The organism is Saccharopolyspora sp. NPDC002376 (assembly GCF_053593195.1).
Genome location: NZ_JBSFBZ010000044.1, coordinates 1 through 56049, shown reverse-complemented (window position 1 = coordinate 56049; position 56049 = coordinate 1). Strand labels below are relative to the sequence as shown.

Sequence of the window (56049 nt, the reverse complement as noted above, 5' to 3'; positions counted from 1 at the left end):
GGAAGGTCGCGGCGACCACCTGTACCAGCGCGTCGAGCGGATCGCCGTCCTCGGCGAGGGTGCCGGGGAAGTAGCCGTAGTCGGCCGGGAACTGGGTCGCGGTGAACAGGGTGCGATCCAGTCGGATCCGCCCGAGCTGGTGGTCCATCTCGTACTTGTTGCGAGATCCGCGCGGGATCTCGACAACCATCTCCAGTTCCACGGTGCTCTCCCCTCACCGCCGGATCTGGTGCCACACCCAGTGTCGCGCAGCCCGAGCCAGGACACCCGCCGACCGATCCGCTCGGTTCACCGACCGAATCGGTCGGGTACCGTCAGGGCATGGCACGAGCGTTGCGGCAGCACGTGGACGAGGAGATCCTCGATCGCGCGGCTGCGTTGTTCGCCCAGCACGGCTTCGAGCAGACGTCGCTGAAGGCGCTGGCGGACGCCGTCGGGCTGTCCAAGGCGGGGTTGCTGCACCACTACCCGAGCAAGGAAGCGCTCCACGCGGCGGCGCAGGAGTTCGCCGCGGTGCGGTGCAGGCAGGTGTTCGACCAGGTCGCATCGCTGCCGCTGGGGTCGGCGCGGGACCGGCGCGTGCTGGAGCTGCTGACCGACACCGCGCTGGACCGGCCGGGCCTGGTGGCGCTGCTGTTCCGCCCGGTCACCACGCCGGAGGCGCACAACCAGGACGAACTGCTGTCCGAGCTGTTCGCGATCGCCCCGTCCGATGCGGAACGGCTGATCCGCGTGACGGGCGCGCTGAGCGCTCTGGCGGTGCTGAGCCTGGCCGCCAACTACCGGGGCGACAAGACCTCGTGGCGACCGCGCATCGTCGAGACCTGCTTCAACGCCCTCGGGCACATCGGTTGACGTCCTATGTGGACGAAAGAAGTACCGCCTCGTCTAGGAGAGGGACATGGCACCGGAATCCAAGCCGCTGACCGCGAACAGCCCGGTCGGTGACTGGCTCGCGCACCCGGAGGGCGCGGCGCTGCTGCGAGACCTGCTGGCGCAGGCCGGTTTGGACGAGCAGGCACTCGCACCGGTGCGCCAGCTGCCGCTGCAGCAGCTGGCCGACATGAGCCAGGGCTCGTTGTCGCAGGACGTGGTCGATGACCTGGTACTGCGTGCTAATGGCGGCACGATGCCCGACCCGTCCACCGACGACACCGCCTGGCGGGAGCGCATCACGCCGGGCCGGTTCGACGGCAAGACCGTGGTCGTCACCGGCGCCGCCTCCGGCATCGGCCGGGCCACCGCCTCCCGGATCGCGCGGGAAGGCGGTCGGGTCGTCGCGGTGGACATCTCCGCCGAACGGCTGGAGGCCCTGACCTCGGAGTTGCCGGACTCCGAAATCATCACCGTCGTCGCGGATCTGACCGACGCCGACCACATCCAGCGGATCCTCGACGCCGCCGGGCCGCGCATCGACGGCCTGGCCAACGTGGCAGGCATCAGCGACGACTTCTCGCCGATCCACGAGGTCACCGACGACGTCTGGCAGCGGGTCTTCGCGCTCAACGTCGACGGCTTGTTCCGGCTGACCCGCGCGGTCGTCCCGGTGATGCTGGCGGCCAACCGGGGCTCGATCGTCAACGTGGCCTCCGAGGCCGCGCTGCGCGGATCCGCCGCAGGAGTCGCCTACACCGCATCCAAGCACGCCGTCGTCGGCATCACGCGCAGCACGGCGTTCATGTACGGCCCGCAGGGAATCCGGGTCAACGCGGTCGCACCCGGCGGCGTGGCCACGGGAATCGCCAGCGCCGGCACCACGTCGGAGTTCGGCGGCGGACGCCTCCGCGACGTTCTGGCCCTGATCCCGCCGATCGCCGCCGCCGAACACCTCGCGGCCTCCATCACCTTCCTGCTCAGCGAAGACGGCGTGAACGTCTCCGGAGCGATCCTCCCCTCCGACAACGCCTGGTCGGTCCAGTAGCGCTCACCGCAGCGTGCGGCGGTTGGCGCGGCGTTGTTTGAGGGCCAGGTGCAGTTCGAGGCGGACGAGGCCGTTGGACAACTCCGCGCCGAGCAGCTTGCTGATCCGGTCGAGTCGGTAGTAGAGGCTGCTGCGGTGCAGGTTGAGCCGGGCGGCGGTGGCCTGGACATCGCCGCCCAGATCGAGGAAGGTCTCCAGCGTTTCGAGCAGCATCGGTGCTGAGGTGCCTGCGCTGTCGATGGAGGAGAGCGCGAGATCGGGTTCGGCGTCGATGAGGGCGCGGTAAGCGCCCAGCGAGGACCAGGTGGCGTGCCTGTTCAGCGCCGGGTCGAGACTGGCGAGCTCGGCTGCGGCGACGGCCTGGTCTCGTGCCGTTTCGGCTGAACTCCGCCCGAACGGAAGAGGTTCGCTGATCCCGAGGGCGAGTTCGCTTCCGGTGGCCAGGCAACGGGAAACGACCTGGTCGATCTCGTCGAGGAGGTCCGGTTGGCGGACCAGCACGAGTGCGTGCGACATCGAGACGTACGAGCCGACGTAACCGGGGGAGGCCCGCAGCACCGGGGTCATCGCGCCGGTCAACGCCCGGAGCTCGGAGGGCCTGAACGGTCGCGCACCACCGTCGCGGGGATGGGCCGCGATGGCGACTATGACCTGGATGGTGCCGTCGACGATGTCGGGCACGGCCGTCGCGAGCTCGGACGCGTCGCCGCCGTCGAACAGCCGCCGCACCAGCGCGTCGGCGTCCTGGCGAGCGGATCCGGGTCGGGTGCGGGCGGCGATGTCGAGCAAGTCGGCCAGCGCGGTCGCGCCGTGCTGCAAAGCGGCCAGATCTGAGTCCGCGAGATCCTCGGCCAGCATCCAGAGGTGTCCAAGGAGATCGTCGTTGCGGCGCAAGGGAATGCAGACCCGGGACGACATGCCGAGCGCTGCGTTGGCCGGGATCTCGATCGGTCCGGCCACCTCGTCGGTGAGGTGCCGGTCCTGCCAGTCGCGGACCTCCGGCGACACGTGGCGCGCCAGGATGGCCGAGATCCGCGCTTCGTCGGCGTCGCCGCGCGGGGCGCTGTAGGCGATGAGTTCGCCGCCGGTGCCGTCGATGGTCAGGCTCCGGCCGAGTCGAACGGCCAGCGCGTCGAGCTCCTGCTGTACCCGGTCGACGACCACGTGCCCTCCCAGCGCGGATTTCCGACGATTGTAGGAGACAGCGAGGCGAATTCCGTGCGTTCTGCCGGTGCGACGAGCGCGCCCCGCTGCCTAGATTGCTCCGCAACCGATGACCGGAGAGGAGCGCCCGTCATGGCCGCATCGCTCGTGCACCGCCCCTGGGTTCCTGAGGAATCCGAGAAGCGCGTCCAGACCATCGCTGCCGACGCGGCGAACGCGACTCCGAACGCCCTGCTCGCCGAGTTGGACGGTCTCGTGGCGGAGAACCGCCGGATCCACGACGTCGAGTGCGTCAACCTGAACCCGGCGACCAACATCATGAGCCCGCGCGCCGAGGCGATGCTCTCGGCGAACCTCGGTTCGCGGCCCTCCCTGGGGTATCCGGGCGACAAGTACGAGATGGGCCTGGAAGCGATCGAGCAGATCGAGGTCATCGCGGCCGAACTCGTCGCCGAGGTCTTCGGCGCGCGCTACGCCGAGGTGCGGGTGGCCTCCGGGGCGATCGCCAACCTCTACGCCTTCCTGGCCACCTGCGAACCGGGCGACACCATCATCGCCCCGCCGCCGGTCATCGGTGGGCACGTCACCCACCACGCGGGCGGTTCGGCGGGGCAGTACCGGCTGAACACGGTGCCGGCGCCGGTCTCGGCCGATGGGTACACCGTCGACGTCGGCGGATTGCGGGCCCTGGCGCGCGAAGTCCGCCCCAAGCTCATCACGATCGGCAGCAGTCTGAACATCCACGATCACCCGGTCGGCGCGATCCGCGAGATCGCCGACGAGGTCGGGGCGAAGGTGCTCTTCGACGCCGCCCACCTGTGCGGGCTGATCGCCGGACGGGCCTGGCAGCAGCCGCTCGACGAGGGCGCGCACCTGATGACGTTCAGCACCTACAAGAGCCTCGGCGGACCGCCCGGCGGAGCTGTCGTCACCAACGACGCGGATCTCGCCGAACGCCTCGACTCGATCGCTTTTCCCGGTCTGACGGCGAATTTCGATGTGGCCAAGGTCGCGGCGCTGGCGGTGACGATGCTCGACTGGAAGGTCGCGGGCCGGGCCTACGCTGCGGCGATGGTGGACACCGCGGCACAGCTGGCCGAAGAGCTGACCGGGGCTGGGCTCCCGGTCTTCGCCGGCGCGCACGGACCCACCCGCTCGCACCAGTTCGCCCTGCTGGCGCAGCAGTGGGGCGGGGGCCAGCACGCGGCAAAGCGCTTGCGTCGAGCCAACATCCTCACCTGCGGCATCGGTCTGCCGGAGGAGCCCGTCGACGGTGACGTCAACGGGCTCCGCCTGGGCACACCGGAGCTGGTCCGGTTGGGTGCGAAGCCTGCGGACATGGCGGACCTGGCCGCGCTGATCGACCGAGGTCTGAACGCCGACCCGGAGCAGGTGGCTCCGGACGTCACCGCTTGGCGCAAGCAGTTCACCGGCGTCCACTACACGGCCGATCAGCCCGCCTGATCGCTCACCAGGTGACGGGGAGTTTTTCGAGGCCGTAGATGGCTTGGTGGGTGGCGAAGGGGACCTGCTCGTCCGGGATGGCCAGGTGGAGGTTCGGGAACTTCCGCAGCAGGGCGGGGAAGGCGATGCGCATCTCCATGCGGGCCAGCGGTGCACCGAGGCAGTGGTGGATGCCGTGGCCGAAGCCGAGGTGCGGGGTCGTCTGGCGGGTGATGTCGAGCTGGTCCGGCTCGTCGATCAGCGCTGGATCCCGGTTCGCCGCGGGGAGGTTGAACATCACGAGGTCACCGCGGCGGATGGTGCTGCCCTCGAACTCGATGTCGCGGGTTGCCATGCGCGGCGAGCCTCCGTTGACGACGCTGAGCCAGCGCAGCAACTCCTCGACGGCCTTGGGCACGCTTTCCGGGTCGTCGCGCACGAGCGCCAGCTGGTCCGGGTGGCGCAGCAGCGCGAGAGTGCCCAGGCCGAGCATGTTCGAGGTCGTCTCGTGGCCCGCGACGAGCAGCAGGTTGGCGATGCCGACCAGCTCGGCGTTGGTGAGCTGGTCGTCGTGGTCGCGGATCAGCATGCCGATCAGGTCTTCGCCGGGGTCGCGGCGGGCCCGCGCGACGAGTTCGTTCATGTAGGCCAGCGATTGCCGGGCGAGCTCGACCTTCTCGTCTTGGGGCAGCGTGGTGTCGAGCTGGCGGTTGGTGCGCTCCTGGAACTCGGCCTGGTCGTCGGCGGGAACCCCGAGCAGCTCGCAGATGACCAGCGACGGGATCGGCAGCGCGAAATCGGCGACCAGGTCGGCGGGTGCGCCGTGGCGCGCCATCGCGTCGAGGTGCTCGTCGACGATCTCGACGATGCGCGGTTCGAGCCGGCGCATGCGCCGCACGGTGAACTCCGGTGTCAGCATCCGGCGCAACCTGGTGTGGTCCGGCGGGTCCAGCGAGAGCAGGTTCCCGCTGCGGTCGCCGGACAGCTGGCGCGGGTCCAGCGTCAATCCGTCGAGGTCTTCGGGCCCCCAGCCGTTGTGGAAGGCGTCCGCGTCGCCGAGCATCCGCCGCACGTCGGCGTGCCGGGTGAGCAACCACGCCGACGGGCCGAACGGGGTCGGCACCCGGGTGATCCCGGGCTGCTCGCGCAGCGCCGCCGCGGCGGGCGCCGGGCCGAACCCGACGCGGAGGGCGCCGTGCTGTTCGGCGGTGGTGGACTGCGATTCGTTCATGCGAGCTCCTGGTCGGTTCGGTTGGTGGACTGGCCCGGCAGGAAAGCTGCGATCAGCAGCGCGAAGAGCGAAGCGACCGCACCGATGCCCAGCACGACGCGGAATCCGTTGAGCGAAGGCAGTGCAGCACCGCCCAGCTCGATCGTCATGTGCGCGAGCACGACGCCCGCGACCGAGCTGGACAGCGACGTGCCGATGGAACGCATCAGGGTGTTCAGGCTGTTGGCCGCTGCGGTCTCGGACACCGGAACGGCGGCCATGACCAGCGCGGGCATCGCGCCGTAGGCCAGTCCGACCCCGGCGCCGATGATGCTGGAGGCGATCATGAGCTGCCAGATGCTCGACATCATCACCAGGCTCGATCCGTATCCGACGGCGACCACCAGCGCGCCGATCATCAGCGTGACCTTCGGGCCCCTGGTCCGCGAGATCCGCGCCGACACCGGCGCCATCGCCATCATGATCAGCCCGTTCGGCGCCATCACCAGGCCCGCGGCGAGGATCGACTGGCCGAGCCCGTAACCGGTGGCTTCGGGCAGTTGCAGCAGCTGTGGGATGACCAGGGACGTCGCGAACATCGCGAACCCGAACACCACGGAGGCGACGTTGGTGAGCAGCACCTGTCGGCGCGCGGTGGTGCGCAGGTCTACCAGCGGTTGCGGCGTGCGCAGCTCCCACCTGCCCCACGCCGCCAGCACCACCAGTCCGGTGATGAGCAGGCCGGTGGTCAAGCCACCGGTCCAGCCCCAGTCGGCGCCCTTGGAGATCACCAGCAGCAGGCACAGCAACGCGACCGACAGACCCACCGCGCCTGGCAGGTCGAACCGTCCGCCGGTGCGGACCCGCGATTCCGGCACGAGCGAGGTCACGAGCACGGCTGCGACGGCGCCGAGGCCGGCCGCTACCCAGAACAAGGTGTGCCAGTCAGCGTTTTCGGCGATGAACGCGGCTGCGGGAAGCCCCAGCGCGCCGCCGACGCCGAGGGAGGCGCTCATCAGCGCGGTCGCGCCACCGAGCCGTTCCGGCGGCAGCTCGTCGCGCATGATGCTGATGCCCAGCGGGATTACGCCGGAGGACAAGCCCTGCAGCACCCGCCCGGCCACCATCGGGCCGAGCCCGTCGGAAAGCGCGCAGACGGCCGAGCCCAGCACGAGCATCCCGAGGCTGAACAGCAGCATGCGCCGCTTGCCGTACATGTCGCCGAGCCGGCCGATGGTGGGCGTGGCGACGGCCGCGGCCAGCAGCGTGGCGGTGATCGCCCACGCGGCGTCCGCTGCCCGCGCGTTCAGGAGCTCGGGCAGCTTCGGCACCAGCGGGATCATCAGCGTCTGCGTGAGCGAGACGACGATGCCGCTGAACGCCAGCACCGGGACGACAGTGCTGGACCGCACCTGCGGTGTGCGGGCCGCCGCGGGCGGTGTGCGGGAGGCGCAGGTCATGTGCGGAAGGACTCCCATCGTCTGCGCGGTCGGGCAGCTCTGTGGTCGGACCAGCGCACTCATCCGAGTTAAGTCAGTTGATTGACTGACGATAGCAGCTGGCGTTTGACCGGAGTCACGTCCGAGGTGCGCGTGCCCGGGGTGGGCGTCGGGGCGCATCGAACTGCAGGCCACACTGGAGCGGGCTCCCGGAACCGGTCGTGGAGCCGCGCCAGTCGGAGAGGCTCGCAGTCGGCGGGCTGCGCGAGGTTCCAGTGCGGTGGTGATCAAGGTGGGGCGAACGGCGGGCTCGACGCGGGCCGCGGCGACGCGGGAGCTGATCCTCTCGGCCGCGGAGCGGCTCTTCGCCGAGCACGGGGTGGCCGCGGTGTCCAACCGCCAGGTCAGCGAGGCGGCCGGGCAGGGCAATAACACCGCGGTCGGCTACCACTTCGGGTCGAAGGCCGACCTGGTCCGCGCGATCATGCGCAAGCACAGCGGACCGATCGAGGAGCTGCGCAGCGAGATGGTCGCGGCGGTCGGCGAATCGGCGGACGTGCGCGACTGGGTGGCCTGCATGGTCTGCCCGTCCACCCGCCACCTCGCCGACCTCGGCACGCCGACCTGGTTCGGCCGCTTCGGCGCGCAAGCCATGACCGACCCTGCCTACCGCGAGATCGTGGTGTCGGAGTCGCTCAACTCGCCCTCGCTGCTGCGAGCGACCGACGGGCTCAGCGCCTGCCTGCCCGACCTGCCGCTGGAAGTGCGCCTGGAGCGCCGCGACATGGTGCGCCAGCTGATGGTCCACATGATCGCGGAGCGCGAACGCGCGCTGGCCGAAGGAGAATCGACCCCGCGAGCGTCGTGGGAGGACGCGGCGAACGGCCTGATCGACGGCATCGTGGGCCTGTGGATGGCCCCCATCACCGGTTCCACAGGTCGCTGACGTCGCGATTGCCTGCCCGCTGGTACCCGCTTCAGCCATCGGAGTTCGTTACCGGTGTCGGCACGAAGATGCAGTGATGAATTGCAGGCCGACGGGAAGTGTCGAATAGGCGGACGTGACGTCACTGGTTGGGAAAGTTCAACAGCGAGCCAAGCGGATTGACCGCGAGCGAATTGAGAACGGGAAACCGCTGTTATGGCATCGAGGTGCGCGTCCTCGGTTCGGACGGCTGTGGCGTGCTCGAAGTCCCGGGAGGTTCTGCGCCGAGATTGAATGGTGCAGTGAACGACCTGCACCTGCCGTTGGACGTGAATTTCACCGACCCGGACGGGCAGCAGACCAGCCGAACCGGGTTCTGCGTTCCGGAGGATCATTGGGAGTGGTTCTCCCAGGTTCTGGCCAGGACTACCGCGGCGGCTCTGCTGGCGTTCGCCGGCGACCGCGGTTCGGCACGCGAATTGCTGACCGGTCGGCAGAAACAGCGGATGGGATCGGAGCACTCCCGGGTCAGTGCTGGCATGTGGTGCGATACGGGGATCAAGCTGGGCGGCCTTCCATTCGTCGGAACCGACTACGTGTTCCGCCTCCACGGGCGGCGAGTTGAAGTGTTCTCCGGACTCGCCAAGGCCTCGTACCGCCTGTTGAAGGATCACGACCTCGAAGGACATGAAACCGCGCTGCCGGGCTTGTTGGCCTCTTGGCGGCGGGTGGAGGACGACATCGCTCGAGCCTGGGGCGGTGTCGTGCGTTCACCGTGATCAACCAGGATCAAAACCACAGTCCAGGTGTTCACCGGCACACCTGCATCGCTTTCACCCGGGCACCCAGAAGCACTCGTCGTCACCAGCGGAAATGCTGCGCTCGCAGGCATGTCGGGCCTGTTTACAGCCAGTTCTTGCGTTTGAAGATGGCGTAGAGGCTGAGGCAGACCGCGAGCATCAGGACCACCGCGAACGGGTAGCCGAGGCTCCAGTGGAGTTCGGGCATGATGTCGAAGTTCATGCCGTAGACCGTGCCGATCAGGGTGGGGGCGAACAAGATCGCCGCCCACGACGAGATGCGCTTGATCTCCTCGTTCTGCGCCAGGCTCGCCTCTGTCATCTTCTGCATCTCTTCGTTCTGGGCCTGGGTGACCAGCGTGGCGTTGACGGTGAGGATCTTGTCCAGCAGCTGCCGGAAACCGTCCACCCGCTCGCCGACCGTGGTCGCGTGGTCGGCGACGTCGCGCAGGTAGCGCTGCAGCTCCTGGTCGATGCCGTACTTGTCGAACCCGGCTTCCAGGCTGCGCAGGATGTTCAGCAGCGGCTGCGTCGCCCGCTGGAACTCGATGACCTCGCGGGACAGCTCGTAGATGCGCCGCGACGCGTGCGGTTCAGCCCGGAATACCTCGGTCTCGATCTCGTCGATGTCGTTCTGCAGCCCGGCGATCACCGGCGCGTAGCCGTCGACGACGTTGTCCAGCACCGCGTACATCACCGCCTCGGGTCCGCGGCGCAGCAGGTCGGGGTCGTCCTCCATGCGCCTGCGCACCGCCGACATGTCGGGGGACTGGCCGTGGCGGACGGCGAGCACGAAGTTCGTGCCGATGAACAGGTGCAGCTCGCCGAAGCTGACCTCCTCGGTCTCGTCCACGTAGGTCGCGGCGCGCAGCACCACGAACAGCGTGTCGCCGTAGCGCTCGATCTTGGGCCGCTGGTGCGCGACGATCGCGTCCTCGACGGCGAGCTTGTGCAGGTCGAACTCCTCGGCCGCGGCCAGCAGCTCCGCCTCGGCCGGCCGGTACAGCCCGATCCAGGCCATCGTGCCGGGCTCGCTGCGCAGCTGCCGGTAGGTCTCGGCCAGGCTCGACGGGGTCGAGACGCGGACACCGTCGTGGTAGATCGCGGTGTCGATCAGCGGCCGGTCGGCCAGCGGCCGGTCGTCGTCCGGACGCGGGTCCATCGAGTGCTCGGGCGCTTGGGGCTCGACGATTCGCCGCGGCTTGCGCAGGGACCGGGGACGCCATTCGGGCACTAGAACCTCCTGGGTGCGGGAGCAGGCGAAGGTCGAAGACCTCGCCGTCCACGATCGTGGTGAGCCTACCCAGCGTCGGGTCGGCTCCGCTCTCCCGGACACGGCAGGTCGGAGCGCGTTTCCGCGTCAGCTGCCCGCCGGGGCAGTGCTCCGGGTGGCGGTGTTGACCTCTACCATTCGGGGGTGGCCGCCTACGACTTCGACGCCTTCGAGCATATGGACGCCTCGAGCCTGCCGCTGCGCCAGCAGCGGATCCTGGCCACGATCCAGGATTGGGTGAACAGGTACGGGTACTCGCCGAGCACCCGCCAGATCGGCGAAGCCGTGGGACTGCGCTCGTCCTCCTCGGTGTCGAAGCACCTGAACGCCTTGGAGGAGAAGGGTTTCCTGCGTCGCAGCGCCACGGTGTCCCGTCCGATGGACGTGCGGGCGTTCCTGCAGCCGACGGCGGCGAGCGGGGGAGAGACGTCGGTGCCGGTGCCCGTGGTCGGTGACATCGCGGCCGGCGCCCCGATCATCGCGGACGAGCACCTCGGCGACGTGATGAGCCTGCCCCGGGAACTCACCGGCCGCGGCAACGTGTTCGGCCTGCGGGTGCGCGGCGACTCGATGATCGACGCGGCGATCTGCGACGGCGACATCGTCGTGGTCCGCCAACAGCACGAAGCCCACTCCGGCCAGATCGTGGCGGCGATGATCGACGAGGAAGCGACGGTGAAGGTCTACCGCCGCCGCAACGGCCACGTCCTCCTGGAACCCCGGAACCCGGCCTACGAAGTGATCGACGGCGACAACGCAGTCGTCCTCGGCGTCGTGGTCTCCGTCCTCCGCAGCGTCTGAACGCATTCGCGCGAGGCGGTTTTGCCTAATACTGCCCACTTTCCCGACGAGACCACGCGGTCGGGTGGGGTGTCGGTTTTAGGGCAAAACTGACACCGCATCGCGCGGACGCGGCGCTGGAGCTTGCGGAAGTTACGGTGTGGGCATGGACAGCGTTGAGGGGCTTCGCGACAGGTTGCGGGATTTCGCGGCGGCGCGGGACTGGGAGCAGTACCACACGCCGAAGAACCTGGCGATGGCGCTCAGCGGGGAGGCCGGTGAGCTCGTCGCGGAGCTGCAGTGGGTCGATGACGACGGCGCCGCAGCGGGTTTGGCGGAAGGCGGGCTCAAGGAGAGGCTGGCCGATGAAGCCGCCGACGTCCTGCTCTACCTCATCAGGCTGACCGACGTCTGCGGCATCGACCTCGTCGAAGCGGCCAACGCCAAGATCGACCGCAACGAAACGCGATTTCCCCCGACCGTCTGAGCGTTCTCGGCGGTCAGGGGACCAGACCGATCCACTGTGGACCAGCCTCGGGTGATCAGTCGCGCGACTGGCTGCGCTGCTCGGCCTTCTCCTTGCGCTGCTCGGCCTTGTCCCGGACGCGCGCGGCTTCCCGCTTGGCCCCGAGCAGAGTGGCGCGCTCCTGCTGGAGCCACTCCGGGTCCTCTTCCTTCAGCGCGTTGATCTGCTCGGTGGTGAGCGGGTCGGTGATGCCGTTGCGGGTCAGGCCGCCGATGGAGATGCGCAGTCGCGCCGCGACGACCTGGCGCGGGTGCGGGCCGTTGCGGCGCAGCTCGCGCAGCCACTCCGGCGGGTCGGCCTGAAGAGCATTGAGCTCATCGCGCGAGACGACACCCTCCTGGAACTCCGCGGGGCAGGCTCCGAGGTACACGTCCAGCTTCTTCGCCGCGGTCGCGGGCTTCATCGTTTGGGAGGTCTTGCGCGATGTCATGCCCCTAGGGTATCGACCCGCACCCGCACCACCTGCGGTGACGCCCGGTAACCTGTGGCGCGTGACTGGTTCGGACGAGCAGCCCTCGTTCACGCTCGCGTACGCGCCGGGCGTGACGCCCGGCAAGTGGGTGCGCAAGTGGGCGGAGCGGATGCCCGACGTGCCGCTGGACCTCGTCCAGGTGCCCGCAGCCGATGCCGCTGACCTGGTGCGGGACGGCGAGGCCGACATGGTCCTGCTCCGGTTCCCGACCGACCGCACGGGTTTGCACGCGATCCCGCTCTACACCGAGACGACCGTGGTGGTCGTCCCGAAGGACCACGTGGTCTCCGCCGTCGACGAGGTGACCAGCGAGGACCTGGCCGACGAGCTCGTGCTGCACCCGCTCGACGACACCCTCGGCTGGGAGCACCCGCCCGGCCAACCCGCGATCGAGCGCCCGGCCACGACCGGTGACGCGATCGAGCTGGTGGCGGCCGGGGTGGGGCTGCTCGTGGTGCCGCAGTCGCTGGCCCGCCTGCACCACCGCAAGGACCTCGTGTACCGGCCGTTGACCGACGCCCCGCAGTCACGCGTCGCGCTGTCCTGGCCGGAGGAGGAGACGACGGACCTGATGGAGCAGTTCATCGGGATCGTCCGCGGCCGGACGGTCAACAGCACGCGCGGTCGCCCGCAGACACCTCCGGAGGAGAAGCGCAAGCGACCGACCGAGAGCAAGAAGCCGACCGGTCGCCCGAAGCCGCGCGGTGCGGGGAACCCCCGAGGTGGCAAGCGCGGAAAGCCCCGCCGCCGCTAGACGTTTGATTCCTTGGGCGCGACGTTGGCATACATCAAGTTGGGCACCCGCAGTACAGGCGGGCGCTGAGGTTCCGCCACGCAAAACGAGCCATCTCTAGCGGTCGAAGCTGGCGAAGTAGGCGGCGGCCATGTCCTCGGCGCCGTGCCCCTGTTCAGCGGCGCGGTTGAGGCGCTGTGCTCCGGCTTCGGCGACGTCGAGCCGGACGCCGTGCTCCCGGCCGGCCTGGACGATCAGCTCGGCGTCCTTCGCGGCGGTGGTGACGGCGAAGTTGGGCGGGGTCAGCCGGTTCTCCAAGATCGCTGCGGCCTTCGCGTGAAGGTAGCCCATGTCCAGCGCGCCGCCGCTGATGATGTCGATGAACCTCTGCGGATCCACGCCCAGCCCCTTGGCCAGCGCGAGCGCTTCACCAGCAGCGTTGGTGACGGCGAGCACCCAGCTGTTGGCCACGAGCTTGAGGCGCGTGGCGCTCGCCGCTGCACCGTCCTCACCGGTCCACATGGTGCGGGAGCCCACGGCGTCGAATACCGGTGTCACCGCAGGTCGGCCCTCGGGAGGCCCGGCGGCCAGGACGACGAGCTGGCCGTCCTCGGCGGGCTGGCGGGTGCCGAGGACGGGTGCGTCGAAGAAGATCAACTGCTGCTCGCGGGCCAAAGCCGCCATCTCGCCGACGTCGCCGATTCCGGACGTGGTCGACTGGACCCAGGCCGTGCCGGGGCGGGCGCCTGCCTGCCGCATCACCTCCAGCGCGGCAGCGCCGTCGTGCAGCATCGTGACGATGACGTCGGCTTCGCGCACCGCTTCGGCAGGTGTGTCGGCGATGTGCGCTCCGTCTGCGGCCAGCGGCTCGGCTTTCGCCCGCGTGCGGTTCCAGGCGTGCACGGTGTGACCGGTGCGGGCGATGTTGCGGGCCATCGCAGCGCCCATGATCCCTGTTCCCAGCACTCCGACGGTCCGCGCCTCGGTCATGGCGTCCCCCTTCGTCCCTCGCCAGAAAAGCAGGGGACCGGGAAACGTGCGAGGTCATTCCTCCCGTGCTGCCGAGAGATGGGCCTTCGCCGCTTCCTCTAGGTGCACGAGGTCGCAGGACACGGTGGCGTAGGTGAAGCCCTGCGCGAGCCGGCGCTTGGCGACCTCGCCGGTCGGGGTGTGGAAGCCCGCAGCGATCCCGGCGTTCGCGGCGGCCACGGCGATCTTCACCACCGCCTCCTCGAACACGTCGTCCACGGTCGGGTCGGATGCCGTCGCGCCGCCGACGGCCAGGCGCAGGTCCGCTGGCCCGATGTAGACGCCGTCGAGGCCGGGCGTCGCGCAGATCTCGGTGACGTTCGCCAGCCCCTCCGGCGTCTCGATCATCGCCAGGACCAGCACCGATTCGTTCGCCTCGGCCGGGTCGGGGCCCACGCGCAGCTGGCTGCGCATCGGTCCGAAGGACCGGCGGCCCTCCGGCGGGTAGCGCGTCGCGCGCACTGCCGCTGCCGCGTCTTCGGCGGTGTCGACCAGCGGCACGATGACTCCGTTCGCGCCCGCGTCGAGTGCTCGGCCGATGGTGTACGGGTCGTTCTGCCCGACGCGGACCAGGGGAGCGGACGTGGCACCGGCGTCGATGGCGAGAATCGCGTTGCGGATGCCGGTGTAGCCGAGCATGCCGTGCTGGGCGTCGACCACCACGTAGTCGTAGCCGAGTCGGGCGAGGCGTTCGGTGGCGACTGGGGCGTCGAGCGCGACCCAGTAGCCGATGGCCTGCTCGCGGTTGCGGATCCGGCGGGCGAAATCGTGTGCGCTCACGGGAATGCTCTCCTGTTCTCCGGTTTCAGCACGGGCGGTGGAGCGGGTGCGCTTCCGTTGGAGTTCAGCGCTTTTCGCGCGTGATCGCATCGGGCGCGGTAGCGCGGTCCGCAGCGGAACTCCCGTGAGCACCTGTTGCTGCGACGCTGACACAACTGCGTGATTTGCGCAACTAGTATGGCGTGATTTGCGCATCGCGGTGTGCGTGGATGAGTTGCGCGATTCAGCGCTTGTACCGGCATTCCCAGTAGGGCCAGATTCCCAGTTGGCGGTAGCCAACGGTTGGACCGGACCATCCTGGCGATCTGTCTTGCGTGTTTCGCGCAGAACGAGGATGCTCGGTTGCGCGGCATCGAAACCACCGCACCCGGTGCCTCGCCCGTCAGCTCGATCTCCAGGAGGCCCAGTGAACGCGTCCCTGCCCGTGATAGCCGTCACCATGGGGGACGGGGCCGGCATCGGCCCCGAGGTCGTGGTCGGCGCGCTCGCCGGCGCGGTCGTGCACGAGCTGTGCCGACCCCTGGTCATCGGGGACGCTCACCGGCTGCGCGAAGCCGCCCGACTGCGCGGTGCGGCGGTCGAGGTGGTCGCGGTCGCCTCCGTCGCCGAGGCGCGGTTCGAACCCGGGCGCATCGACGTCGTCGATCTCGGTCTGCTGCCGGAAGATCTGCCGTGGGGAGAGCTGCGCGCGGCGGCCGGCGAAGCGGCCTACCAGTACGTGCGCGTTGCCGCGGAACTCGCGGTCTCCGGCGAGGTCCAGGCGATCTGCACGGCCCCGCTCAACAAGAAGGCACTGCACGCCGCGGGGCACAACTTCCCCGGGCACACCGAACTCCTCGCCGCGCTCACCGGCACCGAGGAGGTGTCGATGATGCTGTCCACGCCGAAGGTCAAGGTCATCCACGTGACCACGCACATCGGACTGATCGACGCGATCGCCAAGATCGAACCCGGTCTGGTGGCGCGCACGGTCCGCCGCGGCTACGACGCGATCCGCGCCTCCGGTGTCGACGCGCCGGTCATCGGGGTGTGCGGAATCAACCCGCACGCGGGGGAGAACGGGCTTTTCGGCGCGGGCGAAGAAGAGGAGAAGATCGTTCCGGCGCTGGAAGAACTGCGCGCCGAGGGCATCGACGCGCGCGGTCCGCTGCCCGCCGACACCGCGTTCTTCCTCGCTAGCCGCGGTGATTACGACCTGATCGTCGCGATGTACCACGACCAGGGGCACGCGCCGGTCAAGGTGCTGGGCATCGAGGCGGGTGTGAACATCACCGCCGGGCTGCCGGTGATCCGCACGTCGGTGGACCACGGCACGGCTTTCGACATCGCGGGAACCGGCGCGGCCGACGTGGGTAGCATGGTCGAGGCGCTGCGACAGGCCGCGGACCTGGCGCCGGTTTCCGTCAGCTGAAAGGGACGTCGAGTGCCCCGCGATTCCAAGCTCCGCCGGGAGGCCATCGTCCAGCTGGCCACCACCACCGGTCTGACCGGTGTGGACGAGTTGTCCGCCCACTTCGGAGTCACCGCGTCGACCATCCGGCGCGACCTCGCCCAGCTCGAACGAGCAGGCGCGCTGGCCCGCACTTACGGCGGTGCGATGGCGATCGTCGCCCACCCCGAGGCGAGCCTGCGCCAGCGCGTCGGCGAGGAGTTCGAGGCGAAGCGAGCGATCGCCCGCTGGGCGGCACGCCAGATCGGCGTGGGTGAAACCGTGCTGCTCGACGCGGGTTCGACGACCGGAGCGCTGGCCAACGAACTGCGCAACGGTCCGGAGCTGACCGTGGTGACGACCGGCATGACGGCCCTGCAGGAACTGGCGACGTCCGACTCGGTGACGGTGGAGTGTCTCGGCGGTGTGCTCCGCCCGAAGAGCCAGGGTTTCATCGGCCCGCTGGCCGAAGCGGCGTTGGAACGCCGCACTTTCGACCGGGTCTTCCTGGGAGCCGACGGTGTCACAGCGGAAGACGGCATCTGCGAGGCCGACATCCGCCAGACGCGCCTCAAAGAGCTGATGGCACGCCGAACCGACCACGTCTACGTCCTCGTCCACGCGGCCAAGATCGGCCGCCGACCCTTCCACGCCTGGGCCCCACTCCCTCCGAAGTGGACACTCGTCACAGACGCAACGGCCACCGAAGCAGATCTGGAACCATTCCGGGCAAAGGGAATTCGAGTGGTCCTAGCCGACGAAACCGGCAATGACGTGTCGGAGCGTGCGCGCGGCTGAGTCGTCTATGGTTGTCCGGTCGAAGATCACGTGGAGTGGGGAGATCTGGGATGACTGCGATGAGCCGGGCCTATCTCGAAGCGGCGGATGCGGCAGTGGAACTGCTCCGCGATCCGGCGGTTTCCGCGGCGTGGGATCGGCCCAGCGCGTTGGCGGAGTTCAGCGTTCACGGCTTGGCCGGACATCTGGGCAGCCAGGTCTTGTACGTGTCCCGGCTGTTGGCCGCTGAACCGACGGCGGAACGACCGTGGTCCCTCGCTGAGTTCTACGCCGCGGCCGAGGCTTTCAGCACCGGTACCGACTCCGACGTCAACGTCCGCATCCGGAAGCAGGGCGAAGACGCGGCGGCTCGCGGAGCCGAGCCGCTGGCCGACGAGGTGGCCGCGGCCATCGACGAGCAGCGCACTGCTCTGCCGACCGAACCGGAGGGCCGCGTGGTCTCCTTCGGGCCGAGGCCGGTCCTCCTCACCGACTTCCTGCTCACGCGGATGATGGAGATCTCGGTGCACTCCGACGACCTGGCCGTGAGCGTGGGCATCGAGACGCCCGAACTCCCGGCATCGGTCGTCGATCCCGTGCTCGCGTTGCTGTCCGGCCTCGCCGTCCGTCGCCACGGCCAGACTGCGGTGCTGCGCGCGCTGAGCCGCGCGGAACGCGCGCCCGGCACGATCGCAGCGATCTGATCAAGCCCGCGCCGCGCGAAAACGGCGCTATGGGACCAGTTGCGCGAAGCGCCCGCTTTCGGATCCGGGGTTGTATATCATCGGCGCATGACGTCCGATCTGCCCGATAAAGCTCGCCCGAGCGAGATGCGTGCTTCCAACGCCGACCGCGACGCGGTGGTGCAGCGGCTGCAGGAGGCTGCTGCGGAGGGGCGCATCGATTTCGCCGAGCTGACCGAGCGGGTCGACCAGGCGCTGGCGGCCAAGACCTACGCCGAGCTGGAGCCGCTCACCGCCGATCTGCCGTCCTCGCGCTCCGCGGATCCGGGTGAGCCGCTGTCCCTCAAGGGCGGGTGGCACGGCGCGTCGAGGACTGGGCGTTGGCAGGTGCCGGCGCAGATCAGCGCGCACGGCGGGATGGGCGGGGTGACGCTCGACTTCACCCAGACCAACTGCCGGTTGTCGGTGATCGACCTGGAGGCGCACGGCCAGATGGCCGGAGTCACCATCATCATCCCCGAGGGCTGGGCTGCGGAGACCACCGATGTGGACCCGGGTCTCGGCGGTCTGAAGGACAAGACCACGCCCGAACGGGAGCCCGGCACGCCGCTGATCCGCCTCAGCGGGACCGGCGGGGCCGCCGGCGTGGTCATCCGCCACCCCAACGCCTGGGAACGCCGGAAGCTGCGCCGTCTCTCCTGACCTCGTGCGCGGATGTGCGGGTCGCGTCGTGGAACGATGCCCTGCGTGACTGAGGTGAGTGTGCGCGACCATCGCGTGTTGTACGGCTGCATGGGGCTCGGCGGGAGTTGGGACACCGAACCTCTCGGCGCTGGCGACATCGCCGAGGCGGAGACCGCGATCCAGGCGGCGCTGGACGTCGGGATCAGCATGTTCGACCACGCCGACATCTACCGGCACGGCAAGTCCGAAGCGGCGTTCGGCGAGGTCCTGGCCCGCACGCCCGGGTTGCGCGAGCGCATCGTGCTGCAGACCAAGTGCGGAATCCGGCTGGCCGACGGCGACCGGCCCGGGATCTACGACCTGCGTGGTCGCAGCATCGTCCAGCGGGCCGAGGAGAGCCTCACCCGGCTGCGCACCGACGTGATCGACGTGCTCCTGCTGCACCGCCCGGACCCGCTCGCCGACCCGGAGGACATCGCCAAGGGACTCATGTCGCTGCACGAGCAGGGCCTGGTCCGCCACTTCGGCGTGTCCAACATGAACGCCGCGCAGATCGCGAACCTGCAAGCGCACCTCGGCGTGCCGCTGATCGCCAACCAGCTCGAGATGAGCCTGCTCCGCCGCGACTGGGTCGAGTCCGGGGTCCTGGTGAACACCTCCGCAGGCGCGGCGAACGGTTTCCCAGCTGGGACGATCGAGCACTGCCGGATGAACGACATCAGCCTGCAGGCATGGGGACCTCTCGCGAAGGGGCGCTTCACCGGCCGTCAGCAGAGCCCGACCGAACGGGCAACGGCGCAGCTCGTCGCCGACTTGGCCGAGGCCAAGGGCGCCACCCCGGAGGCGATCGTGCTCTGGTGGCTCCAGCGCCACCCGGCCCGGATCGCACCGGTCATCGGAACGACGAATCCCGACCGCATCCAGGCCTGCCGAGACGCGGCCGAGCGGGAACCGGAACTCACCCACGAGGAGTGGTACCGCCTCTGGATCGCCGCCCGAGGCGAAGCCCTGCCCTGAGCCGGGCCAGCGACCATCCACATCGGACTCGTCTCGAACGGATGTGCTGGCCGAGCGCGGTGACGCTTCGGATCGGACAATGCGGGGTGCGTGGTCCGCGACGGGAGGGGGCGGGGCCATGGGCTCGATCAAGGCAGTCGGTCTGGTCCAGCATCCGCGCCGGGACTGTGCCGGAGTGGTCGGGGTGATCGCGGAGTGGGCGGCCGCGCGCGGCATCGAAGTCGTCGGCATCGCCGGGGAGAGTCAGCCGTCGATCACGGCGCTGACCTCGGAAGAATTGGGTCAGCGGGCGGATCTGGTGGTCAGCCTCGGTGGCGACGGGACCATGCTGCGCGCGCTGCGGATCGCGTACGGGGACGGCACGCCGGTGCTGGGCGTGAACCTGGGGCGGTTGGGCTTCCTGCCCGAGATCGACACGCACGAGCTGGAAGCAGCGCTGTGCGCGATCGACGAGGACCGCTTCACGATCGAGACGCGCTCAGGCCTGCACATCACGAGCTCGGACCGCACCGCGATCGCGTTCAACGACGTTGCGCTGCTGCGCTCGCCCGGTCACGCGATGGCTGCGATCGAGGTCCACATCGAGGGGCACCCGTTCGTCCGCTACTCCGCTGACGCGATCGTCGTCGCGACCCCGACGGGCTCCACGGCGTACAGCTTCTCCGCAGGTGGGCCGATCGTGTCACCCCGCGTCGAAGGCCTGCTGATCACGCCGGTGGCGCCGCACTCCGCCTTCAACCGAGCCCTGTTCCTGTCCGAGCGCGAGGACCTGGCCCTGCGGATCCTCCCCACCAGCGGCGAGCTCGGCGTCGAGGTCGACGGCAGGCTGGTCGCCCGCCCACAACCGGGAACCCTCGTCGACATCACCGTCGAACCAGCAGCGGCCCGAGTCGTCCGCCTCGGAAACACCACCTTCTACCAACGGGCCCAACGAAAACTTCGCCTCACCGGCTCCCCAACCGTCTGACCGAGCGGGGATACAGCGCGGACGATCCGGTGCGGGTGCGACTTCACGACGGGGTTGCTTCGGGCTCAAAGCGGTAGGTGGTCGCCTGAGGTGCGAGGCGATTTTTGCCTAAAACTGGCACCGTTTTCGACGGAAGCATGCGGTTGGGTGGTGAGCCAGTTTCAGGCAAAATCGACAGACGTCACCGCCCGTGAACAGCGGTTGTACATCACGCGCGTTGACCAGCGCGGTCTTCGGCAGGCGGGCCCGGACTTTGGCCTGACTCAGGTTTCAGGTGGCCGGGTGGTGAGGGTGGCGAAGAGGAGTTGGACGAGGGAGCAGAACAGGAGGGCGGTCAGGGTCCACTCGGCGTTGCTGGTGGCGTCTGTGAGGGCGCCGATGAGGGCGGGGCCGATTGCGGCGAGCAGGTAGCCGAAGCCTTGGACCATCGCCGACAGGCGGGTCGTCTCGTCGCCGACGGCGTACGCCGGGATGGCGGCCATCGCGGGGGCGAGGGCTGCCATGCCGACTCCGAGCAGTGCTGCCCACAGGATCGGTGTGGCGGACGGGGCGATGAGCAGCCCTAGCAGGCCGATTCCGCCGCTGCAGGTCGTCAGCACCATCCAGTGGCCGATGCGCGTGGTCTTGCGGTAGCAGGAAGCCGTGATGATCGCGGACGCAGCGATGCTGACCACGAGAGTGTCGGTGCTGAGCGCGGCGGCCCGGCTGGGGTCGGCACCCGTGGTTCGAAGCAGGACCGGTTGCCAGGACAGCAGAGACAGGGATTGCAGGGATTGCAAGCCCATGAACATGGTCAGGTACCAGGCGCGGGAGCTTCGGAGCAGCGAGCGACGCGGCTTTATGAGCTGTGGGGCGGTGATTTGCGGAGTGCTGCTTTGCGCCAGCGGTGCCCACAGCAGGAGTGCTACCACCACCGGGATGATCCACGCGCCCAGCCCAGCTCGCCAGCCGCCCACCTCGGTCAACCACGGGGTTGTCGCCGTCGCGGTGGCGGCTCCGGCGCCGATCGTGCTGGCCGACAACATCGTGAGCGCGGCGGCGCGGGGACCACCGATCTGCTGGCAGACGGCGGGCAGCAGGACCTGCATCCCTCCGATCGAGCAGCAGGCCAGGGCGGTTCCCGCGAGCAGCAACCACTGGCCTTCGGCGACGCGAATCGCCTGCCCGGTCACGAGGAAACCCAGGAACAGCACGACTCCGGTTCGCGCGCCCATGCGGCGCTGGAGGAGCGGCACGAGGGAGGTCGTCGCGGCGATGCAGAGGCACGGCAGTGCGGTGAGGACCACGACCGCCCCGGTGCCGAGTCCCAGCGCCGCGCGGATCTCGGGCAGTGCCGCGCCGACCGCCGTCACCGCGGTGCGGGCGTTGAACGCGGCCGCCACGATCGCGAGGACGTGCCACCACCGCGGGCGCGTTGGAGGCGCCGCCGCGGGGCGGATCGGCGGCGTCGGCTCGGTGGCGATCGGGGTGAGGGTGGACATACGTCTTCCGGTGCCGGACGGCTGGCTGAATGCGCCGACGCGAGATGTTCGCTGCGTCGGGTGACGGCGGGAACCTGATGGGCCCCAAACCAAAGATCATCATAGGCTCTCCAGCTCAATAGCTGGACTCGGCCCAACTATCCACTATGGACTTTCGATACCAGCGAAAATGCAAGAATGGTCCGCCATCTCGAGTCCGCAGTCCCGTCCCGTAGTGCTGGCGTCACCCTTGGGGTGGTCAATTTCGCGAGAAATTGGGCCAGTCCTTCGCCCGACCGCCACCCCCCAAGGTGGCGCTACGCGCCGCTGTCACTGAGACCCGGGTGAACGTCAATTTCTCGCGAAATTGACCACCCTCGCTGGCCTCGGAACTCCTGCTGGGTGGAACCCGTGGTGGCTTGCGGGTTGTGGAGCAAGTTAGGCTTGCCTAACGAAGTGGTTGCACCGGCGAGCTGAGGAGTCTGATGACGACTTACCTGACTGTGACCAGCGCCGAGCTGGTGACGTCCTGCCTGCGGCGGGTGTGGTTCCGCAGCGACGACCTGTCGGCGTTCGCCGACAGCGCCTGCACCGACAGGTACGTCAAGCTGATCTTCCCCAAGGAAGGCGTGACCTACCCTGATCCGATCGACGTCCGCGCGCTGCGCGGCGTGCTGCCCGCCGAGGACATGCCGACCGTCCGCACCTTCACGGCGCTGTTCCCCGACGTCGAGACCGGCACCATGGCCATCGACTTCGTGCTGCACGGCGACGAAGGCGTCGCGGGTCGGTGGGCGGCGTCAGCCGGACCTGGTGACGAGCTGCTCGTCAACGGTCCCGGCGGCGGCTACCGGCCCGACCGCGCGGCCGACTGGCATCTGCTGGTGGGCGACGAGACCGCGCTGCCGGCGATCACGGCGGCGCTGGAGGACCTCGACGAGGACGCCGTGGTCCGCGCGATCGTGCTCGTCGACTCCGTGGCCGACGAACCGAAGCTCGACGTCCCGGCTCAGGGTGAGGTGACGTTCCTCCACCGGTCCGAGCTCGGCGCGGACGGCGTGCTCGAGGCGGCGGTGCGCGAGCTGGACTGGCTGCCGGGCCGGGTGCACGCCTTCGTGCACGGCGAAGCCGGCGAGGTCATGCGCCGCGTGCGGCCGTACCTGCTCCGCGAGCGGGGGCTGACCCGCGACCAGGTGTCGATCTCGGGCTACTGGCGCAAGGGCCGGACCGAGGAGAGCTTCCGCGAGTGGAAGTCCGAATTCGCCCGCCAAGAGGCCGCGCCTCAGTCCTGAGTGGACTCTCCACGTCGGTGGCCTTCGATGACCACGCGGGCCGCTGCCGTGGACTTCCGCACGACCTGCTCGGGGGAGTAGCCCTGCTTGGTGAAGACGCCGTCGAGCCAGAACATGCCGTAGCCGTGGGCTTGGGTGAACAGCTGCTCCATCAGTTCCAGCGCCTCCTGCGGGCCGTCGGACACCGCTAGGCACAGCATCAGGAACTGGTCGGTGAGCCGTCGGGTCTGCTCGTGCAGCTCGGCGTGCTTGGCGCCCTGCAAGCCGTCCGCGTAGATGACGTTCATGCCGGCTCGGCGTTCGAGCAGGTAACCGGTGTAGGCCCCGGCCGCTGCGGCGAGCGCGTCCACCGGGGCGTCGTGGCCGGAGACGGCGCTTCGCACGCGTTCCGCGAGTTGGCGTGCGACGGTTGCTGCCGCAGCGGCCAGGAGGCTCTCGCGCTCCGGGAAGTGCCGGTACGGCGCGGCCGGGCTGACCTTGGCGCGCCGCGCCACCTCGGCCACCGAGAAGCCCGCCGGACCGCGCTCGGCGATCAGGTCGAGCGAGACGCGCACGAGCTCATCGCGCAGGTCGCCGTGGTGGTACTTGCCGCCCATGTCTCAGGTCACAACTTCGGTTCGGAATATGCGCGTGCGCTCATGCGTCTCCAATGTAAGAGCCCTCTTACAATCGGGGCCAGCTGTTCCTTGGAGGATTTCATGAGCACGATCACGCACGCCATCGCCGCACCGGCGCCGGGTGCACCCCTGGCGCCGACGACGATCGAACGACGTGACCTGCGGCCGGACGACGTGCTGATCGACATCGCCTACGCCGGCATCTGCCACAGCGACATCCACCAGGTCAAGGAGGACTGGGGCCAGGCGATCTTCCCGATGGTCCCCGGCCACGAGATCGCCGGTGTCGTCGCCGCGGTCGGCTCGGACGTGACGAAGTACCAGGTCGGCGACCGGGTCGGCGTCGGCTGCATGGTCGACTCCTGCGGCGAGTGCGAGTACTGCCAGGCCGATCGCGAGCAGTTCTGCGTCAAGGGAAACGTCCAGACCTACAACGGCGTCGGCTACGACGGCGAGAACACCTACGGCGGCTACAGCCAGCAGGTCGTGGTGAAGGACGCCTTCGTGTGCCGGATCCCGGAAGGCATCGACCTGGACGTCGCCGCGCCGCTGCTGTGCGCGGGCATCACCACCTACTCGCCGCTGCGCCAGTGGGGTGCGGGACCGGGCAAGAAGGTCGCCGTGGTCGGCCTCGGCGGACTGGGGCACATGGCGGTCAAGCTGGCCGCCGCGATGGGCGCCGAGGTGACGGTGCTCAGCCAGACCCTGAAGAAGCAGGAGGACGGCCTCAAGCTCGGCGCGAAGCACTACTACGCGACCGGCGACGAGTCGACCTTCGAGGCGCTGAAGGGCCACTTCGACCTGATCCTGAACACGGTCTCGGCGAAGCTCCCGATCGACGCCTACCTCGGCCTCCTGCGCATCGGCGGCGCGATGGTCAACGTCGGAGCACCCGGCGAACCGCTGTCCTACAGCGCGTTCTCCCTGCTGGGCGGCAACAAGGTGCTGGCCGGATCGATGATCGGCGGCATCGCCGAAACCCAGGAGATGCTGGACTTCTGCGCCGAGCACGGCATCGGCTCGGAGATCGAGCTGATCTCCGCGGACCGCGTCAACGAAGCCTACGAGCGAGTCGAGAACAGCGACGTCCGCTACCGCTTCGTCATCGACGCAGCCACCATCGGCGCCTGACCCGCTGAACGCGCGGGCGCTGCCGGAACCTCCGGCGGCGCCTGGCTGTCCCGCAGGTCGCCTGCCTCGGCAGGCGACCTGCGTACGATGCCTGCGCAGGACTTCCATTCGCACAGGTGGGATCGATGAGCACTCCAGGATCGGCCACCGGCGGCGGGGCCATCTCGGTCGATGCGGTCCTGGCGTTGCTCGACCTGGCGGCGAAGGGGCGACCGGACGAGCACGACGCCGTGGCGGAACTGCTGACCGCCGAACAGCTCGACGCGGCAGCGGTGTCGCAGGTCGGTCAGCGGGTGCGCGAGCTGCAAGGGGCGATGGCCCGGCTGAACCGGCGCGGTCAGGAGCTGTCCGCGCTGTTCTCCTGCGCGCGGGAACTCGCTGCGCTGCACGACGTGGACGAGCTGATCACCAGGCTGGTCCATCGCGCGCACGACCTCGCCGGTACCGACGTGACCTACCTGTCGGAGTTCGACGAGGACACCCGCGAGTTGCGGGTCCGGTCCACTGCCGGTGCGGTCGCGGTCGCCTTCCAGCAGCTCCGGGTGCCGCCGCACACCGGGCTGGCCGGCAAGATCGTGGAATCGCGCGCACCGCAGTGGACTTCGCGCTACGAGCAGCTGCACGACGTGCCGCACGCCGACAGCATCGACACCGCCGTCCGGGCCGAAGGTCTGGTGTCCATCCTCGGCGTTCCGCTGATCGCGGGCGAGCAGGTCCTAGGAGTGCTCTTCGCCGCGAACCGCAGCGAGCACACGTTCTCGCCGGAGGAGGTCGCGCTGCTGTCGGCCTTCGCCGACAACGTCGCGGTCGTCCTGCAGACGACCCGATTGCTCGCGCAGGCACGCGATTCCGCGGTGGAGACCCAGCACGCGTACGCCGAACTGGCCCAGCACGTCGAGGCGATGGAACGCGCCGGCCAGGTGCACGAGGAGCTGACGGCGGCGGTCTTGCGCGGCGGGGGAGCGACCGATGTCGCCAGGACGTTGAGCGCCGCGTTGGAGCGCCCCGTGGTGATCGTCGACGAGAACCATGCCCTGCTCGCTTCATCTGACGGCGGCGCAGCGGCGGTGCTCGACTCACCGCCCGTCCGGTCCGCCCTCGCGGCCAGCCAGCAGTCGGCGAGGTGCACGCTGCTCGACCCGTCGGTCGGCGATTTCCGCGCCGCAGTCGCGGTGCTGGCCGGTGACATGGTGCTCGGCGGCTTGCTCATCGGTGATGGCGCGGTGGAGCTCGGCGCAGTTGAGCAGCGCACCATCGAGCGGGCAGCGCAGATCACCGCGCTGCTCACCCTCAAGCAGGACGCGGTCCGTTACGCCGAGGACAGGGTCCGCGGCGAGCTGCTCAACGACGTCCTCAGCCCCGATGTGCGGCGGCATTCCGACCTGGAGCCCCGGCTCCGCGCGCGGCGCGTGCGTCCGGAGGACCTGCGCACGGTCGTGATCGCGGTGCTCGCTCCTGAGCACCGACGCGCAGCACTGCGCGCGGCCCACGCACTGGCGGCGACGGCGGGGTTGGCCGGTGAAGTGGAGGGCATCGTCACGCTCGTCGTGCCGGGAGCCGATCCGCGCGACGCCGCCGCGGTTGTGCGCGACCGGGTGTGCGCGGCTGCGGGGATCGACGAAGTGCTCACGGTGGCCGCACGACCGGCCGAGACGATCGCTGAGCTCAGCGCCCGTTTCGGCGCTGTCCGGGACTGCAGTCGGGTCCTCACCGCCCTGGGGGTCGACGCAACTGCGGCCGATGCCGATGAGTACGCGCCGTACACCTCGATGTTCGCGCGCGAACCGGACGGGGTGCACCAGTTCATCGACCGCATGATCGGCCCTGTTCTGCGTTGGGACGTCGAGCGAGGCACGGACTTGCAGGCCACCCTGCGCCACTTCGTCGACTGCAATGCCAGTCCGGTCCGCACGGCCAGGCTGATGGACGTGCACACGAACACCGTGTTGCAGCGCATCGACCGGATCACCCGCTTGCTCGGTCGTTCCTGGCGCGATCCGGAGCCGTTCTTCCGCATCTCCGTGGCGGTGCGCTTGCAGGTGTTGCAGTCCCGCAGCGCTGCGTGATCGGGGTCTCGCCGACCGCGACGGATGTGTGCGATCGTTCCATCCGCCGATGCCGATAGTGGACTGTTGGTCCATGTCCCGGTGTGGCGGTCCGCACTTACAGTTCCTCCGCATACGGAACGGCGATGCGGCCGCTCGGACGTTCAGCGACGAGGTCGGCCGCCGGTGCCCGGCGCTCTCAACGGGCCGGGGTGCACAGGAGGAACGATGTCGACCAGTCGACTTGCAGGCTTCAAGGACCTCTCCGTCGCTCAGCGGCGGGAGCTGGTAGCGGCTCACGCGGGGGCGGACGAGGACGCGCTGTCCGTGTTCGACCCGCGCTCCGGGCTGGGCCTGGAGCAGGCCGACAACATGATCGAGAACGTAGTGGGCGTGCTCGGCGTCCCGCTGGGCGTGGCCACCAACTTCACGATCAACGGTCGCGACGTGCTGGTGCCCATGGCCACCGAGGAACCGTCCGTGGTTGCCGCGGCCAGCAACGCCGCCCGGATCGCCCGCGTGCGCGGGGGTTTCACGACCTCGTCCACCGAACCGATCATGCAGGCCCAGGTGCAGATCGTCGACGTCGCCGACCCGGAGGCCGCCCGGCTGCGGCTGCTGGAAGCTCGGCAGGAGCTGATCGCGCTCGCCGACCAGCAGGATCCGCGACTGGTCGAGTTCGGCGGTGGCGTCCGCGACCTCGTGGTGCGGCTGGTGGAGTCGCGCGTGCAGCGCTACGTCGTCGCGCACCTCGTGGTGGACGTGCGGGATGCGATGGGAGCGAATGCGGTCAACACGATGGCCGAGGCGATCGCGGACCGCGCCGCGCAGATCGCAGGTGGCCGGCCGCTGCTGCGGATCCTGACCAACAAGGCCGATCTGCGGCTGGCCCGGGCCCGGGCGGTCTTCGACGCCGAGTTGGTCGGCGGTGCTGAAGTCGTCGCCGACATCGTCCACGCTGCGGCCCTGGCTGAGGCCGACCCGTACCGGGCGGCGACTCACAACAAGGGGATCATGAACGGCATTACCGCGGTGGTGCTCGCGACTGGGAACGACACGCGCGCCGTGGAAGCCGGTGCGCACTCGCACGCGATCGGCCAGGACGGGCGCTACACGGCGCTTTCGCGGTTCGAGCAGGACACCGACGGAAACCTGGTCGGCACCCTCGAACTCCCGATGGCCGTGGGGCTGGTCGGTGGAGCGACCAAGGTCCACCCCGTCGCACAGCGTGCTGTGCAGGTTCTGGGGGTGTCCACCGCCGCTGAGCTGGCCGAGATCATCGCCGCGGTCGGACTGGCGCAGAACTTCGCCGCAGTGCGGGCTTTGGCCACCGAAGGGATCCAGCGCGGCCACATGTCGTTGCACGCCCGCAACGTCGCTGTCGCCGCCGGAGCGACGGACGTGGAGTTGTCCGCCGTCGTGGCGCGGTTGGTCGGCGACAAGGCGATCCGCATTGACCACGCGGAGAAGGTCTTGGGCGAACTGCGCGCGGAGGCCGGGCGGTGAGCCCGGAGTCGGAGCAGTACGTGCAGGTGTGGGGTGACGCGGTCAACCCGAAGCACCTGTGGCTGTCGGTTCTGCTCGGCGCCGCAACGGGTTTGGGTGCGTTGCTGGTGGCGGAGCGGGCATTGCGCGATGCGGCGGTGAGCCCGGAGCTGCGGGACGGCTACGCGCTGCTGGCGGGACTGCTCGGGTGCCTGGTGGCTGCGGTGGTGTGCGCGAAGTTGTTCCCGCCCAAGCGCATCGTGCATGAGCACGCGCTCTCACCCGAGGAGCACCTGGCCGCGATCGAGGAAGTCGTGGCGACCAACGGCATGGGATCCACCGGCGTGCTGTCGCCGCACGCAGCTCGGGAGCTGCGCTCGGTCGGGCTCCACGACGCGTTCGCCCAGGCCGAGAAGCGGAATCCGGAGGGCCGGTCGTGATCCTCAACGAGATTCTGATCGCCCTGAGCATGGGCCTGATCGGTGCCGTGGTGTTCTCCGCGATCGGCATGGTCTCCGGCACCGACGAAACGGCGACGCTCGCGCCGCTGACGCTGCTGGTGGTGATGCTCGGCGTCCCACCCGTCGGGGTGTTCACCTTCTTCATCGCGGCGGCGGTGTCCAAGCACATGACCCACGCCATCCCGACCACCCTGCTGGGCATCCCCGGCGACACCACCGCGGTGCCGCTGCTGCCAGAGGCGAACATGCTCCGGCGGCTGGGGATTCCGCACATCGCGCTGCGCAAGGCGATCTCGGGCGCGATCCTGTCCGCGTTCATCGCGGTGCCGGTGGCGGTCGGGCTCGCCGCGGTGCTGGCACCGCTGGGCACCCACATCACCGCCGCCGCGCCGTACGTCTTCGTCGTCGCGGCGGTGCTGATCGGGTACTTCTCGCCCGGCCGCTGGACCAGCATCGCGTGCATCGTGCCGTTCGTCCTGCTGGTGACGGCGGTCAACGCGCTGTCGAAGGACGTCATCGGCGAAACCCTGAGCATCAGCTTCTTCCTCGGCATCGCCGTGGGACCGCTGATCGCCGACCTGCTCCAGCTGGCTTCCCGCTCCGGGCGATCGGCGATGCCCACCACCGGTCGCAAGGTGTTCTGGCTGGGGCCGGAGGTCAAGGACTGGAGCGGTTACCTGCCCAATCCCGCGAAGGTCCTCAGCCCGAAGCAGATCGCGATGACGTCGGCCGCCGCCGGGATCAGCTCGACGACCTTCGTGTTCAGCCCGGTCGCGACGACGGTGCTCGCGGGCGAGCTCGTCGGTTCCCGCATCAAGCACGTCTACGAGCGGCTGACCTCCGTGCTGGCGGTCAAGAACGGCACGACGGAGTCGACGTACCTCGCGGAGACGCTGATCCCGCTCGTCGCCTTCGGCCTGCCGCTGAGCCCGGTCGCCGCCGGCCCGGCCGCACCGCTGTTCAACGCCCCGCCGGTGTACGGCGTCGACGAGGCGACCGGCCAGGTGCACAACCTGCACACCATGATGTCCACCTGGCAGTTCCTGGTGTTCGGTCTGGTCGGCGTGGCGCTGGCGGCGATCGTCGCGTACCCGTTGAGCATGAACTTCGCCCGTTCGGCGAGCCTGTGGGTGATGCGGAAGGTCAGCCACGAAGCGCTGATCGGGGCCTTCGCCGGGTTGATCGTGGTGATCTCCTGGTACGAGGGCGGTGCTTTCGGTGTGGCGGCGACGCTGCTGATCGCCACCTTCGCAGGTGTGGCCAACCGCCTGTTCGGCATGAACGCAGGAGTCCAGTTCATGGCCTACTACGTCGCGATCCTCTTCGTCCCCAAGGTCATCGGCCTGGCCTGACGGGACCCGCTTCCCGAAGCCGGTCTGCCACCGCGCGTGGCAGGCCGGCATTCGCGTTTTGCGCCGCACTGCAACGAGTCCCTCACGGATCGCGGGTCGGCACCGGAGCGTCCGCGTCGCGCTCGGGCGGTTCCTCCGGGTGGTGGCCGGCAGCGGCCAGGCCGGTGGTGGCGACTGCGGCGAAAGCGTCGATGGCGGCATGCCTCCGCCGCGGCACCCACACCACCGAAGTCCGCCAGGACAGCGGGGAATCCTCCAACGGCCGCCACACCAGCCCCTTGCGCGGCTCGCCCGGCGGCGGCTCGTTGAGGTGCACCCCGCGTCCGGCCAGGACCAGGCCGTGCACGAAGTTCGGGTTGCGCGCGTGCCGGATCGCGCCGGGGCGGAAACCCTCCGCGCGGCAGATCGACAGGACGTGGTCGTAGAGCATCGGCGCCATCGCCCGCGGGAAGATCACCAGCGGCTGCCCGTTGAGGTCGCGCAGCCGCACCTGCTCGGAATCGGCGAGCGGATGTTCGACGGGGAGCAGCACGCCGAGCGCGCGGCGCACGACCGCGCTGGAGTCCAGGCCCGAGATGTCGCAGGGATGGCGGACCATCGCCGCGTCCAGGCTGCCATCCCGCAGCGCCGCCAGCTGTTCGTCGGTGGTGAGCTCGTGCAGGTCGACCAGCACGTCGGGGGCTCGCTCGGCGAACTCGTGCAGCAGGGTGCGCAGCGTGACGGGCATCGTGTCCGGCGGGATGCCGACGTGCACGACGCCGTTCTCGCCGGGGCGCAGCCGTCGCATCGCCTCCTGCGCCGACTCCGCGCTCTCCAACACCCGGCGTGAGTGCTCCAACAGCAGCGCCCCGGCTTCAGTGAGCGTGACCTGGCGGCGGCCGCGGTCGAAGAGCTGAACCCCGAGCTCCCGTTCCAGGTCGCGGATGCGCTGCGACAGCGGTGGCTGCGCCATGTGCAGCCGGGCGGCCGCGCGGCCGAAGTGCAGCTCCTCGGCCAGCACGGTGAAGTAGCGCAGGTGGCGGAGTTCCATATCGCTTTGATATCACCGCCGGAGCGGAATGGTGTTGGACGCGGTCCCGCCCCGCTTGCTTGCATTTCATGTACCGGTTCCGGATGCCCGACCGGTTTCGTCGAATTGTCACGCTCATTCACCGAACCCGGATCGCTTTTCGCGATCTCCCGGAGGTATTCCCATGAACGTTCCAGCGGCCACCGCTTCGAGCACCGAGACCGTCCTGCTGCGGCGCGAAGCGATTCCCGGCGGCACCGTCGGCGTGGTCACCCTCAACCGGCCGGCCAAGCTGAACGCCTGGACGAACGACATGCGCACCCGGCTGGTGGAGATCTTCACCGAGCTCAGCGCGGACGAGGACTGCCGCGCGGTGGTGATCACCGGCTCCGGCCGGGCGTTCTGCGCAGGTCAGGACCTCGCCGAGACGGCCGCGATCGATCAGTCCGACCGCGCTGCGGCGGAGGCCTGGATCGACAGCTTCGACGTGCTGTACCGGGCGTTGCGCGACATCGACAAGCCCACCATCGCCGCGATCAACGGGGTGACCGCCGGTTCCGGGTTCCAGTTCGCGCTGCTGGCCGACCTTCGGGTGGGGCACGCCGGGGTGCGCATGGGCCAGCCCGAAGTGCGTTCCGGAATTCCGAGCATCACCGGGATCTGGGCGATGTGGGAGATCCTCGGCAAGGCGAAGACGATCGAATTCACGCTCACCGCGGAACTGGTGGACGGAGTGGAGGCCCAGCGGCTCGGACTGCTGACCAAGCTGGTCGACGATGACGCCGTGCTCGACGAAGCGATCGCGCTCGCCGCGGAGCTCGCCGAACTCCCGCCCGGCGCCGTGGAGCTGACCAAGGCGCGGCTGCGCGAGATCGACGATGCGGCGCTCACCGATGCCGTCGAGTCGGCGAAGAAGGTGCACGCCGCCGCCTACGCCACCGGCGAACCGCAGCGCGAGATGGACCGCTTCCTGAGCAAGCGCCGCTGACCGCCACCACACGAACAGGAGCGCACCGATCCGCATGAGCACCATCGAATCCCGATCCCCAGCCGCGCCTCCCGAGGACCTCGCCGCGGGCGAGCGCGCCTACCGGGAGCTGATCGCCGGTCAGCGCTGGCAGGTGCCCGAGCGCTACAACATGGCCGCCGACGTCGCCGACCACCACCCGGGCGACCGGACCGCGCTGGTCTTCGTAGACCACACCGGTCGGCACCAGGAGGTGAGCTGGGCGGAGGTCCGCGAGCGGTCCGCGCAGGTGGCCGCGCACCTGCACGCGCTCGGGGTCCGCAAAGGCGACCGGGTGGCGGTGCTGCTGCCGCAGCGGCCGGACACACCGGCGACCTACCTGGGCGTGCTGCGCACCGGGGCCGTCCTGGTGACCATGTCGCTGCTGTGGGCGGACGAGCCGATCTCCTACCGGCTCGTCGACTCCGGCAGCACCGTGCTGGTCACCGAGCAGGCGGAGCTCGACCGCGCCCGGCCGCTCGCCGACGAGGCCGGTGCGCGCCTGGTCAGCGTGGACGACCCGGCGATAGCGCGGCACTCAGCGGAGTTCGACACCGCCGATACCGCAGCCGACGACCCCGCGCTGATCTTCTACACCTCGGGCACGACCGGCGAGGCGAAGGGGATCGTGCACGCGCACCGAACCCTGCTGGGGCACAACGAGTTCGAGCACTGCCACGACCTGCGGCCCGGGGACGTCTTCTACGGCGCGGGCGACTGGGCGTGGTCGATGGCCAAGCTCATGGGGCCGCTGCGGGCAGGCGCGACGCACCTGGTCTACCGGCCCGCGGCCGGGTTCGACCCGGAAGGGCTGCTGGCGGCAATGGCGCGCAACCGGGTCACCACGGCGTTGGTGAACCCGACCTTCGTGCGCAAGATGCGCGCGGACGTCCCCGATGCCGGGACCCGCTACCCGCAGTCGCTGCGCGTGGTGTGCTGCGCCAACGAGCCGCTCTCGGCCGATCTGATCGAGTGGTTCGACGAGCAGTTCGGCGTGACCCTGCTGGACTACTACGGTTCCACCGAGTCCTACCCGCTGGTGGGCAACTTCCCGGGTGTTCCGGTCAAACCGGGCTCGATGGGGCGTCCGCTGCCCGGCTGGGACGTGGCGCTGCTGGACGAGCAGGAGCGGCCGGTCGAACCGGGGCAACCGGGCGAGATCTGCCTGCGGGCGGGCAGCAACCCGCAGTTCCCGCTGGGCTACTGGCGGCGTCCCGAAGCGTCGGCGAAGGAGTTCGGCGGCGACTGGTACCACACCAAGGACCAGGCGGTGGTGGATTCCGACGGCTACTACTGGTTCCTCGGGCGCACCGACGACATCATCAAGACCTCCGGCTACCGGGTGGGCCCGTACGAGGTCGAGGCGGTGCTGCGCGAGCACCCGGCGGTCGCCGACGCCGGTGTGGTGGGCCTGCCGGACCCGGTCCGGGGTCAGGTGGTCAAGGCGTGGATCGAGCTGGCGGACGGGTTTTCGCCGAGTCCGGAGCTGGGCGAGCAAATCATGTCGTTCGCCAAGGAGAACCACTCCCGGTTCGCCTGCCCGCGGCTGGTCGAGTTCGATCCGCAGCTCCCGCGGTCGGCCACCGGGAAGATCCAGCGCGCCGAGCTGCGGCGGCGTGACCTGGGCTGAGAAGAGGTGGTGGGGCACCGGCGGGAGCGGTGCCCCACCGCAGAACCCCATCGGTTTCACTGCAATGACAGACGCCGGGCGAAGTACCGGACACAATGGACAGGAGCTCGGATATGTCGCCGGATCAGCTCGCCACCGCACGTCCAACGAGCCAGGAGGTGTCCCGAACGAGGCGGCGGGTCACCATCGCCACCGCCATCGGCAACTTCGTCGAGTGGTTCGACTCCGGTGCTTTCGCCGTCATGTCGGCCACGATCGCGATGCTGTTCTTCCCCCGCTTCGACTCGGCTGCGGCGCTGCTGGCGACTTGGGCGATCTTCGGCGCGGGCTTCGTCGCCCGGCCGCTCGGGGCGCTGTTCTTCGGCCGCTACGGCGACCGGATCGGGCGCAACCGCGCGCTCGCGCTGAGCGTGCTGTGCATGAGCGCTTCGACGCTGCTCATCGGGCTGCTGCCGACGTACTCCGCCATCGGGCTGGCGGCGCCGCTCCTGCTGCTGCTCATGCGCATGGTGCAGGGATTCTCCACCGGTGGTGAGTACACCGGTGCTTCCTCGTTCATCATGGAGTACGCGCCGGAAGGCCGGCGGGCGCGCTACGCCAGCGTCGTGCCGATGACCGTCGGCGTGGCGGCGGTGGCCGGATCCGCGGTGGGCGTGCTGCTCACCGGCTTGCTCTCCGAGGACGCGCTGCAGTCCTGGGGCTGGCGGATTCCGTTCCTGATCGCCGGGCCGCTCGGCGCGATCGGCCTTTACCTGCGTTCCCGGCTCGCGGACACCCCGGTGTTCCGCACGCTCGAGAGCGCGGAGAACAAGACCCGGACCCCGCTCCGGGACGCGCTCAAGGTGGCCCGCAAGCAGATCTTCGCGCTGTTCGCCTACAGCATCACCAACGCGGTGGGCTACTACTTCATGAGCAGCTACATGATCTCCTACATGTCGAGCTCGCTGGGCTACAGCAAGACGGAGGCACTGCTCGCCAACCTGGTTTCGATGCTGGCCTACACGGCGGCGTGCCCGTTGATGGCGATGGCGAGCGACCGCTTCGGCCGGCGTCCGATGCTGCTGGCCGCCTGCGGGGGGTTCGTGGTGCTCACCATGCCCTCGTTCCTGCTCATGGAGACCAGCTTGGTCGGGGCGGCGGTGGGCAGTTCGGTGCTGGCCGTTCTGGTGGCGACGATCGGTACCAGCAACGTCCCGGCGATGGTCGAGATGTTCCCCGCGCACCTCCGGGCCAGCGGATCGGCGATGGGCTACACCGCCGCCTACGTCCTGTTCGGCGGCACCGCGCCGTTCGTCGCCACCTGGCTGGTGGGGACTTCCGGCAACCCGAGCGCCCCGGCCTTCTACCTGGTGGGCGTCGCGGTCGTCAGCCTGCTCGCGGTGATCTTCCTGGTCGCCGAGACGAAGGTGCTGTCCCTGTCCCGCACGACCATCCGCTGACGGCGCTGGGCGTTGCCCGCTCTCAACTGCGGAGGAAGTACAGGACGGTCATGGTGACCGCCGTGGTCAGGACGATGGTGCGCAAGGCGGGGGCTGGTAGTCGGCGGGCGAGGCGGGCTCCGGCGAAGCCGCCGCCGATCGCGCCGACCAGGACGGCCAGGATTGGGGCTGGGTAGCTCCAGACGTCGGAGGCGACGAGGAAGAGGACTGTGGCCGTGGCGTAGATCGCGGCGAGTTGCGCTACGCGCGTGGGGTTGGCCTTCGCGGGATCGAGACCGAGTCCGACGCTCCAGAACGCCAGCATGAGGATCCCGACCGCGCCGCCGAAGTAGCCGCCGTACGCCGCCAGCACGAACTGTCCGATGAGGACACTCCTGGTGCTCAGGTCGACCGGATGGCCTATCGCGGTCGAGAGCAGTCGCGAAATGCTGCGGCCGAAGGCCAGGACCACGGTTGCGAACGCGAGAAGCCAGGGCACCGCAACGCGGAACGACTCGGAGGGCAGCACCAGCAGCAGTCCAGCGCCGAGCGCGCTGCCGAACAGGCTGGTCGTGGTCAGCGCGGTCCTCGACGTGGTCCCGACCTGGACCAGCTCGTTCCGGTATGCCCATGCGCTGGCGAGCGCGCCGGGTAGCAGGGCCACGGTCGACGACGCGTTCGCGGTGACGGCGGGCAGCCCCGCAGCCACCAACGCGGGCAGTGCCACGAAGGTGCCTCCGCCGCCGACGGCGTTCAGCGCTCCCGCCGCGACACCGACCAACAACAGGGCGATGAACTCCAGCATGCGACCAGCATCGAATCCGGTCTCTGCGGGAACAACGTGACGAGAACCGCAGCGCGGCAGGGGAATCGGTCTCGGCGGGCATCCCGCTCCGCGCCGGGGAGAGTCCGTCGCGAGTCCTCTCCGTGGAGTCGTCGTTGGCCTGCGGGCAATTCCGAACGCGCTGGGCCGGGCCGAGAAAGGCCCGCCCACCTGCGAATTCCGGCATCGGATCGAGATCGGTCGTCGGACGGGGACAGCTGGAGCAGACTCCGCCTCGACCGCGTTCGAGCGGGCGTACGAAGTTCACGATTAATCGACTTCAGAGATGAAACCCATCGAAAACAAGTGTTGGACTGGGCAATTAGCTCTGGCGAACCATGAGTCCATGGCGAGTTGTCACATCACCACGGCTGTCACCGGTCGCGAGGAGCCCGACCGGTGAACCAGGGCCGCGAACGGAACACGTCGACCGACCTAGCCGACCTGCTGCGCACTTTCGCCCTGCGATTCCTCGTCGTCGGGCTCGTTCTGGCCCTCACGGGTGCAACCCTGCTGGGGCTGGTCGCGCTCCTGGCGGGCGCCGGGCTCTTGCGCCTCTCGTCGGGTGCTGAACCGGAGATCAACCCACGAGGTGCTGGAGCAGGGCGCGGGCAGCCGGGTTGACCGGCTCCGGCAGCCGACCCGCCAGGTAGATCGTTCTGGCCAGGCTCGGTTGTTCGATTCGAGCGTGCGGAAGCCCGGACCGCTCGGCGACCTTCTCGGGCACGATGCTCACCCCGAGGCCGGCCGCCACCAGCTCGATCAGCAGCGGCATGTGCGTGGCCTCGCACACCGGATCACGGCGGATCCCGGTGTCGGCGAACCGGCGGGCGACCAGTTCCTGCAGGCCGCTGCCGCTGAAGTCCACGAACGGCTCGTCGGCCAACTCCGCCAGGCGGACCCGACGCCGTCCCGCCAGCCGGTGTTCGGGGTGGCAGAGCAGCACGAGCTCCTGGCGCCACTCGGCGAAACCGACCAGTTCCTCCGGGAGCGGCCCGTCGAACGCGACGAAGGCGAGATCCAGTTCGCCGCTGTCGACCGAAGTCATCAGGTCGGGAACGAGGCCTTGGCGCACACGAATGCGGACCCCGGGGTAGCGCTTCTGGAACGTTCCGAGCCCACCGGGCAGATCGACCTCCGTCAGCGCCTGGATGGTGCCGATGGCCACGTGCCCGCGCGACAGCCCCACCACCGCGGACACCTCGCCACGCGCAGCGACGACATCGGCCGCGATCCGGTGCGCCATCGGTACCAGTGCCTGTCCCGCCTCGGTCAGCAGTACCCGGCGGGTGGTGCGTTCGAACAGCTTGGTGCCCAACTCGTCCTCGAGCTTGCGGATCGACGAGCTCAGCGCCGACTGGACGACGTGCACTTCCCGCGCTGCGCCGGTGAAGCTGCCAGTGCGCACCACGGCGAGGAAGTGCTCGAGCTGCCGCAATTCCATCTGGGGAACGATAGCCCGAGGTGGTGTCAGCGGGGTGCTTGGTTGTTGGGGGTGTCGAAGGCTCTGGTCAGGGCGTGGGCTTCGTGGAGGAGGAGGGCGCCGAGTTCGGGTTGGCGCTCCGGGCGGAAGCGGGGTTCGATGCCGGTCAGGGTCAGCGCCCACGCCGGTTTGCCCGCTCGGTCGAACACCGCAGCCGCCATGCCCCAGCTGCCTTCCACTATCAGGCCGGGGTTGACCGCGTAGCCGTCGCGGCGGGTGCGGGCGATGCGGGCGCGGACCGCTTCGGGGGAGTGCGACGCGCCCCAACGGCTGGTCAGGTCGGTTTTCTCCAGGTGGGCGTCGATCTCCGCGTCGTCGAGGAAGGCGAGGATGACCAGACCAGCGGAGACCACGCCGAGCGGGAACCGGGCGCCTTCGTAGAGCACGAACGAGCGGATCGGGAAGTCGCCGTCCTCGCGCAGCAGGCACACTGTTTCTGAGCCCCGCAGGGCCGAGAAGAACGCGCTCTCACCGGTTTTGGCCGCCAGCCGGTGCACGCTCGCGCGGGCGTGGTGCGTGACGTCGTAGCGGGCACCCGCGGTCTGTCCCAGCAGATACAGCTCGGGTCCGAGGAACCATTGGCCGGTGCGCTGGTCGCGGTCGACGAACCCCTCCTCGGCCAGGGAGCTGAGCAGGCGGTGCACGGTCGGCCGGGGGAGGCCGGTGGCTCTGGCCAGGTCGCTGGTGGCCGCACCGGTCTCGTTGGTGGCCGACAGCGCCCGGAGCACGGTGCCGACCCGGCCGACCAGGTGCGCGTTCGGGCTGGTGCTCATGTAGTTCCGCCTCTCCGCGATTCACAGTGGTGGTCGCGTTCGGGATCGATCTCGCGTTTCGCGGTTTCTTGTGGCTGGTTCGCGTCACGTTCCCCTGGGGTGCTGTTGAGCAGGACTGGGGTTGGCGCAGGGCTGCTCATGCCATCACCATAGCGTTCACTCAGTGAACGCTTCGATCGAACAGCGATCGCCCGTTGAACGATTTGAGCGTGATCAATGCCGATTTCTTGCGGTGAACGGGGGCGCGCCCCTTTACTGCTGCTGTTCGTCCAGCGGACCGATGAAGAGGTGATGAGTTGTCCAAGCTGCGTTCGAGTGCGGCGGAGGCACTGGCCGAGGTGCTCGAGGACGGGATGACGATCGCCGTCGGCGGCTTCGGCCTGTGCGGCATCCCGAGTGACCTCATCGAGGTCGTCCGCGACAGCGGGGTCACCGGGCTGACGGTGGTCTCCAACAACATGGGAGTGGACGGCAAGGGACTCGGGCTGCTGCTGGAGAACCAGCAGGTGGCCAAGGTGATCGCCTCCTACGTGGGGGAGAACAAGCTGTTCGCCGAGCAGTACCTGGACGGGACGCTGATCGTTGAGTTCGCGCCGCAGGGAACGCTGTCGGAGCGGATGCGCGCCGGTGGCGCGGGGATCGCGGCGTTCTACACCCGCGCGGGCGTCGGAACCCCGGTGGCCGAGGGCAAGCCGCTGGCCGAGTTCGACGGGCACACCTACGTGCAGGAGCGGGCGATCGTCGCCGACGTGGCGCTGGTGCACGCCCACACCGCGGACCCGGCGGGCAACCTCGTCTACCGGCAGAGCGCGCGGAACTTCAACCCGGTCGTGGCGACCTGCGGAAAGGTGACGGCGGTCGAGGTCGAGCACCTCAGCGATGAGTACCTGGACCCGGAGCTGGTGGTGACGCCGGGCATCTACGTCGACCGGCTCGCGCTGGCGCGGCCGCGCATCAAGGACATCGAGAAGCGCACCGTGCGCCCGCGCCCCTGATCGCCTCACCTGGAAACTTGGGAGCAACCATGGCCTGGAATCGTGACGAGATGGCGGCGATCGCGGCCGCCGAACTCCGCGACGGCGACTACGTCAACCTCGGGATCGGCATCCCGACTCTGGTCGCCAACCACATCCCGGACGGCGTGCGGGTGACCCTGCAGAGCGAGAACGGCATCCTCGGGCTGGGCCCGTTCCCCTACGAGGGGGATGAGGACCCCGACCTCATCAACGCGGGCAAGCAGACGGTCACGGTCAACCCCGGGGCGAGCTACTTCGACTCGACGGCGTCCTTCGCGATGATGCGCGGCGGGCGCATCGACATCGCGATCCTGGGTGCGCTGCAGGTGGCCGTGAACGGCGACCTGGCGAACTGGACGATCCCGGGTGCCCTGGTCAAGGGCATGGGTGGCGCGATGGACCTGGTCGTCGGCGCGCGCCGGATCGTGGTGATCACCGATCACGTCGCCAAGGACGGTAGCCCGAAGATCGTCGAGGAGTGCACGCTGCCGCTGACCGGCGCGGGTGTGGTCAACCGGATCGTCACCGACCTAGCGGTGCTCGACGTGACCCCGGAGGGGTTGCAGCTGATCTCCGTCTCCCCCGGCGTCACCGAAGAAGAGGTCCGGGAGAAGACCGGAGCCCCGATCGTGGACACCGTCGCAGCGATCTGAGGCCCCCTGACCGTCCCTTGTGGACGAAATTTCCAGCACGACCCGCGGCGCCACGCGGGTCGTGCTGGAACTGTTTCGGTGGGCGCAACTTCTCGCGAAACTGCGGCAGCCTCACACCCGGCCATCACCCGGGTGACGCCGTCTCGCGGTCGGCGGAGCCCGTCCAGTTCGGACCAGAACCGGTGGGTTGGGCGGCCCTGGTCGAGGTCAGGGAGAGTCCGACGAGCAGTTGGAGAACGGCGAGTGCGAGCAGGATGATCAGCGGCGTGGACCAGCTGCTGGTGGCGGAGTGCAGCAAGCCGATGCCGAAGGGGCCGACCGAGGCAAGCAGGTACCCGGTGCTCTGGGAGAAGGTCGAGAGCGCTGCGGTTTCCTGCGGGCTGCGGCCGCTGGTGCCGATGATGGCCATGACGAGCGGGAAGGCTCCCAGGCCGAGCCCGATCAGCGCGGCCCAGAGCGCGGGGAACACCAGTGGTGCGCAAAGCAGCCCGACATATCCGGCTACCAGTGAGAACCCGACGATGCAGAAAGCCAGCCTGAGCCGTGGTGCCGTCCGGGTCAGCGGCATCAGGGCGAACGTCGAGGGAACGCCGACGAGCAGGCTCAGGCCCAGCATGACGCCGGCCTGATCGGGGCTCATGCCGTGACCTGTCAGGATGGTCGGGAGCCAGCCCATGACCGCGTAGCTGGCGAGGATCTGCAGGGTGAAGAACGCGGTCACGAGCAGGCCGAACCGAGTGCGCCCGGCGGCCCAGGCCGAGGCCGCGCCGCTGCCTGCGCGCTGCGGGGTGATCCGCCAGGAATCCGGCCGCAGCGACCACACCGCGAGGGCCAGCGCCGCCGGCAGAGTCCAGGCGGCCAGCCCCAGGGACGGCTGGCCCACCAAGTCCGCGAGGGGTACCGACGTTGCGGCTGCGAGGGACGAGCCGAGCGCCATTGTGGTCGTGTACACCCCGGTCAGCAGCGCGATGCGGTCGGGGAAGTGCGTTCGGACCACGGCTGGCAGCAGAACGTTGCACAGGGCCAGTCCAGCCGCTCCCAGCAACGTGCCGGTCAGCAGTGCCCAGGTCTGAGGCACAGCGCGGACCGCGAGACCGACGCAGAGGGCGGTCAGCGCCACGAGGACGGCGGGTTCGGTGCCCAGGCGGCGGGCCAGCATGGAGCTGGTCGCGCCCACGGCGGCGAAGCACAGGGTGGGCAGGGCCGGGATGAGGGACGTTACGAGCGGACTGAAGCCCAGCTGGGCCCGGAGTTGTTCCAGTAGTGCGGCGGAGCTGCTGATGGCCAGGCGCAGATTGAGGGCGATCAGCACGATCCCGGCGGTGGTCAGCCAGGCTGCGCGGCAACGGATGTCGGGCCGCGCTGGAGCGGCGGTCGGGAAGGACATGTCCCTAAACATAAAACGTCTGACGTTTGACGTCTATTCTTTAATGTAGGATTGGGTGAGCTCCTCGCCCGGCCAGGAAGGACGTCCGTGACCCTCGCCTCCCAACGTCGCTCGGTACTGGTCGACGACGTCATCCAGCAGTTGCGCGCCGAGATCACCTCGGGGAGGTGGCCGGTGGGGGAACGCATCCCGGCCGAACCGGAACTCCTCGAACAGCTCGGCATCGCCCGCGGCACGCTGCGCGAGGCGACCCGTGCCCTCATCCACGCCGGACTCCTCCAGGCCCGGCAGGGTGATGGAACCTACGTGCGGGCCAAGAGCGAGCTGTCCGGCGCACTCCAGCGCCTGGATAGCGAGCTGGGCGACGTGCTCGAAGTCCGCGAGGCTCTGGACGCCCAAGCCGCCCGCCTAGCCGCCAACCGCATCAGCGAGGAGGAACTCGCCCGTCTCGGCGAGCTGCTGGCTCAGCGCGCCACGGCGTGGGAGGAGCGCGACCGCGACGCGTGGGTCCAGGCCGACTACGCCTTCCATCAGTGCGTTGCCGCCAGCAGTGGCAACGCACTGATGGACAACCTCTACACCGCTCTCGGCCCGGCTCTGCGCCGCTCGATGACTGCGCACTGGGACGCGCCGGGGTTCAACGGCGCAGACCACCGGGGGCACGAGGAACTGTTCGATGCCCTGCGCGCCGGCGATTCCGCTCGGGCAGTCCGTAGCGCCACCGCCAACATCGACGCCACCGACGAATGGCGCGGTGCCGAGTCGCCCGTCGAGGGCTGACCAGACCATCCCTTGTGGACGAGAGTTCCGGCGCGACCCGCGACGCCCTGCGGGTCGCGCTGAAACAATTTCGCGAGAAATTGACCATCCCTAGGGTGACCTGACTCGTGGCAGGCTTGGGGCGTTGCAGGTGACGGTGAAGGAGTGGGTGTGCGGGCGTACGGGTTCTCCGAAGCGGGCGGGCCGGAGAAGGAGACTTTCCTCGACGTGCCGGTGCCCGATCCTGGGCCTGGTGAACTGCTGGTGCGGGTTCGCGCGGCGGGCGTGAATCCGGGGGACTGGCGGCTCCGCGAGGGCACGTACGGCGTTGTCGGGCCTGCGGTTCTGGGGCGCGAGGTGGCCGGGACGGTCACCGCACTCGGGTCTGGTGTCACGGGCTTTTCGGTCGGTGACGAGGTGTTCGGCGGGTGCCCGGGCATGGTCGGCGGCTGGGCGGAGCAGGCTCTGGTCACCGCGTCCTTCGCCGCGCAGCGACCAGATTCGGTGTCGCCGGAGGACGCGACCGTGCTGCCTGTAGCGGTTGGCACTGCGCACGACGCCCTGGACAACCTCGGTCTGTGCGCTGGTGAGACTTTGCTGGTCAACGGCGCAGGTGGCGGCGTCGGAGTCCCGACCTTGCAGCTCGCGCGAGCGCGGTGGATCAACGTCGTCGGAGTGGCGAGCCCGGCCAAGCACGACCTCGTCGCGGGATTCGGCGCGGCCCCGGTGGCGTACGGAGACGGTGTCCTCGAGCGGGTGCGAGCCGCTGCCCCGAACGGGATTGACGCGGTCTTCGACCTGGCGGGTGGCGAAGCCCTGCGCACTGTTGCCGGTCTGGTCGAGGACCGTTCGAGACTGCTGTCCATCGCCGACAAACCGCTGGTCGCCGAGCTCGGTGGCCGAACGGTGGAGCGCGATCGCAGCACCGCCGTTCTCGATTCCCTGGCGCAGCTGGTCGTTTCGGGTGAGTTGGATCCGTGCGTCAAGCAGGTCCGGCCGCTGGACGAGGCCGGTGCGGCGCTTGCGGAGGTCGAAAACGGGCACGTCGTGGGGAAAGTCGTCCTAGTTCCCTGACGGTGGTGCGGTGACGTCAGCGGTCCCAACGGTACTGGCTGGCCGTTCCGTCAACGCGATTCTCAGGTTCCTCGCCGATGGACTCCTGCGCTAGCGCCGGTGCGGGAGATGTGGGCCATGTGGTGTGACGTTGCGATGGCAATCCACTTGGTCGACCTGCCCACTTCCGGCTTCGCCAGGTGCCGGCATTCATGAAGGGTTTGGTCGCCCCAGGAGAAGTCGGCACCGGCGAATTCACGGTGGTTGACGAGTTCATCGGCCACCTCCAGGAAGTACCGCTCGGACGTTCCTGGGGGTGGGGCGCCGGTGCCACGGCCGGGGATCTTCCGGGCGATGAAGAGGGTCCGGTTCGGCACCGTGTAGTGGATGTACGGGTTCGCCCAGCCGAACCCGTCGTCGTCGCCGGGAACGGGGTGGACGATGCCGTAATCCCCGTAACGGATGCGGTGTTGACAGCTTCGTTGAACCGCTCTCCAAAGCGCCACTTCAGCGCGGTCCCGGAAATGGGTCGTACCCGTTGCGCTTCTTCGGCGTCGACCCGGCCAGCAACCCGATCGAGGCGAGCTCGCAGTTCTCGGTGACATCGTTGATGACGCCGAGCAGCTCGTGAACTCTTCGCTCGTCGACGCGGTCGACGTAGCCTTCGTCGAGGAGCAAGTGGATCTCTCGACTGCTTGCTCCAGTAGCTTTCGCGATGTGCGCGATCCGATCGACCAAGCGCGGGCTACCTCCCCGCGAAGCACGCCTGCAACGCAGGGCGATCTCCCGGGGATTGTGCTCGCGAAGCAGCCGAACCCTGCGTAGCTCCTGATCATCAACTGCCGGTGAGATTACGGGAATCAACGCTGGAACATGGACGTTCAGGAGATTTCTCTCGTGCTTCTCATCGAGCTTGGCTTCGATCTTCGCATCGAGGTGCTCAAATGCCCCTCCGGGGATCGACCCGAACGGACTCGACGGGGCGAGCCACGTCGTATCCAGCCACAAGGAACGGCCTGCCTGCACAGCAGCGACGCCCATCCGCACGATCTTCGTAGTAATGGGGCTGCCGACCTTCAGGCTGTTGAGCAGTTCTACCGAGATGACAGGGGATTCTGTTCCGAGGTCGGTCCTCAGAACCGCGTCGATCTCACCCTGCTTGCTCTTCAGCGCCAGAAGGGGCGCAAGCGGCGAGTCATCCACGGGCATGCCTCCTCGTCGTCGCGCCGAGCCGTCAGGTGCGACGATGGTCGCGGCAGCGCGTGGAAGATGACCGGTCGAGCGCTCGGCACTTCCTCTCATCGGGACGAAACGAACGGGACGAGCCCTTGTGCTGGTCGCCGTTCGTCCTCAGCGTCGCAGTTGCTGCGGACGGCATCCATCGGCCGAACGAGTGGATGATCATTGGCTCGGGGCGGTGGCGAGTCAGGTGCGTTCCTGAGTCTGATTCCCTGGCGCAGCTGGTCGTTTGGGGTGAGTTGGATTCGTGCGTCGAGCAGGTCCAGCCGCTGGACGAGGCTGGTGCGGTGCTTGCGGAGGTCGAATACGGGCACGTGGTGGGGAAAGTCGTCCTCAGTGTTTGAAAACCCGTGGCGCGGGCGTGGCGATTCTGATCTCATCCGGGCATGGCACAGTTCTTCGAAGACGTGGCGCCGGTTCGGCGTGTCCGAGACGATGTCATGGACGTCCACCTCCCGGAGGAAGCCGGTCCTCGGCCAGCGGTGATCTTCGTGCACGGCGGACCCGTTCCGGAGGACGCTGAGCCCAAGCCTCGGGACTGGGAGGGGTTCATCGGTTACGGCGCGCTGGCCGCGGCGTCCGGGCTGGTCGGGATCACCTTCAACCACCGCCTCCACACCGACATGCACTACCCGCAGGCTGCGGAGGACGTCGCTGCGGTGATCGAGCGGACCCGGGAGCTCGACGTGGTCGACAGCGACCGCATCGCGCTGTGGTGCTTCTCCGGAGGTGGGCCGATCGCCGCGTCGTGGCTGCGCGCCGCGCCGTCGTGGCTGCGAGCGGTCGGGTTCACCTACCCGGTGCTGGCGCCGCCGCCGGATTGGCCTGGCGACAAGCCGCGTTTCAACGCTGTTGAGGCGGTTTCCGAGCACCCGGAGCTGCCCAAGCTGCTGGTGCGGGTCGGCGGCGAGTTCGAGTTCTTCGTGCCCACCCAGGACGCGTTCGTCAAGGTTGCCCGCGATGCCGGTGCTGACCTCGAAGTCATCGAAATCCCGGACGCGGCACACGGTTTCGAGGGGCACGGGCCCAATCCCGCCGCCCGCGAGGCGGTCGACCGGGCAATGGCTTGGATGGTCAGCGCTCTGAGCAAGTGAGCTGGGCGGAACCATGCGGCGGTGAAGGTTCACGTCTGCGATACCGGTTCGTTCTTCGTTGATCATGTGGTAGACGGGTGGTCCCCGCAGGATCTTGTCGCCGTTTCGGACAAAGCAGACGAGGAGTTCGCATGTTGCGCCGGACCGTGGTTGCTGCCGCAGCCGCATTGGTGGTTTCGATCGGGCTGGCACCCGCATCGGTTGCCGCGCCCGTTGCCACCGCCGTCGAGGTCGACGTGGCCACCATCGCGCATCGCGGGGCATCCGCCTACGCGCCGGAGAACACCCTGGCCGCGGTGCGGCTCGGGGTGCAGATGCGGGCCGATCTGGTCGAGATCGACGTCCAGCAGACCAAGGATGGCGAGTTGGTCGTCACCCACGACAACACGTTGGCGCGCACCACCGACGTCGAGCAGAAGTTCCCGGACCGCGCGCCGTGGCGGATCTCCGACTTCACCCTCGACGAGATCCGCTCCCTGGACGCCGGTTCGTGGAAGGCGCCCGAGTTCGCAGGTGAGCAGGTCCCGACGCTGGCCGAGGTGCTGGACGTACTGCAGCGCGGCCACACCGGCCTGCTGCTGGAGGTCAAGTCGCCGGAGCTCTACCCGGGGATCGCCGAGCGCATCGCCGACGAACTCCAGAAGCGGCCCTCGTGGCTGCGGCCCGACCCGAAGGCTCGCAACCTCGTGGTGCAGAGCTTCAACTGGGACTTCGTCCGCCACTTCCACGACCTGCTGCCGCAGGTGCAGGTGGGTGTGCTGGGCGCGCCGACCGAGGCTGAACTCGCGGATGTGGCGACCTATTCGAACCAGGTCAACCCGAACCACGCCCAGGCGACGCCGGAGTACATCGCCGCTGTCCACGAGCACGGGATGCGGATCAACCCGTACACGGTCAACGACGCGGCGCAGATGCGCACGCTGATCGAGCGCGGCGTGGACGGAATCATCAGCGACCACCCCGACGTGCTGCACTCGGAGATCCACGAAGCTCGACGAGCCAGCTGATCCGAACACCGCAGAGCGGGCCGTTCCCCGGGAACGGCCCGCTTCGTCGTTCCCGTGAATGCCCGAAGTTCCTATCGCTCTCGGTCAGTGCGGGGTTCAGGGCCGTCCTGGTGGGCTAGTCGGACCTGCGCGCCTGCCTTCGCCACTGGCTGGGACTGCAACCGAAGTGCCCGCGGAACCAGCGGGAGAAGTTGCCCGGCGAGGAGAAGGACAGCAGGCCGGTGATCTCGGTGAAGGTGTAGCGCTGGTTCCGGACCATGTTCGCGGCCAGTTCGGCCCGCGTCGCGTGCAGGACCGACGAGAACGTCTCCCCGGCGTCGGCGAGCTGCCGGTGGACCGTCCTGCGGTCCACTCCGAGGCTGCGCGCGACCTGTTCGACGGAGCACCGCCCGGTGGGCAGCAAGAGCTCGATCAGCTCCCGGACCCGCTCCAGCGCTGAGATGTCCTTCGGCGCCTCCAGCGAATCGAGGAACTGGTAGGCGTAGGTGCGCATGAGGGGGTCCGACATCTTGTTGGGCGCATCGAGGTCGTGGCCGTACAACGTGATCCCGTTGAACTCCTGCTCGAACTTGACCGCGAGCCCGAAGACGCGACGGTGGACGCTCGGATCCGCCGGTGCGCGGTGTGCGAAGCAGACGGCGACCGGTTGCCAGAGCGGTCCTAGGAAACCGCGCAGCAGTCGGTGCAACGTTCCCAGCGCGAGTTCCGCCGCTTGTCTGGTTTCGGTCTGATCGCCCAGTTCGAATCCGACCCGGATGGTCGCCAGTCCGTTCAGCACGACCATGCGCATCCGCAGCGCTTCGTTGTACATGTGCTCGTGGCGGATGAGGATCGTCAGCGCGCTGCGGACGTCGGGCTCCTCGCGGATGACCAGGCTCAGCGGTCCGAGGTTGGCGAAGCGGCGGCGTTCGGCCAGCAGCAGTCCGAAGTCCTCGTGCCCGGACGCCGCAGCCGACTGCTCCAGGAGCATTACGACGGCCGCAGCGGGAATCCACCGGTCCTGGACTGTGATGCCTGCCGGGTCCAGCCCGACGCCGCGCATCAGTCGTGCCGGTTCGATGCCGAGCGCACGGCTCACCTCGACGTAGCTGTTCAGTGAGGCGTAACGGGCCAGCGGCTTCATAAACAGGCCTCCGCGATGTCACCAAATGACAACCTTCCTGTCCCGCGAGGATAAGCTCACGCCCCCTCCGGCGCCTAATGTCGCTTCCATCACAGCCGATTTCGCTCCGGGATCCGGATGGAGGACGTCATGGCCGAACCAGCGGTGCAGTGCGGGACGCTTGACTTCGGTCGGACTTCTGCCGTCGATGTGCTGCGCGAGCCGTGCCAGACGGCTGCGGCGTGGAAAGCGGCTGACCTGACCGACCCAGCCGAGTGGCGGTTGGAGCTCTCGCCGGCCCATCTCGACGAGCTCGAACTCGCGCTGAAAGCAGTGCGGAAGTACGGCGTTGTGCTCCTGCAGCTCACCCGCGAGCGTTTTCCCCTTCCCACGCTCGGGATTGAGCTGCGGCGCATTGCCCGTGCGCTGGAGGACGGACGCGGGTTCGCGGTGATCAAGGGCGTTCCGGTGGATCGGTACGACGTCGCCGAGATCAACACGATCTTCTGGGGAATGGCCCAGCACCTGGGTATCCCGGTCTCGCAGGACTCCCTCGGCCACAAGCTCGCCCGCATCCGTTGTGCGGTTGTGGGTGCTGCTGGCTGGAAGGTGGAGCCGGAACTGCGGACCGGTGGTTCCGACGTTGTGGCGCTGCTGAGCTCTCGGGCCGGTGGGCGGAGCACCGTCGTCAGCTCGGCAGCGGTCTACAACGAGGTGCTCGGGCGAGACCCGATGCTGGTCGAGCGGATGTACCGGCACTTCCAGTTCGACCGGTGGGGCGAGCAGCTTCCCGGAGAACCTCCCCACCGGGCGGTTCCGCTGGCGTGCTGGCACGAGGGGAGGCTGAGCTTTCGCTATGCGCGTCGCGATATCGAGTCGGCGCAGCGCTTCCCGGACGTTCCCCGGTTGGCGCCCGCGGACGTGGAGCTGCTCGACCTGATCGACGATCTCGCGAACTCGACCGAGTTCCGGTTCGACATCGACACCGAGCCCGGCGACCTCCAGCTGTTCAACAACTACTCGGTTCTGCACACCCACGTCCAGCACGATAACGGTTCGGTCGCAGCGGAACTCCCGCGTCGGCTCTGGTTGACGCTCCACTGTGGACGTCAGCTGCCAGCGGACTTCACCTGGGAGACCGCCGGGTACGGCGGTCCTCGGGGACGCGGTGGAGTGGAGCCCCGAGACGTCATCGAACGCGAGATCCGCTTGCTCTGACCGGCGATCAGCTCGGTGATGACTTTCGAACCGGCCGCTGCCAACCGAGGCGGCGGGAAGCGGTCGACGAATCGACCGCGGAAGAACAACCCCAGACGTGGCTGGAGCGCTCACGTGCTCCAGCCGGGACGGAGAAGGCCATGGCGAATGCCGTTCGCTTCTACCAGACCGGTGGCCCGGAGGTCATGCGGTGGGAAGCGGTCGACGTCGGAGAACCCGGCCCGGGGGAGGTCCGAATCCGCCACGAGGCGGTCGGGCTGAACTTCGCCGACACGTACTTCCGCACCGGTCTCTACCCATCCCCGCTGCCCGCGGGCATGGGCGTCGAGGCGGCCGGTGTCGTCGAAGCCGTCGGCGACGGGGTGCGGCACTTCCAGGAAGGTGACCGGGTCACCTACACCGGCAGTCCGCTCGGCGCCTACAGCACCGAGCGCGTGATGCCAGCCGCCTCGCTGATCCAGCTGCCGGACCGGATCGCCTTCGACACGGCCGCCTCGATGACCATGCGCGGACTCACCGCGTCCTACCTGCTGCGCCGCATCCACCCGTTGCAGGCGGGCGACACCGTCCTGCTGCACGCCGCTGCCGGGGGAGTCGGGCTGATCTTCCTGCAGTGGGCGAAACTGCTGGGGATCAACGTGATCGGCACGGTGTCGACCGACGAGAAGGCGGAGGTCGCGCGTGCTCACGGGTGCGACCACGTCGTGATCCACAAGCGCGAGGACGTGGCTGAGCGGGTCCGGGAGATCACCGACGGCGTGGGCGTTCCGGTCGTCTACGACAGCATCGGCGCGACCACCTTCCAGGCCTCCCTCGATTCGCTGGCCCGGCGAGGCCTGCTGGTGTGCTTCGGCACCGCGTCCGGCCCGATCCCGCCCATCGACGCGATGCAGCTCGCGGTCAAGGGATCCGTGTTCGTCACCCGTCCCGCCCTCGCCGACTACATCGCCGACCCCGCCGAGCGCGCGGAACTGTCGGGCGAGTTGTTCGACCACGTTGCGAGCGGGCGGATCGAGATCAGCATCAACCAGCGCTACGCCCTCGAGGACGCGGTGCAAGCACACCGGGACCTGGAATCGGGCCGCAGCATCGGTTCTTCGGTGTTCTCCCTCTGACACAGCGACTCTTCGCCGCAGCACCGCGATCCCAGGCGGCGGCACGATCAACCAACCCGCGGAGGTACTGCCATGTCCAGTGCGGTCTTGACGTCCCGGACGACGAAGATCAAGCACCAGAAGCTCACCTGCACCATCGGCGCCGAGCTGTTCGACGTCGACCTCGGCGATGTCGCTCGCGATGAGGAGCTGTTCGCCGAACTGCATTCGCTGCTGCTCCAGCACAAAGTCCTGTTCCTGCGCGACCAGGACTTCAGCCGGGCCGACCACGTGGCCTTCGCGCAGCGCTTCGGATCGCTCGAAGACCACCCGGTGGCCGGAAGCGATCCCGACCACCCAGGTCTGGTGCGGATCTACAAGGACCTCGACAGCCCTGCCGAGCACTACGAGAACGCCTTCCACTGCGACGCCACCTGGCGCGCCGAGCCGCCCATGGGATGCGTGCTGCGGTGCGTGGAAGGACCGGAGGTCGGTGGCGACACCATCTGGGTCGACATGGCCGCGGCGTACGCGAAGCTCCCCGGCCACATCAAGAGCCAGATCGCGGGGCTGCGCGCCCGGCACAGCATCGAGGCCAGCTTCGGTGCCGCGCTGTCGGTGGAGGAGCGCCACCAGTTGAAGGCGCGATTCCCCGACGCGGAACACCCGGTGGTGCGCACCCACCCCGAAACCGGGGAGGAGATCCTGTTCGTCAACGCGTTCACCACTCATCTCGTCAACTACCACACACCGGAGAACGTCCGCTTCGGAAGCGACTACGCCCCCGGCGCGAGCAACCTGCTCAACTACCTGATCGCCCAGGCCGCGATCCCCGAGTACCAGGTGCGTTGGCGGTGGAGCGAGAACAGCGTCGCGATCTGGGACAACCGGTCCACGCAGCACTACGCGGTGCAGGACTACTGGCCTGCGGTCCGAAAGATGGAGCGCGCCGGGATCACGGGCGACCGGCCGTTCTGACCTCCCCCTGAATTTTCCACCCGCCATCCGGAGAAGGAGAAGGACGCATGCACTTCCACGACGACTCGCTGTTCCCGGAGAACCAGGAGAAGCTCGTCATCACGGCGGCTCCCTACGGTCCCGAGTGGGAGCCCGACGACTTCCGGGAGGACCTGCCGCTGACGATGGACGAGCACGTCCAGCAGGCGGTCGACTGCTACAACGCAGGGGCCACCGTGCTGCACATCCACGTGCGCGAGCTGGACGGCAAGGGTTCCAAGCGGCTGTCGAAGTTCAACGAGCTGCTGGGCCGGTTGCGCGAAGCTGTCCCGGACATGATCCTGCAGGTCGGCGGCTCGATCTCGTTCGCGCCGGAAGGCGAGGGCGCGGAGGCCAAGTGGCTCAGCGACGACACCCGCCACATGCTGGCCGAGCTCGATCCGGCTCCGGACCAGGTGACCATCGCCATCAACACCAGCCAGATGAACATCATGGAGTTGATGACCGAGGACGACATCGCGGGCACCTCGCTCACGCGGCCGGCGGTGGCCGAGGCCTACCGCGAGATGTTCGTGCCGGCCGGTCCGGGCTGGGTCGCGGAGCACCTGAAGCGCCTCCGGGCCGCCGGCATCCAGCCGCACTTCCAGCTGTCCAGCATCCCGCAGCTGGAAACCGTTGAGCGGCTGATGCGGCGCGGTGTCTACGCCGGACCGTTCATGGTCACCTGGGTCGGCATCGGTGGCGGATTCGACGGCCCCAACCCGTACAACATGATGGAGTTCATCCGGCGTTGCCCCGACGGCGCGGTGCTGACGCTGGAAACCCTCATGCGCAGCGTCCTGCCGGTCAACGCGATGGCGATCGCGATGGGGCTGCACGTCCGGTGCGGCAACGAGGACACCATCTGGGGGCGCAAGGGCGAGAAGAAGACCTCGGTCCAGCAGATCGAACAGCTGGTTCGCATCGCGGGTGAGCTCGGCCGCGAAGTCGCCACCGGCAAGGAGGCCCGCGAGATCTACAAGATCGGCGAAACCTACGCCGACGCCGACGAGACCCTGGCCAAGGTCGGTTACGCGCCGAACCGCAAGCCCGGACAGGTCGGCTTCACCCACCACGCCTAGGCACCGGAGACCCACCGGGTGCCAGGGGAGGAAGGACCGGGGCGCGGAACCCTACCGGGATCCGCGCCCCGGCCCCGGATCTCAAGCAGGGGGACGAGAGCTTCACGCCGGAGCAACAGTTAGTCGAGGAGTGACAATGAAGTCGCGCGCTCTGTCCGCCCGGGAGCTGCCCACCGGGGCCGTGACCGCCAAGTCGCGGATCTATCCCTGGGTCGTTTTCGCCCTGACCTTCGGTCTGCTGCTGTCGGACTACATGTCCAGGCAGGTCCTCAGCGCCGTGTTCCCCTTCCTGAAAGGCGAATGGGGACTGTCGGACTCCCAGCTCGCCTCGCTCACCAGCGTCGTGGCGCTGATGGTCGGCCTGCTCACCTTCCCCCTCTCGATCCTCGCCGACCGGTGGGGGCGGGTCCGCAGCCTGATGCTGATGGCGCTCATCTGGAGCGCAGCGACGCTGCTGTGCGCGATCGCCACCGACTACGGGCAGATGCTCGGCGCACGTTTCCTCGTCGGGGTGGGCGAAGCCGCCTACGGCAGCGTTGGCATCGCGGTGGTGCTCAGCGTGTTCGCGCCCCACGTCCGCGCCACGTTGGGCGGTGCTTTCATGGCTGGCGGTTCGTTCGGCTCCACGATCGGCGTCGCGCTCGGCGGCATCATCGCGGTCCGGTTCGGGTGGCGCTGGTCCCTGGCCTTCATGGCCATCGTCGGGCTGGTCCTGGTCGTCGTCTACCGGCTTTCCGTCACCCAGCGCAAGTTGGACCGGTACCAGTACGAGGAAGCTCCGGCCACTGCCGACGCGTCTGAGGCGGTGCGCGGGGGCAGGGCTCCGCTTTCCAGCTTGTTCTCGAACGTTTCGGTGCTCTCCGCCTACGTCGGCAGCGGCCTGCAGATGTTCGTCGCCGCGGTGCTGCTTGCCTGGACACCCAGCTACCTGAACCGCTACCACGGCATGGATCCGGACGAGGCCGGCGTCGTCTCCGCGGTCCTGGTCCTGCTCATCGGCGCTGGGATGATCTTCTGCGGCGCCGTCACCGACCGGGTCAGCCGGCTGCGCCCGGAGCGCAAGTGGAGCACGTCGATCGGCTACGGAATGGCCGCGGCGGTCCTGCTGGGCATCGGTTTCCTGCTGGAGGAAAGCACCGTCCAACTCGTGGTGATCGGTTGTGGGGCGTTCTTCTCGGCCGGTGCGTCCGGGCCGGCCACCGCCATGGTCGCCAACCTCACCCACACGTCCGTGCGGGCCAGCGGATTCGGGTCGCTCACCCTGGCCAACAGCCTCCTGGGTTTGGCCGCGGGACCCTTCGTCATCGGACTCCTGGCCGACCACCTCGGCTTGCTGGGCGCGTTGCAACTCGCACCGCTGGCCTACTTCGGCGCCATCGCGGCACTGCTGATCGGAAAAAGCCGCTATCCGGCCGCGCTGCGGCAGCTCGCAGCACTAGACCAACGCTCTTTGGCGAAGTGAGGTTATTCATCCTGTCCCGCCCGTGACCGCGAAGCACGACCAGCACTACACAGCGAGGGGCCGCATGCGCCGCCAGGCGCATAGCCCACCCTCGCAGCTTGCACCGCCCCGGGTTCTCAGCGTTCGCCTGGCGAGGCCGGCCCCACTGCCGTGTATTGGCATACATAAAGTTGGGCACCCGCAGTCCAGGCCGACGCTGAGGTTCCGCTACCCGCACCGCCATGCAAAACGAGGATGGAAAGACCTCAGTGAAAGATCGGAGCAGGAGTTGAACGACCTCGAGACCCCGACCACCGTGATCGTCCCGGGCCTGCGCGACCACGTCGCCGAGCACTGGCAGACCCATCTCGCCGAGAAGCTGCCGAACACCCGAACCGTGCCCCCGCTCGAACACGACAGGCTCAGCCGCGATGCCCGGGTCGCCGCACTCGACCGCGTCGTGTCGGAGATCTCCGGGCCCATCGTCCTCGTCGCACACAGCGCCGGGGTGATGATCACCGTCCACTGGGCGCAGCAGCATTCCCGCCCGATCCGGGGCGCATTGCTGGCGACCCCACCGGATTTCGAGTCACCGTTGCCCGAAGGCTACCCGAGGCCCGGCGATCTGAGCCGCAACGGCTGGCTCCCGACCCCGAGGGAGCTGCTCCCGTTCCCCAGCATCGTCGCGGCGAGCACGAACGATCCCCTCGCCCGCCTGGCGCACGTGGCCGACATGGCCCGGGACTGGGGCAGCCGCCTGGTGGACGTCGGTGCCGTCGGGCACCTCAACCCGGCCGCGGGATACGGACCGTGGCCACGGGCCGAGGAGTTCGTCCGCGAACTCAGCCAGGCGGACGAGGACACCTTCGACGCAGCCGGGTGATGGCACGGGAAGCCGCAGCAGCGGAATGTTTCAGGAGTCCGAAGAGGATGGTCCCGGGCGCCGCTGATGCACAATTCTGGTGGTGCTCGCCACCGACACCGCCGAACGACGACGCAGGAGATCAGCGTGCTGAACCTGGCCATGTTCCTCGACGACTCCGTCCGCAGATATCCGCAGCGCGAAGCGCTGGTGTGCGGAGACCGGAGGCTGACCTACGCGGACGTCGGCGCGCTCGCCGGCCGGATCGCCGCTCTTCTGGTGTCCCGCGGGGTCCAGCCGGGCGACCGGGTTGCGGTCACCTGTCCGAACCTGCCGGAGTTCCCCGCCGTGTACTACGGGATCCTCAAGGCCGGAGCAGTGGTCGTGCCGCTCAATGTGCTGCTCAAAGAACGGGAGGTCGCATACCACCTCAACGATTCCGGTGCCCGGGCGTACTTCTGCTTCGAGGGGACTCCTGCCCTGCCGACGGGCGAGTGCGGCCGCGCTGCCGTGGATCGGGCCCCGGCCTGCGAGGACCTGTTCATCATCACCGCGGACCCCGAGGCGGCCACCCCGGTCGAGGGAGCCGAGACCCTGGCGCAGGCGCTTTCGGACCAGCCCGCGGAGTTCGGGACAGCGGTTCGCGAGGCGACCGACACCGCGGTGATCCTCTACACGAGTGGCACGACAGGGCAGTCGAAGGGCGCCGAGCTCACCCACGCCAACATGGTGATGAACGCGCTGACCGCCAACCAGCTCTTCGGCAGCACCCCGGCGAGGCACGACACGCACCTGTTCGCCCTGCCGCTGTTCCACTCCTTCGGTCAGAGCATCAACATGAACGCAGCGTTCTCCGTCGGCGCGACGGCGGTCCTGGTGCCCCGGTTCGACGCGAGTGCGGCGCTGGAGCTGATGACCCGCGAGGACGTCACGGTATTCGCGGGAGTACCGACGATGTACTGGGGTTTGCTGGGTGCCCTCGACGAGAGCGTCGACGTCGGACGGATCGCGAACAACCTGAGGCTGGCCATCTCCGGCGGCGCGGCGCTGCCGGTGGAGATCCACGCGCAGTTCGAAAAGCGCTTCGGCGTCCAGATCCAGGAAGGCTACGGCCTGTCCGAGACCTCGCCGCTGGCCATCTTCAGCCCGCCCGGGCAAGACCCGCGACCGGGTTCGATCGGCGTGCCGGTCTGGGGGATCGAGGTCGAGCTGGTCGATGAGCGGTGGAACGCGGTGACCGGCCCCGACCAGGTCGGTGAGATCGCCATCCGGGGCCACAACGTCATGAAGGGCTATTTCAGGAGGCCCGACGCCACCGGTGAGGTGATGCGGGACGGTTGGTTCCGCACCGGTGATCTCGCCCGCAGGGACGCCGACGGCTTCTACTACGTCGTCGACCGCGCGAAGGACATGATCGTCCGCGGCGGGTTCAACGTCTACCCGCGCGAGATCGAGGAGGTGCTGATGAGCCACGACGCCGTGTCCCTGGCAGCGGTGGTCGGCATCCCGGACGAAAGCCGCGGGGAGGAGATCAAGGCCTTCGTGATCCGCGCGGAGACCGCGCAGATCACCGAAGCCGAGCTCATCGCTTGGTCCAAGGAACAACTGGCGAACTACAAGTACCCGAGGGCGGTCGAGTTCGTCGACGCGCTGCCGATGACCGCGACCGGGAAGATCCTCAAGCGCGAGCTGTCACGGGTTTCGCCGGGACGGTGACGTACGCGGTCGGACTGGTCGGCAACGACCTGACCGCAGCGGACTGCGAGCGGCACGGCCGCGAGCACACCGATGCTGGCCGGGTACGAGCGACCTCCTCGTTCGCTCACCGGGAGTCGCGGTGTCCACTCCGGACCCGATTCGAGATGGCCGTGGTGCGTTCTCGGCCTATGACGGTCGTGAGTGCGAAAACCGGCTCCAGGCGGTTTTCGCACGCAAAAACCTGTTGTGGTCCCGAGTCCCGGGATATTGCGGTGGGATAGATCTTTTTAGCGGGACTTGTTTTCTTTAAA

At 68.8% G+C, this 56049-nt stretch carries 53 protein-coding genes and 1 pseudogene (1 of these 54 only partly in view); 37 read left to right on the top strand and 17 right to left on the bottom strand.

Going from position 1 to position 56049, the window contains the following annotated elements:
- On the bottom strand, positions 1 to 202 hold the beginning of the coding sequence (locus tag ACWCO2_RS25960; protein ID WP_450130376.1) for an inorganic diphosphatase. Its footprint begins 386 nt before the window's first position; only the first 202 of its 588 coding nucleotides appear in the window; it begins with the start codon at positions 200 to 202; its stop codon lies off the left edge, out of view.
- Positions 203 to 321: 119 nt separating this feature from the next.
- On the opposite strand from ACWCO2_RS25960, the gene ACWCO2_RS25955 reads away from it, so the two are divergent.
- Positions 322 to 855: a TetR/AcrR family transcriptional regulator gene (locus ACWCO2_RS25955; RefSeq protein ID WP_450130375.1), complete on the top strand. Its 534-nt coding sequence runs from the start codon at positions 322 to 324 to the stop codon at positions 853 to 855.
- Between the two features lie 46 nt (positions 856 to 901).
- On the top strand, positions 902 to 1921 hold the full coding sequence (locus ACWCO2_RS25950; protein WP_450130374.1) for an SDR family NAD(P)-dependent oxidoreductase: 1020 nt from the start codon (positions 902 to 904) through the stop codon (positions 1919 to 1921).
- A 3-nt stretch (positions 1922 to 1924) separates the two neighbouring features.
- On the opposite strand, the gene ACWCO2_RS25945 is transcribed toward ACWCO2_RS25950, so the two are convergent.
- Positions 1925 to 3085, bottom strand: coding sequence for a PucR family transcriptional regulator (locus ACWCO2_RS25945; protein WP_450130373.1), 1161 nt, complete (start codon positions 3083 to 3085; stop codon positions 1925 to 1927).
- A 132-nt stretch (positions 3086 to 3217) separates the two neighbouring features.
- On the opposite strand from ACWCO2_RS25945, the gene ACWCO2_RS25940 reads away from it, so the two are divergent.
- Entirely contained in the window at positions 3218 to 4549 is a 1332-nt protein-coding gene (locus ACWCO2_RS25940) for an aminotransferase class I/II-fold pyridoxal phosphate-dependent enzyme (RefSeq protein ID WP_450130372.1), read from the top strand.
- A 4-nt stretch (positions 4550 to 4553) separates the two neighbouring features.
- Here the strand turns inward: ACWCO2_RS25940 and ACWCO2_RS25935 are convergent, their stop codons facing one another.
- Both ACWCO2_RS25935 and ACWCO2_RS25930 read right to left on the bottom strand, forming a co-directional pair.
- Entirely contained in the window at positions 4554 to 5759 is a 1206-nt protein-coding gene (locus ACWCO2_RS25935) for a cytochrome P450 (protein ID WP_450130371.1), read from the bottom strand.
- Complete coding sequence (locus ACWCO2_RS25930; protein WP_450130388.1) at positions 5756 to 7198, bottom strand: MFS transporter; 1443 nt, start codon at positions 7196 to 7198, stop codon at positions 5756 to 5758. Before ACWCO2_RS25930 ends, ACWCO2_RS25935 begins: the two co-directional genes overlap by 4 nt.
- Before the next feature lie 259 nt (positions 7199 to 7457).
- Between ACWCO2_RS25930 and ACWCO2_RS25925 the strand changes: the two genes are divergently transcribed.
- Both ACWCO2_RS25925 and ACWCO2_RS25920 read left to right on the top strand, forming a co-directional pair.
- Positions 7458 to 8123, top strand: a complete 666-nt coding sequence (locus ACWCO2_RS25925; protein WP_450130370.1) for a TetR/AcrR family transcriptional regulator — start codon at positions 7458 to 7460, stop codon at positions 8121 to 8123.
- A 281-nt stretch (positions 8124 to 8404) separates the two neighbouring features.
- Positions 8405 to 8881, top strand: a complete 477-nt coding sequence (locus tag ACWCO2_RS25920) for a hypothetical protein (protein WP_450130369.1) — start codon at positions 8405 to 8407, stop codon at positions 8879 to 8881.
- A 124-nt stretch (positions 8882 to 9005) separates the two neighbouring features.
- On the opposite strand, the gene ACWCO2_RS25915 is transcribed toward ACWCO2_RS25920, so the two are convergent.
- Complete coding sequence (locus ACWCO2_RS25915) at positions 9006 to 10136, bottom strand: magnesium and cobalt transport protein CorA (protein ID WP_450130368.1); 1131 nt, start codon at positions 10134 to 10136, stop codon at positions 9006 to 9008.
- Between the two features lie 183 nt (positions 10137 to 10319).
- Between ACWCO2_RS25915 and lexA the strand changes: the two genes are divergently transcribed.
- Together lexA and ACWCO2_RS25905 are read left to right on the top strand one after the other, a co-directional pair.
- Positions 10320 to 10976: a transcriptional repressor LexA gene (lexA, locus tag ACWCO2_RS25910; RefSeq protein ID WP_450130367.1), complete on the top strand. Its 657-nt coding sequence runs from the start codon at positions 10320 to 10322 to the stop codon at positions 10974 to 10976.
- 145 nt (positions 10977 to 11121) lie between these two features.
- Positions 11122 to 11442 (top strand): nucleotide pyrophosphohydrolase, encoded by a 321-nt coding sequence (locus tag ACWCO2_RS25905; RefSeq protein ID WP_450130366.1) that lies wholly within the window; start codon positions 11122 to 11124, stop codon positions 11440 to 11442.
- A 55-nt stretch (positions 11443 to 11497) separates the two neighbouring features.
- On the opposite strand, the gene ACWCO2_RS25900 is transcribed toward ACWCO2_RS25905, so the two are convergent.
- Complete coding sequence (locus ACWCO2_RS25900) at positions 11498 to 11911, bottom strand: DUF5997 family protein (protein WP_450130365.1); 414 nt, start codon at positions 11909 to 11911, stop codon at positions 11498 to 11500.
- A gap of 61 nt (positions 11912 to 11972) precedes the next feature.
- On the opposite strand from ACWCO2_RS25900, the gene ACWCO2_RS25895 reads away from it, so the two are divergent.
- Positions 11973 to 12707, top strand: coding sequence for a LysR family transcriptional regulator substrate-binding protein (locus tag ACWCO2_RS25895; RefSeq protein WP_450130364.1), 735 nt, complete (start codon positions 11973 to 11975; stop codon positions 12705 to 12707).
- 96 nt (positions 12708 to 12803) lie between these two features.
- Here the strand turns inward: ACWCO2_RS25895 and ACWCO2_RS25890 are convergent, their stop codons facing one another.
- Entirely contained in the window at positions 12804 to 13676 is an 873-nt protein-coding gene (locus tag ACWCO2_RS25890; protein ID WP_450130363.1) for an NAD(P)-dependent oxidoreductase, read from the bottom strand.
- A 54-nt stretch (positions 13677 to 13730) separates the two neighbouring features.
- Positions 13731 to 14495: an HpcH/HpaI aldolase family protein gene (locus ACWCO2_RS25885; RefSeq protein ID WP_450130362.1), complete on the bottom strand. Its 765-nt coding sequence runs from the start codon at positions 14493 to 14495 to the stop codon at positions 13731 to 13733.
- A gap of 406 nt (positions 14496 to 14901) precedes the next feature.
- Between ACWCO2_RS25885 and pdxA the strand changes: the two genes are divergently transcribed.
- The 6 genes from pdxA (at position 14902) to ACWCO2_RS25855 (ending at position 20052) form a co-directional block, all read left to right on the top strand.
- Complete coding sequence (pdxA, locus tag ACWCO2_RS25880) at positions 14902 to 15906, top strand: 4-hydroxythreonine-4-phosphate dehydrogenase PdxA (RefSeq protein WP_450130361.1); 1005 nt, start codon at positions 14902 to 14904, stop codon at positions 15904 to 15906.
- Between the two features lie 12 nt (positions 15907 to 15918).
- A complete protein-coding gene (locus ACWCO2_RS25875) occupies positions 15919 to 16722 on the top strand; it encodes a DeoR/GlpR family DNA-binding transcription regulator (protein ID WP_450130360.1) in 804 nt (267 codons plus the stop codon).
- 50 nt (positions 16723 to 16772) lie between these two features.
- Complete coding sequence (locus ACWCO2_RS25870; protein WP_450130359.1) at positions 16773 to 17405, top strand: maleylpyruvate isomerase N-terminal domain-containing protein; 633 nt, start codon at positions 16773 to 16775, stop codon at positions 17403 to 17405.
- 87 nt (positions 17406 to 17492) lie between these two features.
- Positions 17493 to 18086, top strand: coding sequence for a DUF1707 SHOCT-like domain-containing protein (locus ACWCO2_RS25865; protein ID WP_450130358.1), 594 nt, complete (start codon positions 17493 to 17495; stop codon positions 18084 to 18086).
- Between the two features lie 45 nt (positions 18087 to 18131).
- On the top strand, positions 18132 to 19085 hold the full coding sequence (locus tag ACWCO2_RS25860; protein ID WP_450130357.1) for an aldo/keto reductase: 954 nt from the start codon (positions 18132 to 18134) through the stop codon (positions 19083 to 19085).
- A 118-nt stretch (positions 19086 to 19203) separates the two neighbouring features.
- Entirely contained in the window at positions 19204 to 20052 is an 849-nt protein-coding gene (locus ACWCO2_RS25855) for an NAD(+)/NADH kinase (protein ID WP_450130356.1), read from the top strand.
- A 263-nt stretch (positions 20053 to 20315) separates the two neighbouring features.
- Here the strand turns inward: ACWCO2_RS25855 and ACWCO2_RS25850 are convergent, their stop codons facing one another.
- Positions 20316 to 21533, bottom strand: a complete 1218-nt coding sequence (locus ACWCO2_RS25850; RefSeq protein WP_450130355.1) for an MFS transporter — start codon at positions 21531 to 21533, stop codon at positions 20316 to 20318.
- Positions 21534 to 21997: 464 nt separating this feature from the next.
- Here ACWCO2_RS25850 and ACWCO2_RS25845 point away from each other — a divergent pair, with 464 nt between their 5' ends.
- A complete protein-coding gene (locus ACWCO2_RS25845) occupies positions 21998 to 22804 on the top strand; it encodes a siderophore-interacting protein (protein ID WP_450130354.1) in 807 nt (268 codons plus the stop codon).
- Here the strand turns inward: ACWCO2_RS25845 and ACWCO2_RS25840 are convergent.
- Positions 22795 to 23400, bottom strand: coding sequence for a TetR/AcrR family transcriptional regulator (locus tag ACWCO2_RS25840; RefSeq protein WP_450130353.1), 606 nt, complete (start codon positions 23398 to 23400; stop codon positions 22795 to 22797). The two genes, ACWCO2_RS25845 and ACWCO2_RS25840, sit on opposite strands and share 10 nt — an antisense overlap.
- Before the next feature lie 102 nt (positions 23401 to 23502).
- On the opposite strand from ACWCO2_RS25840, the gene ACWCO2_RS25835 reads away from it, so the two are divergent.
- The 5 genes from ACWCO2_RS25835 to ACWCO2_RS25815 all read left to right on the top strand — a co-directional run bounded on the left by ACWCO2_RS25835 (position 23503) and on the right by ACWCO2_RS25815 (position 29895).
- Positions 23503 to 24552, top strand: a complete 1050-nt coding sequence (locus ACWCO2_RS25835; RefSeq protein WP_450130352.1) for an NAD(P)-dependent alcohol dehydrogenase — start codon at positions 23503 to 23505, stop codon at positions 24550 to 24552.
- A gap of 125 nt (positions 24553 to 24677) precedes the next feature.
- Complete coding sequence (locus ACWCO2_RS25830) at positions 24678 to 26618, top strand: helix-turn-helix domain-containing protein (protein WP_450130351.1); 1941 nt, start codon at positions 24678 to 24680, stop codon at positions 26616 to 26618.
- Positions 26619 to 26825: 207 nt separating this feature from the next.
- The gene (locus ACWCO2_RS25825) at positions 26826 to 28103 is read left to right on the top strand and encodes a hydroxymethylglutaryl-CoA reductase, degradative (protein WP_450130350.1); all 1278 of its coding nucleotides are present in this window, start codon (positions 26826 to 26828) and stop codon (positions 28101 to 28103) included.
- Positions 28100 to 28522 (top strand): hypothetical protein, encoded by a 423-nt coding sequence (locus ACWCO2_RS25820; protein ID WP_450130349.1) that lies wholly within the window; start codon positions 28100 to 28102, stop codon positions 28520 to 28522. The genes ACWCO2_RS25825 and ACWCO2_RS25820 overlap by 4 nt, the downstream gene beginning before the upstream one ends.
- A complete protein-coding gene (locus ACWCO2_RS25815) occupies positions 28519 to 29895 on the top strand; it encodes a tripartite tricarboxylate transporter permease (RefSeq protein ID WP_450130348.1) in 1377 nt (458 codons plus the stop codon). Before ACWCO2_RS25820 ends, ACWCO2_RS25815 begins: the two co-directional genes overlap by 4 nt.
- Positions 29896 to 29977: 82 nt before the next feature.
- On the opposite strand, the gene ACWCO2_RS25810 is transcribed toward ACWCO2_RS25815, so the two are convergent.
- Positions 29978 to 30925, bottom strand: coding sequence for a LysR substrate-binding domain-containing protein (locus tag ACWCO2_RS25810; RefSeq protein ID WP_450130347.1), 948 nt, complete (start codon positions 30923 to 30925; stop codon positions 29978 to 29980).
- Between the two features lie 163 nt (positions 30926 to 31088).
- Between ACWCO2_RS25810 and ACWCO2_RS25805 the strand changes: the two genes are divergently transcribed.
- From ACWCO2_RS25805 to ACWCO2_RS25795, 3 genes are all read left to right on the top strand, one after another.
- The gene (locus tag ACWCO2_RS25805) at positions 31089 to 31892 is read left to right on the top strand and encodes an enoyl-CoA hydratase/isomerase family protein (RefSeq protein WP_450130346.1); all 804 of its coding nucleotides are present in this window, start codon (positions 31089 to 31091) and stop codon (positions 31890 to 31892) included.
- Positions 31893 to 31926: 34 nt separating this feature from the next.
- Complete coding sequence (locus ACWCO2_RS25800) at positions 31927 to 33540, top strand: acyl-CoA synthetase (protein WP_450130345.1); 1614 nt, start codon at positions 31927 to 31929, stop codon at positions 33538 to 33540.
- A 113-nt stretch (positions 33541 to 33653) separates the two neighbouring features.
- Positions 33654 to 34979: an MFS transporter gene (locus ACWCO2_RS25795; RefSeq protein ID WP_450130344.1), complete on the top strand. Its 1326-nt coding sequence runs from the start codon at positions 33654 to 33656 to the stop codon at positions 34977 to 34979.
- A 22-nt stretch (positions 34980 to 35001) separates the two neighbouring features.
- On the opposite strand, the gene ACWCO2_RS25790 is transcribed toward ACWCO2_RS25795, so the two are convergent.
- Positions 35002 to 35763, bottom strand: coding sequence for a sulfite exporter TauE/SafE family protein (locus ACWCO2_RS25790; protein WP_450130343.1), 762 nt, complete (start codon positions 35761 to 35763; stop codon positions 35002 to 35004).
- Positions 35764 to 36180: 417 nt separating this feature from the next.
- On the opposite strand from ACWCO2_RS25790, the gene ACWCO2_RS25785 reads away from it, so the two are divergent.
- Positions 36181 to 36405, top strand: a complete 225-nt coding sequence (locus ACWCO2_RS25785; RefSeq protein WP_450130342.1) for a hypothetical protein — start codon at positions 36181 to 36183, stop codon at positions 36403 to 36405.
- On the opposite strand, the gene ACWCO2_RS25780 is transcribed toward ACWCO2_RS25785, so the two are convergent.
- Together ACWCO2_RS25780 and ACWCO2_RS25775 are read right to left on the bottom strand one after the other, a co-directional pair.
- The gene (locus ACWCO2_RS25780; RefSeq protein ID WP_450130341.1) at positions 36362 to 37225 is read right to left on the bottom strand and encodes a LysR family transcriptional regulator; all 864 of its coding nucleotides are present in this window, start codon (positions 37223 to 37225) and stop codon (positions 36362 to 36364) included. The two genes, ACWCO2_RS25785 and ACWCO2_RS25780, sit on opposite strands and share 44 nt — an antisense overlap.
- Before the next feature lie 26 nt (positions 37226 to 37251).
- A complete protein-coding gene (locus ACWCO2_RS25775; protein ID WP_450130340.1) occupies positions 37252 to 38037 on the bottom strand; it encodes an IclR family transcriptional regulator in 786 nt (261 codons plus the stop codon).
- Between the two features lie 296 nt (positions 38038 to 38333).
- Between ACWCO2_RS25775 and ACWCO2_RS25770 the strand changes: the two genes are divergently transcribed.
- The gene (locus ACWCO2_RS25770) at positions 38334 to 39032 is read left to right on the top strand and encodes a CoA transferase subunit A (RefSeq protein WP_450130339.1); all 699 of its coding nucleotides are present in this window, start codon (positions 38334 to 38336) and stop codon (positions 39030 to 39032) included.
- A gap of 29 nt (positions 39033 to 39061) precedes the next feature.
- Complete coding sequence (locus ACWCO2_RS25765; RefSeq protein WP_450130338.1) at positions 39062 to 39706, top strand: CoA transferase subunit B; 645 nt, start codon at positions 39062 to 39064, stop codon at positions 39704 to 39706.
- A gap of 124 nt (positions 39707 to 39830) precedes the next feature.
- On the opposite strand, the gene ACWCO2_RS25760 is transcribed toward ACWCO2_RS25765, so the two are convergent.
- Positions 39831 to 41093 carry an MFS transporter gene (locus tag ACWCO2_RS25760; RefSeq protein WP_450130337.1) on the bottom strand — a complete coding sequence of 421 codons (1263 nt, stop codon included), beginning with the start codon at positions 41091 to 41093 and terminating at the stop codon, positions 39831 to 39833.
- A gap of 87 nt (positions 41094 to 41180) precedes the next feature.
- Here ACWCO2_RS25760 and ACWCO2_RS25755 point away from each other — a divergent pair, with 87 nt between their 5' ends.
- A complete protein-coding gene (locus tag ACWCO2_RS25755) occupies positions 41181 to 41873 on the top strand; it encodes a FadR/GntR family transcriptional regulator (RefSeq protein WP_450130336.1) in 693 nt (230 codons plus the stop codon).
- 150 nt (positions 41874 to 42023) lie between these two features.
- A complete protein-coding gene (locus ACWCO2_RS25750; protein ID WP_450130335.1) occupies positions 42024 to 42926 on the top strand; it encodes an NADP-dependent oxidoreductase in 903 nt (300 codons plus the stop codon).
- Between the two features lie 62 nt (positions 42927 to 42988).
- On the opposite strand, the pseudogene ACWCO2_RS25745 reads toward ACWCO2_RS25750, so the two are convergent.
- A pseudogene (locus ACWCO2_RS25745) lies at positions 42989 to 44114 on the bottom strand (beta family protein).
- A 416-nt stretch (positions 44115 to 44530) separates the two neighbouring features.
- On the opposite strand from ACWCO2_RS25745, the gene ACWCO2_RS25740 reads away from it, so the two are divergent.
- Positions 44531 to 45238 carry an alpha/beta hydrolase gene (locus tag ACWCO2_RS25740; RefSeq protein WP_450130334.1) on the top strand — a complete coding sequence of 236 codons (708 nt, stop codon included), beginning with the start codon at positions 44531 to 44533 and terminating at the stop codon, positions 45236 to 45238.
- A gap of 131 nt (positions 45239 to 45369) precedes the next feature.
- Complete coding sequence (locus ACWCO2_RS25735) at positions 45370 to 46245, top strand: glycerophosphodiester phosphodiesterase (RefSeq protein ID WP_450130333.1); 876 nt, start codon at positions 45370 to 45372, stop codon at positions 46243 to 46245.
- A gap of 115 nt (positions 46246 to 46360) precedes the next feature.
- Here ACWCO2_RS25735 and ACWCO2_RS25730 read toward each other — a convergent pair whose 3' ends face one another.
- On the bottom strand, positions 46361 to 47368 hold the full coding sequence (locus tag ACWCO2_RS25730; RefSeq protein WP_450130332.1) for an AraC family transcriptional regulator: 1008 nt from the start codon (positions 47366 to 47368) through the stop codon (positions 46361 to 46363).
- 129 nt (positions 47369 to 47497) lie between these two features.
- Here ACWCO2_RS25730 and ACWCO2_RS25725 point away from each other — a divergent pair, with 129 nt between their 5' ends.
- The 7 genes from ACWCO2_RS25725 (at position 47498) to ACWCO2_RS25695 (ending at position 55756) form a co-directional block, all read left to right on the top strand.
- Positions 47498 to 48565 (top strand): TauD/TfdA family dioxygenase, encoded by a 1068-nt coding sequence (locus ACWCO2_RS25725; RefSeq protein ID WP_450130331.1) that lies wholly within the window; start codon positions 47498 to 47500, stop codon positions 48563 to 48565.
- 140 nt (positions 48566 to 48705) lie between these two features.
- Entirely contained in the window at positions 48706 to 49680 is a 975-nt protein-coding gene (locus ACWCO2_RS25720) for a quinone oxidoreductase family protein (RefSeq protein ID WP_450130330.1), read from the top strand.
- 72 nt (positions 49681 to 49752) lie between these two features.
- The gene (locus tag ACWCO2_RS25715) at positions 49753 to 50637 is read left to right on the top strand and encodes a TauD/TfdA dioxygenase family protein (protein ID WP_450130329.1); all 885 of its coding nucleotides are present in this window, start codon (positions 49753 to 49755) and stop codon (positions 50635 to 50637) included.
- Between the two features lie 47 nt (positions 50638 to 50684).
- Positions 50685 to 51737: a 3-keto-5-aminohexanoate cleavage protein gene (locus ACWCO2_RS25710; protein WP_450130328.1), complete on the top strand. Its 1053-nt coding sequence runs from the start codon at positions 50685 to 50687 to the stop codon at positions 51735 to 51737.
- A gap of 136 nt (positions 51738 to 51873) precedes the next feature.
- On the top strand, positions 51874 to 53199 hold the full coding sequence (locus ACWCO2_RS25705) for an MFS transporter (protein ID WP_450130327.1): 1326 nt from the start codon (positions 51874 to 51876) through the stop codon (positions 53197 to 53199).
- A gap of 268 nt (positions 53200 to 53467) precedes the next feature.
- Positions 53468 to 54061: an RBBP9/YdeN family alpha/beta hydrolase gene (locus ACWCO2_RS25700; RefSeq protein WP_450130326.1), complete on the top strand. Its 594-nt coding sequence runs from the start codon at positions 53468 to 53470 to the stop codon at positions 54059 to 54061.
- 126 nt (positions 54062 to 54187) lie between these two features.
- Complete coding sequence (locus ACWCO2_RS25695; protein WP_450130325.1) at positions 54188 to 55756, top strand: long-chain-fatty-acid--CoA ligase; 1569 nt, start codon at positions 54188 to 54190, stop codon at positions 55754 to 55756.
- Positions 55757 to 56049: the final 293 nt, after the last annotated feature.

What these genes read in the sequence shown, in the direction of transcription:
- ACWCO2_RS25955 (WP_450130375.1), top strand. Translation starts at nt 322, where the DNA reads ATGGCACGAGCGTTGCGGCAGCACGTGGACGAGGAGATCCTCGATCGC.
- ACWCO2_RS25950 (WP_450130374.1), top strand. Translation starts at nt 902, where the DNA reads ATGGCACCGGAATCCAAGCCGCTGACCGCGAACAGCCCGGTCGGTGAC.
- ACWCO2_RS25940 (WP_450130372.1), top strand. Translation starts at nt 3,218, where the DNA reads ATGGCCGCATCGCTCGTGCACCGCCCCTGGGTTCCTGAGGAATCCGAG.
- ACWCO2_RS25935 (WP_450130371.1), bottom strand. Translation starts at nt 5,759, where the DNA reads ATGAACGAATCGCAGTCCACCACCGCCGAACAGCACGGCGCCCTCCGC.
- ACWCO2_RS25930 (WP_450130388.1), bottom strand. Translation starts at nt 7,198, where the DNA reads ATGACCTGCGCCTCCCGCACACCGCCCGCGGCGGCCCGCACACCGCAG.
- ACWCO2_RS25905 (WP_450130366.1), top strand. Translation starts at nt 11,122, where the DNA reads ATGGACAGCGTTGAGGGGCTTCGCGACAGGTTGCGGGATTTCGCGGCG.
- ACWCO2_RS25900 (WP_450130365.1), bottom strand. Translation starts at nt 11,911, where the DNA reads ATGACATCGCGCAAGACCTCCCAAACGATGAAGCCCGCGACCGCGGCG.
- ACWCO2_RS25890 (WP_450130363.1), bottom strand. Translation starts at nt 13,676, where the DNA reads ATGACCGAGGCGCGGACCGTCGGAGTGCTGGGAACAGGGATCATGGGC.
- ACWCO2_RS25870 (WP_450130359.1), top strand. Translation starts at nt 16,773, where the DNA reads ATGACTGCGATGAGCCGGGCCTATCTCGAAGCGGCGGATGCGGCAGTG.
- ACWCO2_RS25865 (WP_450130358.1), top strand. Translation starts at nt 17,493, where the DNA reads ATGACGTCCGATCTGCCCGATAAAGCTCGCCCGAGCGAGATGCGTGCT.
- ACWCO2_RS25855 (WP_450130356.1), top strand. Translation starts at nt 19,204, where the DNA reads ATGGGCTCGATCAAGGCAGTCGGTCTGGTCCAGCATCCGCGCCGGGAC.
- ACWCO2_RS25850 (WP_450130355.1), bottom strand. Translation starts at nt 21,533, where the DNA reads ATGTCCACCCTCACCCCGATCGCCACCGAGCCGACGCCGCCGATCCGC.
- ACWCO2_RS25845 (WP_450130354.1), top strand. Translation starts at nt 21,998, where the DNA reads ATGACGACTTACCTGACTGTGACCAGCGCCGAGCTGGTGACGTCCTGC.
- ACWCO2_RS25840 (WP_450130353.1), bottom strand. Translation starts at nt 23,400, where the DNA reads ATGGGCGGCAAGTACCACCACGGCGACCTGCGCGATGAGCTCGTGCGC.
- ACWCO2_RS25835 (WP_450130352.1), top strand. Translation starts at nt 23,503, where the DNA reads ATGAGCACGATCACGCACGCCATCGCCGCACCGGCGCCGGGTGCACCC.
- ACWCO2_RS25830 (WP_450130351.1), top strand. Translation starts at nt 24,678, where the DNA reads ATGAGCACTCCAGGATCGGCCACCGGCGGCGGGGCCATCTCGGTCGAT.
- ACWCO2_RS25825 (WP_450130350.1), top strand. Translation starts at nt 26,826, where the DNA reads ATGTCGACCAGTCGACTTGCAGGCTTCAAGGACCTCTCCGTCGCTCAG.
- ACWCO2_RS25810 (WP_450130347.1), bottom strand. Translation starts at nt 30,925, where the DNA reads ATGGAACTCCGCCACCTGCGCTACTTCACCGTGCTGGCCGAGGAGCTG.
- ACWCO2_RS25805 (WP_450130346.1), top strand. Translation starts at nt 31,089, where the DNA reads ATGAACGTTCCAGCGGCCACCGCTTCGAGCACCGAGACCGTCCTGCTG.
- ACWCO2_RS25800 (WP_450130345.1), top strand. Translation starts at nt 31,927, where the DNA reads ATGAGCACCATCGAATCCCGATCCCCAGCCGCGCCTCCCGAGGACCTC.
- ACWCO2_RS25795 (WP_450130344.1), top strand. Translation starts at nt 33,654, where the DNA reads ATGTCGCCGGATCAGCTCGCCACCGCACGTCCAACGAGCCAGGAGGTG.
- ACWCO2_RS25790 (WP_450130343.1), bottom strand. Translation starts at nt 35,763, where the DNA reads ATGCTGGAGTTCATCGCCCTGTTGTTGGTCGGTGTCGCGGCGGGAGCG.
- ACWCO2_RS25780 (WP_450130341.1), bottom strand. Translation starts at nt 37,225, where the DNA reads ATGGAATTGCGGCAGCTCGAGCACTTCCTCGCCGTGGTGCGCACTGGC.
- ACWCO2_RS25775 (WP_450130340.1), bottom strand. Translation starts at nt 38,037, where the DNA reads ATGAGCACCAGCCCGAACGCGCACCTGGTCGGCCGGGTCGGCACCGTG.
- ACWCO2_RS25765 (WP_450130338.1), top strand. Translation starts at nt 39,062, where the DNA reads ATGGCCTGGAATCGTGACGAGATGGCGGCGATCGCGGCCGCCGAACTC.
- ACWCO2_RS25760 (WP_450130337.1), bottom strand. Translation starts at nt 41,093, where the DNA reads ATGTCCTTCCCGACCGCCGCTCCAGCGCGGCCCGACATCCGTTGCCGC.
- ACWCO2_RS25740 (WP_450130334.1), top strand. Translation starts at nt 44,531, where the DNA reads ATGGCACAGTTCTTCGAAGACGTGGCGCCGGTTCGGCGTGTCCGAGAC.
- ACWCO2_RS25735 (WP_450130333.1), top strand. Translation starts at nt 45,370, where the DNA reads ATGTTGCGCCGGACCGTGGTTGCTGCCGCAGCCGCATTGGTGGTTTCG.
- ACWCO2_RS25730 (WP_450130332.1), bottom strand. Translation starts at nt 47,368, where the DNA reads ATGAAGCCGCTGGCCCGTTACGCCTCACTGAACAGCTACGTCGAGGTG.
- ACWCO2_RS25725 (WP_450130331.1), top strand. Translation starts at nt 47,498, where the DNA reads ATGGCCGAACCAGCGGTGCAGTGCGGGACGCTTGACTTCGGTCGGACT.
- ACWCO2_RS25720 (WP_450130330.1), top strand. Translation starts at nt 48,706, where the DNA reads ATGGCGAATGCCGTTCGCTTCTACCAGACCGGTGGCCCGGAGGTCATG.
- ACWCO2_RS25715 (WP_450130329.1), top strand. Translation starts at nt 49,753, where the DNA reads ATGTCCAGTGCGGTCTTGACGTCCCGGACGACGAAGATCAAGCACCAG.
- ACWCO2_RS25710 (WP_450130328.1), top strand. Translation starts at nt 50,685, where the DNA reads ATGCACTTCCACGACGACTCGCTGTTCCCGGAGAACCAGGAGAAGCTC.
- ACWCO2_RS25705 (WP_450130327.1), top strand. Translation starts at nt 51,874, where the DNA reads ATGAAGTCGCGCGCTCTGTCCGCCCGGGAGCTGCCCACCGGGGCCGTG.